The sequence below is a fragment of the Streptomyces sp. NPDC041200 genome, assembly GCF_055591805.1.
This window is the reverse complement of sequence record NZ_JBVIZF010000002.1, coordinates 900,943-955,722: the sequence shown is the minus strand read 5'-3', so window position 1 is coordinate 955,722 and position 54,780 is coordinate 900,943. Positions and strand designations below refer to the sequence as shown.

The 54,780-nt window shown below is 70.6% G+C and carries 58 protein-coding genes and 3 pseudogenes (2 of these 61 cut by a window edge); 27 read left to right on the top strand and 34 right to left on the bottom strand.

The window, feature by feature from the left end:
* From ACZ6CL_RS09570 to ACZ6CL_RS09515, 12 genes are all read right to left on the bottom strand, one after another.
* Positions 1-1,250, bottom strand: partial view of an ATP-binding cassette domain-containing protein gene (locus ACZ6CL_RS09570; protein WP_468933237.1) — the 5' portion only. It extends 289 nt beyond the left edge of the window; only the first 1,250 of its 1,539 coding nucleotides appear in the window; its start codon is at positions 1,248-1,250; its stop codon lies beyond the left edge, outside the window.
* A gap of 343 nt (positions 1,251-1,593) precedes the next feature.
* Positions 1,594-2,871: a thymidine phosphorylase gene (locus ACZ6CL_RS09565; protein WP_468933235.1), complete on the bottom strand. Its 1,278-nt coding sequence runs from the start codon at positions 2,869-2,871 to the stop codon at positions 1,594-1,596.
* A gap of 41 nt (positions 2,872-2,912) precedes the next feature.
* Entirely contained in the window at positions 2,913-3,344 is a 432-nt protein-coding gene (locus ACZ6CL_RS09560; RefSeq protein ID WP_468933233.1) for a cytidine deaminase, read from the bottom strand.
* Positions 3,341-4,636, bottom strand: a complete 1,296-nt coding sequence (locus ACZ6CL_RS09555) for an ABC transporter permease (RefSeq protein ID WP_468933230.1) — start codon at positions 4,634-4,636, stop codon at positions 3,341-3,343. Before ACZ6CL_RS09555 ends, ACZ6CL_RS09560 begins: the two co-directional genes overlap by 4 nt.
* Entirely contained in the window at positions 4,633-5,751 is a 1,119-nt protein-coding gene (locus ACZ6CL_RS09550) for an ABC transporter permease (protein ID WP_468933228.1), read from the bottom strand. The genes ACZ6CL_RS09555 and ACZ6CL_RS09550 overlap by 4 nt, the downstream gene beginning before the upstream one ends.
* Positions 5,748-7,388: an ABC transporter ATP-binding protein gene (locus ACZ6CL_RS09545; RefSeq protein WP_468933368.1), complete on the bottom strand. Its 1,641-nt coding sequence runs from the start codon at positions 7,386-7,388 to the stop codon at positions 5,748-5,750. Before ACZ6CL_RS09545 ends, ACZ6CL_RS09550 begins: the two co-directional genes overlap by 4 nt.
* Before the next feature lie 117 nt (positions 7,389-7,505).
* On the bottom strand, positions 7,506-8,537 hold the full coding sequence (locus ACZ6CL_RS09540) for a BMP family lipoprotein (protein WP_468933225.1): 1,032 nt from the start codon (positions 8,535-8,537) through the stop codon (positions 7,506-7,508).
* Between the two features lie 134 nt (positions 8,538-8,671).
* Positions 8,672-9,895 (bottom strand): amidohydrolase, encoded by a 1,224-nt coding sequence (locus tag ACZ6CL_RS09535; RefSeq protein WP_468933366.1) that lies wholly within the window; start codon positions 9,893-9,895, stop codon positions 8,672-8,674.
* Positions 9,896-10,105: 210 nt separating this feature from the next.
* A complete protein-coding gene (locus tag ACZ6CL_RS09530) occupies positions 10,106-11,221 on the bottom strand; it encodes a hypothetical protein (protein ID WP_468933363.1) in 1,116 nt (371 codons plus the stop codon).
* A gap of 167 nt (positions 11,222-11,388) precedes the next feature.
* Positions 11,389-12,327 carry an N-acetylneuraminate synthase family protein gene (locus tag ACZ6CL_RS09525; RefSeq protein ID WP_468933222.1) on the bottom strand — a complete coding sequence of 313 codons (939 nt, stop codon included), beginning with the start codon at positions 12,325-12,327 and terminating at the stop codon, positions 11,389-11,391.
* Positions 12,328-13,527, bottom strand: coding sequence for a cytidylyltransferase domain-containing protein (locus ACZ6CL_RS09520; RefSeq protein WP_468933220.1), 1,200 nt, complete (start codon positions 13,525-13,527; stop codon positions 12,328-12,330).
* A gap of 32 nt (positions 13,528-13,559) precedes the next feature.
* Positions 13,560-14,939 carry a DUF6716 putative glycosyltransferase gene (locus ACZ6CL_RS09515; protein WP_468933219.1) on the bottom strand — a complete coding sequence of 460 codons (1,380 nt, stop codon included), beginning with the start codon at positions 14,937-14,939 and terminating at the stop codon, positions 13,560-13,562.
* A 187-nt stretch (positions 14,940-15,126) separates the two neighbouring features.
* Here ACZ6CL_RS09515 and ACZ6CL_RS09510 point away from each other — a divergent pair, with 187 nt between their 5' ends.
* The 6 genes from ACZ6CL_RS09510 to ACZ6CL_RS09485 all read left to right on the top strand — a co-directional run bounded on the left by ACZ6CL_RS09510 (position 15,127) and on the right by ACZ6CL_RS09485 (position 21,082).
* On the top strand, positions 15,127-16,104 hold the full coding sequence (locus tag ACZ6CL_RS09510; protein ID WP_468933217.1) for a glycosyltransferase family 2 protein: 978 nt from the start codon (positions 15,127-15,129) through the stop codon (positions 16,102-16,104).
* Positions 16,104-17,546: a polysialyltransferase family glycosyltransferase gene (locus ACZ6CL_RS09505; RefSeq protein WP_468933215.1), complete on the top strand. Its 1,443-nt coding sequence runs from the start codon at positions 16,104-16,106 to the stop codon at positions 17,544-17,546. The genes ACZ6CL_RS09510 and ACZ6CL_RS09505 overlap by 1 nt, the downstream gene beginning before the upstream one ends.
* Positions 17,547-17,643: 97 nt before the next feature.
* Entirely contained in the window at positions 17,644-18,840 is a 1,197-nt protein-coding gene (locus ACZ6CL_RS09500) for an acyltransferase family protein (RefSeq protein ID WP_468933213.1), read from the top strand.
* A 45-nt stretch (positions 18,841-18,885) separates the two neighbouring features.
* Complete coding sequence (locus tag ACZ6CL_RS09495) at positions 18,886-19,578, top strand: MOSC domain-containing protein (protein WP_468933211.1); 693 nt, start codon at positions 18,886-18,888, stop codon at positions 19,576-19,578.
* An 83-nt stretch (positions 19,579-19,661) separates the two neighbouring features.
* Positions 19,662-20,042: a hypothetical protein gene (locus ACZ6CL_RS09490; RefSeq protein WP_468933208.1), complete on the top strand. Its 381-nt coding sequence runs from the start codon at positions 19,662-19,664 to the stop codon at positions 20,040-20,042.
* 185 nt (positions 20,043-20,227) lie between these two features.
* Complete coding sequence (locus tag ACZ6CL_RS09485) at positions 20,228-21,082, top strand: carbon-nitrogen hydrolase family protein (RefSeq protein ID WP_468933205.1); 855 nt, start codon at positions 20,228-20,230, stop codon at positions 21,080-21,082.
* 76 nt (positions 21,083-21,158) lie between these two features.
* Here ACZ6CL_RS09485 and ACZ6CL_RS09480 read toward each other — a convergent pair whose 3' ends face one another.
* Positions 21,159-21,287 carry a hypothetical protein gene (locus ACZ6CL_RS09480; protein ID WP_468933376.1) on the bottom strand — a complete coding sequence of 43 codons (129 nt, stop codon included), beginning with the start codon at positions 21,285-21,287 and terminating at the stop codon, positions 21,159-21,161.
* Here ACZ6CL_RS09480 and ACZ6CL_RS09475 point away from each other — a divergent pair.
* The 3 genes from ACZ6CL_RS09475 (at position 21,252) to ACZ6CL_RS09465 (ending at position 22,332) form a co-directional block, all read left to right on the top strand.
* Entirely contained in the window at positions 21,252-21,422 is a 171-nt protein-coding gene (locus ACZ6CL_RS09475) for a transposase family protein (protein ID WP_468933360.1), read from the top strand. The genes ACZ6CL_RS09480 and ACZ6CL_RS09475 overlap by 36 nt on opposite strands.
* 145 nt (positions 21,423-21,567) lie before the next feature.
* Positions 21,568-21,825 (top strand): hypothetical protein, encoded by a 258-nt coding sequence (locus ACZ6CL_RS09470; protein ID WP_468933203.1) that lies wholly within the window; start codon positions 21,568-21,570, stop codon positions 21,823-21,825.
* A gap of 186 nt (positions 21,826-22,011) precedes the next feature.
* Complete coding sequence (locus ACZ6CL_RS09465) at positions 22,012-22,332, top strand: hypothetical protein (RefSeq protein WP_468933200.1); 321 nt, start codon at positions 22,012-22,014, stop codon at positions 22,330-22,332.
* 38 nt (positions 22,333-22,370) lie between these two features.
* Here ACZ6CL_RS09465 and ACZ6CL_RS09460 read toward each other — a convergent pair.
* Positions 22,371-22,493 (bottom strand): annotated as a pseudogene (locus tag ACZ6CL_RS09460) (IS5/IS1182 family transposase); the annotation flags it as partial.
* Positions 22,494-22,548: 55 nt separating this feature from the next.
* On the opposite strand from ACZ6CL_RS09460, the gene ACZ6CL_RS09455 reads away from it, so the two are divergent.
* Entirely contained in the window at positions 22,549-24,033 is a 1,485-nt protein-coding gene (locus tag ACZ6CL_RS09455) for an oxidoreductase (RefSeq protein WP_468933198.1), read from the top strand.
* Positions 24,034-24,133: 100 nt separating this feature from the next.
* On the opposite strand, the gene ACZ6CL_RS09450 is transcribed toward ACZ6CL_RS09455, so the two are convergent.
* The 6 genes from ACZ6CL_RS09450 to ACZ6CL_RS09425 all read right to left on the bottom strand — a co-directional run bounded on the left by ACZ6CL_RS09450 (position 24,134) and on the right by ACZ6CL_RS09425 (position 28,221).
* Positions 24,134-24,670 (bottom strand): GNAT family N-acetyltransferase, encoded by a 537-nt coding sequence (locus tag ACZ6CL_RS09450; protein ID WP_468933195.1) that lies wholly within the window; start codon positions 24,668-24,670, stop codon positions 24,134-24,136.
* A gap of 41 nt (positions 24,671-24,711) precedes the next feature.
* Positions 24,712-25,212, bottom strand: a complete 501-nt coding sequence (locus ACZ6CL_RS09445) for a GNAT family N-acetyltransferase (protein WP_468933193.1) — start codon at positions 25,210-25,212, stop codon at positions 24,712-24,714.
* Between the two features lie 53 nt (positions 25,213-25,265).
* Positions 25,266-25,673, bottom strand: coding sequence for a hypothetical protein (locus ACZ6CL_RS09440; RefSeq protein ID WP_468933190.1), 408 nt, complete (start codon positions 25,671-25,673; stop codon positions 25,266-25,268).
* 3 nt (positions 25,674-25,676) lie between these two features.
* Complete coding sequence (locus ACZ6CL_RS09435; RefSeq protein WP_468933187.1) at positions 25,677-26,123, bottom strand: nuclear transport factor 2 family protein; 447 nt, start codon at positions 26,121-26,123, stop codon at positions 25,677-25,679.
* A gap of 96 nt (positions 26,124-26,219) precedes the next feature.
* Positions 26,220-27,563: a CoA transferase gene (locus tag ACZ6CL_RS09430; RefSeq protein ID WP_468933185.1), complete on the bottom strand. Its 1,344-nt coding sequence runs from the start codon at positions 27,561-27,563 to the stop codon at positions 26,220-26,222.
* Positions 27,564-27,567: 4 nt separating this feature from the next.
* Complete coding sequence (locus ACZ6CL_RS09425) at positions 27,568-28,221, bottom strand: TetR/AcrR family transcriptional regulator C-terminal domain-containing protein (RefSeq protein WP_468933182.1); 654 nt, start codon at positions 28,219-28,221, stop codon at positions 27,568-27,570.
* Positions 28,222-28,291: 70 nt separating this feature from the next.
* On the opposite strand from ACZ6CL_RS09425, the gene ACZ6CL_RS09420 reads away from it, so the two are divergent.
* Entirely contained in the window at positions 28,292-29,818 is a 1,527-nt protein-coding gene (locus tag ACZ6CL_RS09420; RefSeq protein WP_468933180.1) for an FAD-dependent oxidoreductase, read from the top strand.
* Positions 29,819-29,976: 158 nt separating this feature from the next.
* Entirely contained in the window at positions 29,977-30,846 is an 870-nt protein-coding gene (locus ACZ6CL_RS09415; protein ID WP_468933178.1) for a D-alanyl-D-alanine carboxypeptidase family protein, read from the top strand.
* 62 nt (positions 30,847-30,908) lie between these two features.
* Here the strand turns inward: ACZ6CL_RS09415 and ACZ6CL_RS09410 are convergent, their stop codons facing one another.
* Positions 30,909-31,766, bottom strand: a complete 858-nt coding sequence (locus ACZ6CL_RS09410; protein ID WP_468933177.1) for a helix-turn-helix transcriptional regulator — start codon at positions 31,764-31,766, stop codon at positions 30,909-30,911.
* Positions 31,767-31,842: 76 nt separating this feature from the next.
* On the opposite strand from ACZ6CL_RS09410, the pseudogene ACZ6CL_RS09405 reads away from it, so the two are divergent.
* Positions 31,843-32,259 (top strand): annotated as a pseudogene (locus tag ACZ6CL_RS09405) (SDR family NAD(P)-dependent oxidoreductase); the annotation flags it as partial.
* 188 nt (positions 32,260-32,447) lie between these two features.
* Here ACZ6CL_RS09405 and ACZ6CL_RS09400 read toward each other — a convergent pair.
* From ACZ6CL_RS09400 to ACZ6CL_RS09385, 4 genes are read right to left on the bottom strand one after another with little or no spacing between them, the layout of a single operon-like run.
* Positions 32,448-33,485 (bottom strand): L-idonate 5-dehydrogenase, encoded by a 1,038-nt coding sequence (locus ACZ6CL_RS09400; RefSeq protein WP_468933175.1) that lies wholly within the window; start codon positions 33,483-33,485, stop codon positions 32,448-32,450.
* Between the two features lie 25 nt (positions 33,486-33,510).
* Entirely contained in the window at positions 33,511-34,281 is a 771-nt protein-coding gene (locus ACZ6CL_RS09395) for a glucose 1-dehydrogenase (RefSeq protein ID WP_385438692.1), read from the bottom strand.
* A 38-nt stretch (positions 34,282-34,319) separates the two neighbouring features.
* On the bottom strand, positions 34,320-35,717 hold the full coding sequence (locus ACZ6CL_RS09390; protein ID WP_468933172.1) for a GntT/GntP/DsdX family permease: 1,398 nt from the start codon (positions 35,715-35,717) through the stop codon (positions 34,320-34,322).
* A 20-nt stretch (positions 35,718-35,737) separates the two neighbouring features.
* Complete coding sequence (locus ACZ6CL_RS09385) at positions 35,738-36,253, bottom strand: gluconokinase (RefSeq protein WP_468933170.1); 516 nt, start codon at positions 36,251-36,253, stop codon at positions 35,738-35,740.
* A 166-nt stretch (positions 36,254-36,419) separates the two neighbouring features.
* Between ACZ6CL_RS09385 and ACZ6CL_RS09380 the strand changes: the two genes are divergently transcribed.
* Positions 36,420-37,136: a FadR/GntR family transcriptional regulator gene (locus ACZ6CL_RS09380; protein WP_468933167.1), complete on the top strand. Its 717-nt coding sequence runs from the start codon at positions 36,420-36,422 to the stop codon at positions 37,134-37,136.
* Between the two features lie 10 nt (positions 37,137-37,146).
* On the opposite strand, the gene ACZ6CL_RS09375 is transcribed toward ACZ6CL_RS09380, so the two are convergent.
* Together ACZ6CL_RS09375 and ACZ6CL_RS09370 are read right to left on the bottom strand one after the other, a co-directional pair.
* On the bottom strand, positions 37,147-37,533 hold the full coding sequence (locus ACZ6CL_RS09375; protein ID WP_468933165.1) for a VOC family protein: 387 nt from the start codon (positions 37,531-37,533) through the stop codon (positions 37,147-37,149).
* A gap of 234 nt (positions 37,534-37,767) precedes the next feature.
* On the bottom strand, positions 37,768-38,787 hold the full coding sequence (locus tag ACZ6CL_RS09370; RefSeq protein WP_468933162.1) for an aldo/keto reductase: 1,020 nt from the start codon (positions 38,785-38,787) through the stop codon (positions 37,768-37,770).
* 118 nt (positions 38,788-38,905) lie between these two features.
* On the opposite strand from ACZ6CL_RS09370, the gene ACZ6CL_RS09365 reads away from it, so the two are divergent.
* Both ACZ6CL_RS09365 and ACZ6CL_RS09360 read left to right on the top strand, forming a co-directional pair.
* Positions 38,906-39,508: a TetR/AcrR family transcriptional regulator gene (locus ACZ6CL_RS09365; protein ID WP_468933160.1), complete on the top strand. Its 603-nt coding sequence runs from the start codon at positions 38,906-38,908 to the stop codon at positions 39,506-39,508.
* Between the two features lie 88 nt (positions 39,509-39,596).
* On the top strand, positions 39,597-40,346 hold the full coding sequence (locus ACZ6CL_RS09360) for a dienelactone hydrolase family protein (protein ID WP_468933158.1): 750 nt from the start codon (positions 39,597-39,599) through the stop codon (positions 40,344-40,346).
* A gap of 11 nt (positions 40,347-40,357) precedes the next feature.
* Here the strand turns inward: ACZ6CL_RS09360 and ACZ6CL_RS09355 are convergent, their stop codons facing one another.
* Positions 40,358-41,197, bottom strand: coding sequence for an aldo/keto reductase (locus ACZ6CL_RS09355; protein ID WP_468933156.1), 840 nt, complete (start codon positions 41,195-41,197; stop codon positions 40,358-40,360).
* Positions 41,198-41,353: 156 nt separating this feature from the next.
* Between ACZ6CL_RS09355 and ACZ6CL_RS09350 the strand changes: the two genes are divergently transcribed.
* Both ACZ6CL_RS09350 and ACZ6CL_RS09345 read left to right on the top strand, forming a co-directional pair.
* Positions 41,354-41,707 carry an STAS domain-containing protein gene (locus ACZ6CL_RS09350; protein ID WP_468933154.1) on the top strand — a complete coding sequence of 118 codons (354 nt, stop codon included), beginning with the start codon at positions 41,354-41,356 and terminating at the stop codon, positions 41,705-41,707.
* A 32-nt stretch (positions 41,708-41,739) separates the two neighbouring features.
* Positions 41,740-42,621, top strand: a complete 882-nt coding sequence (locus ACZ6CL_RS09345; RefSeq protein ID WP_468933151.1) for an anti-sigma factor RsbA family regulatory protein — start codon at positions 41,740-41,742, stop codon at positions 42,619-42,621.
* Positions 42,622-42,690: 69 nt separating this feature from the next.
* Here ACZ6CL_RS09345 and ACZ6CL_RS09340 read toward each other — a convergent pair whose 3' ends face one another.
* The gene (locus tag ACZ6CL_RS09340) at positions 42,691-43,269 is read right to left on the bottom strand and encodes a TetR/AcrR family transcriptional regulator (RefSeq protein WP_468933149.1); all 579 of its coding nucleotides are present in this window, start codon (positions 43,267-43,269) and stop codon (positions 42,691-42,693) included.
* A gap of 93 nt (positions 43,270-43,362) precedes the next feature.
* Between ACZ6CL_RS09340 and ACZ6CL_RS09335 the strand changes: the two genes are divergently transcribed.
* Positions 43,363-43,809 carry an anthrone oxygenase family protein gene (locus tag ACZ6CL_RS09335; RefSeq protein WP_468933147.1) on the top strand — a complete coding sequence of 149 codons (447 nt, stop codon included), beginning with the start codon at positions 43,363-43,365 and terminating at the stop codon, positions 43,807-43,809.
* Between the two features lie 80 nt (positions 43,810-43,889).
* Here ACZ6CL_RS09335 and ACZ6CL_RS09330 read toward each other — a convergent pair whose 3' ends face one another.
* Both ACZ6CL_RS09330 and ACZ6CL_RS09325 read right to left on the bottom strand, forming a co-directional pair.
* Positions 43,890-44,972, bottom strand: coding sequence for a PLL family lectin (locus ACZ6CL_RS09330; RefSeq protein WP_468933144.1), 1,083 nt, complete (start codon positions 44,970-44,972; stop codon positions 43,890-43,892).
* Positions 44,973-45,495: 523 nt separating this feature from the next.
* Positions 45,496-45,873 carry an ATP-binding protein gene (locus ACZ6CL_RS09325; protein WP_468933141.1) on the bottom strand — a complete coding sequence of 126 codons (378 nt, stop codon included), beginning with the start codon at positions 45,871-45,873 and terminating at the stop codon, positions 45,496-45,498.
* Positions 45,874-46,217: 344 nt separating this feature from the next.
* Between ACZ6CL_RS09325 and ACZ6CL_RS09320 the strand changes: the two genes are divergently transcribed.
* Positions 46,218-47,330, top strand: a complete 1,113-nt coding sequence (locus tag ACZ6CL_RS09320; protein ID WP_468933357.1) for a tetratricopeptide repeat protein — start codon at positions 46,218-46,220, stop codon at positions 47,328-47,330.
* 69 nt (positions 47,331-47,399) lie between these two features.
* Here the strand turns inward: ACZ6CL_RS09320 and ACZ6CL_RS09315 are convergent, their stop codons facing one another.
* Positions 47,400-47,753, bottom strand: a complete 354-nt coding sequence (locus ACZ6CL_RS09315; protein ID WP_468933139.1) for a hypothetical protein — start codon at positions 47,751-47,753, stop codon at positions 47,400-47,402.
* 77 nt (positions 47,754-47,830) lie between these two features.
* Here ACZ6CL_RS09315 and ACZ6CL_RS09310 point away from each other — a divergent pair, with 77 nt between their 5' ends.
* Positions 47,831-48,847: a hypothetical protein gene (locus ACZ6CL_RS09310; RefSeq protein ID WP_468933136.1), complete on the top strand. Its 1,017-nt coding sequence runs from the start codon at positions 47,831-47,833 to the stop codon at positions 48,845-48,847.
* 43 nt (positions 48,848-48,890) lie between these two features.
* Here ACZ6CL_RS09310 and ACZ6CL_RS09305 read toward each other — a convergent pair whose 3' ends face one another.
* Together ACZ6CL_RS09305 and ACZ6CL_RS09300 are read right to left on the bottom strand one after the other, a co-directional pair.
* On the bottom strand, positions 48,891-49,568 hold the full coding sequence (locus ACZ6CL_RS09305) for a DUF4232 domain-containing protein (RefSeq protein ID WP_468933134.1): 678 nt from the start codon (positions 49,566-49,568) through the stop codon (positions 48,891-48,893).
* 111 nt (positions 49,569-49,679) lie between these two features.
* Entirely contained in the window at positions 49,680-50,768 is a 1,089-nt protein-coding gene (locus ACZ6CL_RS09300; protein WP_468933131.1) for an AI-2E family transporter, read from the bottom strand.
* Positions 50,769-50,957: 189 nt separating this feature from the next.
* Between ACZ6CL_RS09300 and ACZ6CL_RS09295 the strand changes: the two genes are divergently transcribed.
* From ACZ6CL_RS09295 to dnaE, 6 genes and pseudogenes are all read left to right on the top strand, one after another.
* The gene (locus tag ACZ6CL_RS09295; RefSeq protein ID WP_468933128.1) at positions 50,958-51,725 is read left to right on the top strand and encodes a hypothetical protein; all 768 of its coding nucleotides are present in this window, start codon (positions 50,958-50,960) and stop codon (positions 51,723-51,725) included.
* 71 nt (positions 51,726-51,796) lie between these two features.
* Positions 51,797-52,654, top strand: a complete 858-nt coding sequence (locus ACZ6CL_RS09290) for a helix-turn-helix transcriptional regulator (RefSeq protein WP_468933125.1) — start codon at positions 51,797-51,799, stop codon at positions 52,652-52,654.
* 115 nt (positions 52,655-52,769) lie between these two features.
* Positions 52,770-53,537, top strand: coding sequence for an SDR family NAD(P)-dependent oxidoreductase (locus tag ACZ6CL_RS09285; protein WP_468933122.1), 768 nt, complete (start codon positions 52,770-52,772; stop codon positions 53,535-53,537).
* Between the two features lie 82 nt (positions 53,538-53,619).
* Entirely contained in the window at positions 53,620-54,198 is a 579-nt protein-coding gene (locus ACZ6CL_RS09280; RefSeq protein ID WP_468933119.1) for a TetR/AcrR family transcriptional regulator, read from the top strand.
* Between the two features lie 12 nt (positions 54,199-54,210).
* The gene (locus ACZ6CL_RS09275) at positions 54,211-54,468 is read left to right on the top strand and encodes a PHP domain-containing protein (protein WP_468933354.1); all 258 of its coding nucleotides are present in this window, start codon (positions 54,211-54,213) and stop codon (positions 54,466-54,468) included.
* A pseudogene (gene dnaE / locus ACZ6CL_RS09270) lies at positions 54,456-54,780 on the top strand (DNA polymerase III subunit alpha); its annotated part runs 1,388 nt beyond the window's last position; the annotation flags it as partial. The gene ACZ6CL_RS09275 and the pseudogene dnaE, both read left to right, overlap by 13 nt.

Sequence of the window (54,780 nt, the reverse complement as noted above, 5' to 3'; positions counted from 1 at the left end):
TCGCGCTCGCTCACCTCGCCGTGGACGATCAGCCGCCCCACGTGCTGGTCGTACACCTGCCGGGCCGTGAACGCGGCGGGCCAGTCCGGGACTTCCTGCGCGATCATCGTCACCCGCGCACCGGCGAGGTGGCGCACCGAGCCGCTCGTCGGGGTGAGGGCGTCGGCGAGGACGGAGAGGAGGGTGGACTTTCCGGTGCCGTTCTCACCGGTGATGAGCAGACGGTCTCCGCCGTCGACATCGAGGGTGACCGGGGCGGTGAGCCGCCCGGCGACCGCCACGTCCCGCACGCGGACCAGCGCCGAGCCGGTACGGGGGGCCAGGTCGGGCCAGCGCAGCGACAGCGGCGGCTGGGGCACGGTGACGCGGTGCGCCTCCAGCGCCTCCCGCTCGCGGTTGAGCGCCTGCACCACGCCCGGCGCCCGGGACTGGCGCTGGTGCTTGCCGGTGCCCTTCGCGGGGCGCCAGCCGGTGCTGAGGCGGTCCCGGGCCTGGTCGACGGCGACGGTCAGACGGCGGTGTTCCGCCTGCTGTTCCTCGTAGTCCTGGATCCACCGCTCGCGGTCGCGGCGGCGGCCGTCCTGCCACGCCTCGTAGCCACCGGCGTACAGGCGGGGGCGCCCGTCCTGGGTGGGGTCCAGGTCGAGGAACTCCCGCGCGACGTCGCGCAGCAGCGCGCGGTCGTGGCTGACGAGCGCGACGCCCCCGCCGTGGCCGCGCAGACGGTCGGTGAGGAAGGCCAGGCCGTCGGCGTCGAGGTGGTTGCTCGGCTCGTCGAGCAACAGGATGTCGTGCCAGGCGCCCAGCAGGCAGGCCAGCCGCACCCGGTAGCGCTGGCCCACCGACAGGGTGGACAGCTCACGGGTCCGGTCCGTGCACGCGTGCAGGGCCTCCAGGGCCATGTCGACGCGCCGGTCGGCGTCCCAGGCGTCCAGCCGCGTGGCGGCCTCCAGCGCCTGCGCGTACCGGTCGTCGGCACCCTCGGCGCCCTCGGCCAGGCCGGAGGCGGCCAGGTCCAGGGCGGAGAGGGCCGCGTGGGCGGCCCGGAGCGCGTCGGCGGTCAGCGTGCCGACGGTTTCGCCGGAGCGCGAGTGCAGGGCCTGCCGCGCGAGACCGAAGGTGCCCGCCCGGTGCACCGAGCCGCTGTCGGGTGCGAGGAGACCGGCGAGCACATGCAGCAGCGTGGTCTTGCCGCGGCCGTTCTCACCGACGATGGCCAGCCGGGAGCGGGCGGAGACGGTGACGGACACGTTCCTTAGGACCTGCCGCGCGCCGCGCGTGACGGTGATGTCATCGGCGCGCAGGTGAAGCTCAGCGGGGGCGGATGAGGGCAGGCTCGAAGGGCCCGCGGGGGGAAGGGAAGACACAGGGTGCTCCGCAGCTCGGAATGGAGCCGGGCAGCAGAAGAGAGGCCGCCCGGCGGAAGGCCGGAACGGCGGGCAGGGAGAAGGCTCGGTGCGCCGCCGTCAGCGGCGGGTGCGGGGCCTCATGAACCACATACGTGTGTACATGCGGACGAGGATACGGAGGAGGGCGCGGCGCGATCAAACGAAATACGCGCCGCGCCCTGCCAGTTGAGGACCGCAGCAGGCGTCAGGCGATGCGCTCCAGGACGATCGGCTTCGCGCTGAACGCGGTGTCCGCCGGGGCGTAGTCGGTTGCGCCGTCCAGCGCCTCCAGCGCGTACCCGAACGTCGCGGGGGTGTCCGTGTGGAGGGTCAGCAGGGGCTGCCCGGCGGTGACCTGGTCGCCCGGTTTGGCGTGGATCTCGATGCCCGCGCCCGCCTGCACGGGGTCTTCCTTACGGGCGCGCCCCGCGCCCAGCCGCCAGGCGGCGACGCCCACCGCGTACGCGTCGAGGCGGGTGAGGACACCGGTGGACTCCGCGGTGACGACGTGCTGTTCGCGGGCCACCGGCAACGGCGCGCCGGGGTCGCCGCCCTGGGCGGTGATCATGCGCCGCCATACGTCCATGGCGGTGCCGTCGGCCAGCGCCTTCGCGGGGTCGGCGTCGGTCAGACCGGCCGCGTCGAGCATCTCGCGGGCCAGGGCGAGGGTGAGTTCGACGACGTCGGCGGGGCCGCCGCCCGCCAGCACCTCGACGGATTCGCGGACTTCGAGCGCGTTGCCCGCGGTCAGCCCGAGCGGGGTGGACATGTCGGTGAGCAGGGCGGTGGTGCGGACGCCGTGGTCGGTGCCGAGGCCGACCATGGTGGCGGCCAGTTCGCGGGCGGCGTCGATGTCCTTCATGAAGGCGCCGGAACCCGCCTTGACGTCCAGGACCAGGGAGCCGGTGCCCTCGGCGATCTTCTTGGACATGATCGAGGAGGCGATGAGCGGGATCGACTCGACCGTGCCGGTGACGTCGCGCAGCGCGTAGAGCTTCTTGTCGGCGGGCGCCAGGCCGTCGCCCGCCGCGCAGATCACCGAGCCCACCTCGCGCAGGACGCCGAGCATCTCGTCGTTCGAGAGCGAGGCCCGCCAGCCGGGGATGGACTCCAGCTTGTCGAGGGTGCCGCCGGTGTGGCCGAGGCCCCGGCCGGAGAGCTGCGGTACGGCCGCCCCGCAGGCGGCGACCAGGGGCGCCAGCGGGAGGGTGATCTTGTCGCCGACGCCGCCCGTGGAGTGCTTGTCGGCGGTCGGGCGGGGCAGCGAGGAGAAGTCCATCCGCTCACCGGAGGCGATCATCGCGGCGGTCCAGCGGGCGATCTCCGCGCGGTCCATGCCGTTCAGGAAGATGGCCATCGCGAGGGCGGACATCTGCTCGTGGGCGACCTCGCCGCGCGTATAGGCGTCGATGATCCAGTCGATCTGGGCGTCGCTCAGGCGGTCGCCGTCGCGCTTGGCTCGGATGACGGAGATGGCGTCCATGGGCGCAGGGGCCTTTCGGGGTCGTTACGGGGCGCTCGGTGCTACGGCGCGCTGATACGGGCCAGGTCGGCCGGGCCGAACGCGTCCGGGAGGAGTTCGGCGAGCGGGCGGATGCCGGTCGCCGTGTCCATCTGGAGCTCGGGGCCGCCGTGCTCCCACAGCAGCTGACGGCAGCGGCCGCACGGCATCAGCACGGCCCCGTCGCGGTCGCAGCAGGTGAAGGCGGTGAGGCGGCCGCCGCCAGTGGCGAAGAGGGCGGAGATCAGGCCGCATTCGGCGCACAGCGCGACGCCGTACGCCGCGTTCTCCACGTTGCAGCCGCTGACCGTACGGCCGTCGTCGACGAGGGCGGCGGCGCCCACGGGGAAGCGGGAGTAGGGGGCGTAGGCCCGGGACATGGCGTCCCGGGCCGCGGTGCGCAGCGACTCCCAGTCGGGGCTCCGATCGGGGGCCGGTGCGGCGGGTGGTGTCATGTGCCCTGTCCCTTCCGGTAGGGCTTGTTGTTGGCCTTGGGCATCCGCAGCCGCTGGGCCGCGAGCCCCATGACCAGCAGGGTGACGATGTACGGGGTCGCCGGGACCAGGTCGTTGGCCACGGTCTCGGTCAGGGCGTACCACAGCACCAGCAGGATCGCGGCGCCGCCGGACACCGCGCCCGCGACGTACCTCTTACGGTAGAGCCGCCAGCCCGCCAGGAGGGCGAGTCCGAGGGCCACCACGAGCAGCAGCGCGTGGACGGTGGCTCCGCCGTTGCGCAGCTGGAGGGCGTCGGAGTAGCCGAAGAGGCCCGCGCCCATGGCGAGGCCGCCGGGCCGCCAGTTGCCGAAGAGCATGGCGGCGAGGCCGATGTAGCCGCGGCCGCCGGTCTGGCCCTCGTTGTAGATGTGGGAGCGGACGAGCGCGAGGAAGACGCCGCCGAGTCCGGCGAGGCCGCCGGAGATCACCACGGCCGCGTACTTGTAGAGGTAGACGTTGACGCCGAGGGACTCGGCGGCGGTGGGGTTCTCGCCGCAGGACCGCAGCCGCAGCCCGAACGAGGTCTTCCACAGGACGAAGAAGCTGCCCGCGAAGAGCAGGATGGACACGATGGTCAGCGCGGAGATGTCGGTGACCAGGCCGCCGAGCAGGCCCGCGAGGTCGGAGACCAGGAACCAGTGGTGGTTCTCGACGGTGGCCAGCCCGTCGGACAGGCCGGGCACGGTGAACGACTGGATGTCGTCGACCTGCGGGGACTGCTTGGGGCTGCCGCCGATGGCGGAGAGCGGTTCGAACCAGCGCTTGGCGAGGTAGGTGGTGGCGCCGAGCGCGAGGATGTTGATCGCGACACCGGAGATGATGTGGTCCACGCCGAAGGTGACGGTGGCGATCGCGTGCACCAGACCGCCGACCGCGCCGCCGAGGACCCCGGCGAGAACGCCCACCCAGGGGTTGGTCTGGTAGCCCGCCCAGGCACCGAAGAAGGTGCCGAGGATCATCATGCCTTCTAGGCCGATGTTGACGACGCCCGCCCGCTCGGCCCACAGCCCGCCGAGTCCGGCGAGCCCGATGGGCACGGCCATGGAGAGGGCGGCGCCGATCTGGCCGGAGGAGGTGATGTTCTCGAAGGCGGACTGCTGGCCGCCACCGGCGAGGGCGCGCAGCACGGACAGCGCGACCAGCGTCCCGGCGATGATCAGCAGCACCGTGGCGACGGACATCCGGGGCCCGCGCTTCGGGGCCTTCCCGGGTGCGTCGCTGCTCTTGGTGGCGGTAGCCGTGGCGCTCATACCGCCACCTCCTTCTTCTCGCTCTTGCGCGCCTGGGCGGCGAGTTCCGCGCCGACCCGCTGCTGCTGGCGCTTGAGGCCGTAGCGGCGCACCAGTTCGTACGCGATGACGACGCACAGGACGATCACGCCCTGCATGACGCCGACGATCTCCTTGTCGTAGCCCTCGAACTCCAGCCGGTTGGCGCCGCGCTCCAGGAAGCCCCACAGCACCGCGGCCAGCGCGATGCCGACCGGGTTGTTGCGGCCGAGCAGCGCGATGGCGATGCCGGTGAAGCCGATCCCGGCCGGGAAGTCGGAGGTGAACTGGTGGGTGTCGTTGAGCAGGGTCGGCATGCCGATGAGCCCGGCCATCGCGCCGGAGAGCAGCATGCTGGTGAGCACCATGCGCTTGACGTCGACGCCGCTGGCCTGGGCGGCGGACTCGGAGCGGCCGACCGCGCGCAGGTCGAAGCCGAAGCGGGTGCGGCCGAGCAGGAACCAGAAACCGGCCCCGGCGAGCGCGGCGACGACGATGAAGCCCCAGATGGGGTCGAGGTCGCCACCGGCCGGGATGCTGAAGAAGTGGCTGGAGGAGGGCAGCGGGTCGGTGGCCACGATGTTGGTCTGCTTGTCGAGATCGGCCAGCCGCCCGTCGACCAGCAGATAGCTGATGAGGATGCCCGAGAGCGAGTTCAGCATGATGGTGCTGATCACCTCGCTGACGCCGCGGTAGACCTTGAGCAGTCCGGCGATGGACGCCCACATCGCGCCGACCAGCATGGCGACGAGGATGATCAGCGGGATCTGCACCAGGCCCGGCAGCTTCAGCGCCCCGCCGACCACGGCGGCGAAGAAGGCGGCGAGCCGGTACTGCCCGTCGACGCCGATGTTGAACAGGTTCATCCGGAAGCCGATGGCCACCGCGAGACCCGCCAGGTAGTACGTCGTGGCCTTGTTGAGGATGTAGACCTGGCTGTCCGCCTTGACGCCGTAGTCGAACATGATGCCGAAGGCGTTGAACGGCGCCTTGCCGGTGGCGGCCAGCACCAGGGCGGTCAGGAGGAACGCGGCGACGAGCGCGAGCAGCGGGGCCGCGACCGCGAGGAGCACCCGCTCCTTGTCGAACTTCTTCATCGGTCCTCTCCCCCGGTCGTGACCTCGGCGGCGGCCTCAGCGGCGGCCTCGGCAGCGTCCTCGGCGGGGTGTTCCAGGTGGCCGGAGGCCGCGCCGGTCATGGCCGAGCCCAGCTCCTCCGGGGTGATCGTGGCGGGGTCGGCGTCGGCGACCAGCCGGCCCCGGTACATGACCCGCAGGGTGTCGGACAGGCCGATCAGCTCGTCCAGGTCGGCGGAGATCAGCAGCACGGCCAGGCCCTCGCGGCGCGCGGTGCGGATCTGGTCCCAGATCTGCGCCTGCGCGCCGACGTCCACGCCGCGCGTCGGGTGCGCGGCGATGAGCAGCTTGGGGTGGTGGCTCATCTCGCGGCCGACGATCAGCTTCTGCTGGTTGCCGCCGGACAGCGAGGCCGCGGTGACCTCGATGCCGGGGGTACGGACGTCGTACTCGGCGACGATGCGCTCGGTGTCACGGCGGGCGGCGGCCGGGTTGAGCAGGCCGTTCTTGCTGTTGGGCGGTTCGGTGACATGGCCGAGGACGCGGTTCTCCCACAGCGGGGCCTCCAGCAGCAGGCCGTGCCGGTGGCGGTCCTCGGGGATGTAGCCGATGCCGTCCACGCGCCGCTTGCGGGTGGGGGCGTGGGAGATGTCGGCGCCGTCGAGGGTGACGGTGCCCGCGTCGGGGTCGCGCATGCCCATGATGGCCTCGACCAGTTCGGCCTGGCCGTTGCCCTCGACCCCGGCGATGCCGAGGACTTCGCCCTTGCGGATGGTGAAGCCGATGTCGTCCAGGACGGCCCGCTCGACGCCGTCCACGTCGGTGGCGGTGAGCCGCACCCCGTCCAGCCGCAGCATCTCCGTGTCGGTGACGGTGGATTCGCGGGTCTCCGGGGAAGGCAGTTCGCTGCCGACCATCAGCTCGGCGAGCCGCCGCGGATCGGTCTCGGAGGGAACGACCGAGGCCACCGTCGTACCGCGCCGGATGACGGTGATGTCGTCGGCCACGGAGAGGACTTCGCCCAGCTTGTGGGAGATGAACAGGACGGTCAGGCCCTCGGCCTTGAGGTCGCGGAGGTTGGCGAAGAGCGCGTCGACCTCCTGCGGGACGAGGACCGCGGTGGGCTCGTCGAGGATGAGGGTGCGGGCGCCGCGGTAGAGGACCTTGAGGATCTCCACGCGCTGGCGGTCCGCGACGCCGAGGTCCTCGACCATGACGTCCGGGCGGACGCCGAGGCCGTAGGCGTCGGAGATTTCCTTGATGCGGGCGCGCGCCTTGCCGCCGATGCCGTGCAGCTTCTCCGCGCCGAGGACGACGTTCTCCAGCACGGTGAAGTTGTCGGCAAGCATGAAGTGCTGGTGCACCATGCCCACGCCACGGGATATGGCGTCCGCCGGGGAGTGCAGTTCGACCGGGGCGCCGTCGAGGGCGATGGTGCCCTCGTCGGGGCGCTGCATCCCGTAGAGGATCTTCATCAGGGTGGACTTGCCCGCGCCGTTCTCGCCCACGAGGGCGTGCACGGTGCCGCGTCGCACGGTGATGTCGATGTCGTGGTTGGCGACGACTCCGGGGAACCGCTTGGTGATTCCGCGGAGTTGGACGGCAACGTCTCCGACGTCACCGGCGGGGGCGCCCTTGGGCGGGCTGGCGGCTGTGATGGCGCACTCCTGAGGGGCGAGAGCGTGTAGTAAAGGGGCGCGCCCAAGGGCACGCCCCCTCAGGTCCGCCGGTGGCCGGACTCGTCGGCGACGAGCCCGGTCGGCGACGGGGACCGGTTACTTGTAGGTGTCCGCGACCTTGATCTTGCCGTCGACGATCTTCTTCTTCGCCGCCTCGATCTTCGGCTTGATGTCGTCGATGAAGCCGCCGGAGTACGAGAGGCCGACGCCGCCGCGCTTGAGGTCGTAGGACTGCACGCCGTGCTCGGACTTCTTGTCCTTGACGACGCTCTTGATGAAGTCGTAGACCGAGCCGTCCACGTTCTTGACCATGGAGGTCAGGATCGCGTTCTTGTACGCGGACAGGCCCTTGTCGTAGTACTGGTCGCCGTCGACGCCGATCGACCAGGTGCCCTTCTTCTTGCCGGTCGCCTCGATGGCGCCCGCGCCGGAGCCGCCGGCCGCGGAGAAGATCACGTCGGTCTTGTTGGAGAGCATGCCCTCGGCGATGTCCTTGCCGCGGTCGGGCATGCCGAAGCCCTTGGGCGAACCGACCTGGACCCACTGGACGTCGAGGGAGGCCTTGGGGTTCGTGTCCTTCAGGCCCTGCTGGAAGCCGCCCGCGAACTTCTTGATCAGCGCGCTGTCGGTGCCGCCGATGAAGCCGACCTTGTTGGACTTGGTCTTGAGCCCGGCGGCCACCCCGGCGAGGTACGAACCCTCGTGCTCGGCGGAGACCAGGCTGGCGACGTTCTTGGCGTCGACGACGGAGTCGACGATCCCGAAGTCCGTGTCGGGGTACTTCTTGGCGGCCTTGGCCAGCGAGGGGGTCCACGCGTAGCCGACGCCGACGACCGGGTTGTAGCCCGCCTCGGCGAGACTGGAGAGCTTGTCGTAGCGGTCGGCGTCGGTGTCGCCGTCCTTCGCGGTCAGCTCCTTGCCCTTGATCTTGAAGTCCTTGAGGGCGCGGTCGTAGCCCTTGGCGGCGGAGTCGTTGAAGGAGTGGTCGCCGCGGCCGCCGACGTCATAGGCGAGGCCGACGCCGGCGTCCTTGCTTCCCTCTTCGGAGCTACTGCCACAGGCGGTGACGGTCATGGCGAGAGCCGCGGTGGCGATGCCCGCGACAGCTATCGTGGATACCCGGCGCACGAGGGTCCCCTCTGAATCTCGAAGCGCCTCTGTGCGGCGCTGGCTCCGCCGCATCGTAACGCGCGTAGATCCCAGATAAAGGCCCGCTCCGAAGCCGTTATCGGATCGTCGCGAACCTCTCGTGAAGACTGGATCTACAGGACGTTTCGGTCGAGCAACGCCGCGGCGGTGAACAGCTCGACGCCCACCTGGATGGCACCCTCGTCCACGTCGAAGTCGCCCGCGTGCAGGTCGCGTCGGGTGGTGTCGCCGACCCTGCGCACGCCGAGCCGGGCCATCGCGCCGGGCACCTTCTCCAGGTACCAGGAGAAGTCCTCGCCGCCGAGGCTCTGTTCGGTGTCCTCGACCGCGTACGAGCCGCGGCGGGCCACCATCGCGTCGCGCAGCAGCTCGGTGGAGGTCTCCTCGTTGACCACCGGCGGGACCCCGCGGATGTAGTTGATCTCCGACTTGGCGCGGTGGAGGGTCGCGACCTCGTCGATCGCGGCGTGCACCAGGTCCGGGGCGGCGCGCCAGGCGGGCAGGTCCAGGCAGCGGACCGTGGCGGACAGCTCGGCGTGCTGCGGGATGACGTTGCAGGCGTGGCCGGACTCGACCCGGCCCCAGGTGACGGCGAGGCCGGAGCGGGCGTCGACCCGGCGGGCCAGCAGCGCGGGCACCTCGGTGATCACCTTGGCGGTCGCGGTGACCAGGTCGGTGGTGAGGTGGGGGCGGGCGGTGTGGCCGCCGGGGCCGTCGAGGGAGATCTCCAGCCGGTCGCAGGCGGAGGTGATGGGCCCGGTGCGCAGTCCGATCCGGCCGACCTCGACCTTGGGGTCGCAGTGCAGGGCGAGGATCCGGCCCACGCCGTCCAGGGCGCCGCCCTCGATCGCGTCGGCGGCGCCGCCCGGCAGGACCTCCTCGGCGGGCTGGAACAGCAGCCGCACGGGGCGCCGCAGCCTGCCCTCGCGGGCCAGCTCGGCGAGGACCAGACCGGCGCCGAGGACCACGGTGGTGTGGACGTCGTGGCCGCAGGCGTGGGCGCGGTCGGCGACGGTGGAGCGGTACGGGACGGTCTTGGTGTCCGGGATCGGCAGGGCGTCGATGTCACCGCGCAGGGCGAGCGCGGGGGTCACCCCGTCCCAGGGGCCGATGTCACAGATGAGGCCGGTGCCGCTGGGCAGGACGCGGGGCGTAAGGCCCGCCTTCTCCAGCCGCGCCTTGAGGGCGGCGGTGGTGCGGAACTCGCAGTTGCCCAGCTCGGGGTGCATGTGCAAGTCCCGCCGGAAGGCGATCAGTTCGGCGCGCAGCCCATCCGGGAGCGCGCCGGGCAGTGCCGCGTCGGCGGAAGGTGTGGCATCGGTCTCGTCGAGGGACATCAATTGCTTCACCCAATGAAGCGTAGAACGACCTTGGGGTGGAGCGAATGTCGATCAACAAAACTTCAACCCGTTCGGGGCGGGAAAGTACCCCGGCCGGTGCATGATCTCCCTAGTCAGGGGGTATACAGCTTTGCTTCTTGGCGAGCGTGTGATCGTTTCGTGAGAAGCGCCACATGGGGTACCCCCTGGCTTTGACGACAGGGGGCGTCACGACATGGCGAGCGGGGTGTCGGGGGCCGCGGCGGGCGGCACCGTACCGGGCCGCTGGACGTCCCGGGCGGTGTCGGTGACGCCCGACAGGAAGCCCTGGGCGCGCGGGGACGCGTCGGTGGTCAGCCAGGCGGGGTCGACGTCGTACACCGCGACCTTCACCTCGGTGCCCGCGAGCGCGAGCGGCAGGGTGTGCACCACGGTGGACGGGAAGCTCACGATGGTGTGCCCGATGGGGCCCCGGCGCGCTATCAGCTCCAGCGGCAGATCGGGCCGTACGATCTCCAGCCCCACCTCGTGCGAGACCCGGCTGAGCTTCTCGGCGCTCTCCCGGCGGTGGGCGAAGTAGCGGGTGGCCCCGTGGGCCTCGGCGAGCCCCGCGACCGCCTCCAGATAGCGCTCCAGGTCGACCACGCCGGTCTCCACCAGGGACGTGCCGACCAGGTCGGTGCCGCGGGTGAGCCGGGGCGGGCCGAAGCGGGCCCGGGTCCAGGAGAAGTCGTTGGCGGTGATCGTGACCCCGGGGGGCGGTTCGACCGGCATCGAGCTGAACACCTCGACCCGGCGCTTCTGGCCCGGGGTGAGCTTGCGGCGCGCGGTGGCGGAGAACGGCGCGAACACCATGTCGCGCGCGCCCCGGCTGGTGCCGCGCCGGTGCCAGCGCACCAGACGCTCCCCGTTGGCCAGCTGGGAGATGAACTCCATCGTGGCCGTGCCGTCGTCCACCACGACGAGGTCCTTGGCCCGGGTGAGGGTCAGCAGCAGCTGGACGTACCGGGAGAACGGATCCCCGATCACGACCCGCGCGGCCCGGCGCAGCGGCCCGCGCAGCCCGCCGATGGTCTTCAGCGGGGCACCGGCCCCGCCCCGCGCGTCCTCCCAGCGCACCGTGACGCCCTCGTCGCGCGCCAGCTCGGCCATCCGGCGCAGCTGGCCACGGGTCATCGGATCGTGCGGGGAGAGCACGACGACGGTGAGGTCGGCGGGTTTGGTATCCGGTCCCGGAGCGCGCAGGGCGTCCGTGTACGCCCACTCCAGCACGTTGAGGAGCTGCACCGGGCTTTCGACGAAGGCGAGGGTGGTGGCGGACTTCTTCGCGCCGCTCCCGGACATCACACCGTCCACAGTTGCACCGTCCACAGACCTCTCACCGTCCACAGACATCACACCGTCCAAGGGCAGGGCCCGGAAGCGGCGGGTGTCCCCCGAGAAATCGAGGGATCCCGCCGCTTCCGGGCGCGGGCCGGTCCGACCGGCCAGGGGCATCACGGAGATGAGCCTCAGACCGAGACGGGCTCGCGGTCGGCGGCTTCGGTCTCGGACTCGGCGACCACACCGGAGACCCGGCGCAGCTTCTTCATCGGGCCCAGCTCGCTCTCGTAGACCTTCTTGACGCCGTCACCGAGCGACTCCTCGACCACGCGGATGTCACGCACCAGACGGGCGAGACCCTGCGGCTCGACGGAGGCGGCCTGGTCCGAGCCCCACATGGCGCGGTCCAGGGTGATGTGGCGCTCGACGAACGCGGCACCGAGCGCGACGGCGGCGAGGGTGGTCTGCAGACCGGTCTCGTGGCCGGAGTAGCCGATCGGCACGTTGGGGTACTCGGCCTGCAGCGTGTTGATCACGCGCAGGTTCAGCTCCTCGGCCTTGGCCGGGTACGTGGAGGTGGCGTGGCACAGCAGGATGTTGTCGCTGCCGAGCACCTCCACCGCGTGGCGGATCTGCTTCGGGGTGGACATGCCCGTCGACAGGATGATCGTGCGGCCGGTCGCGCGCAGGGCGCGCAGCAGCTCGTCATCGGTCAGCGAGGCGGAGGCCACCTTGTGCGCCGGGACGTCGAACTTCTCCAGGAAGGCGACGGCCTCGGTGTCCCACGGGGAGGCGAACCAGTCGATGCCGCGCTTGGCGCAGTGCTCGGAGATGGCGCGGTACTCGTCCTCACCGAACTCCACACGGTGGCGGTAGTCGATGTAGGTCATCCGGCCCCAGGGGGTGTCCCGCTCGATGTCCCACTGGTCACGCGGGGTGCAGATCTCCGGGGTTCGCTTCTGGAACTTGACCGCGTCACAGCCGGCGTCGGCGGCGGCGTCGATCAGCTTGAACGCGTTCTCCAGGTCGCCGTTGTGGTTGATGCCGATCTCACCGGTGACGTACACCGGGTTGCCGGGTCCGGCGGTCTTCGCGCCGAGGGTGCGGAGGCGAGAGTTGGAGCTCACTTAAGACAGTTCCTTTCCGAGAATCCACGAGGCGATCTCGCGGATCGCGCCGTCTCCTCCGGGGGTGGAGGTGACCGCACGTGCGGCGCCGCGCACGACGTCGTGCGCACCTGCGACCGCCACGGGCCAGCCGACGAGGCCGAAGCACGGGAGGTCGTTGACGTCGTTGCCGACGTAGAGCACGCGCTCTGGCGCGATGCCCTGCTCCTCGCACCACTGCTTCAGTGCGAGATCTTTTCGGTCGATGCCGTGGAGCACGGGGACCTGGAGCTTGCGGCCCCGTGCGGCGACGACCGGGTTCTTTTCCGTGGACAGGATCAGCAGCGCCAGCTCCGCTCGGCGCAGAGCGGCGATTCCGAGCCCGTCACCGCGATGCACGGAGACGAGTTCGCGTCCTTCGGAATCGATCAGCACCCTGTCGTCGGTCTGGGTGCCGTCGAAGTCGAGTACCACCGCGTCGATGTCGTCGCGGGTGGGGAGGGCGCCCGGGCGCTCCGCGTCCAGCAGCGGGGCGAGGGCGCGGGCGCGGGCCAGGTCGTGCGGGTCGTCGACCTCCAGCACCCGGGCGGCGTCGGTGCGCACCAGCTCGGTGCGGCCGAAGAAGCGGTGCCCGGCCTCGCGGAAGCCGCGCGCGTCCATGGCGTACGCGGCGCCGGTCTCCAGGAAGTCCTGGGGGCGGTCCTGGCGGCGCGGGCGGTACGACTTGTCGTGGTTGACGCCGTCGCCGCCGTCCTCCGCCGGGTCGTCGGCCTCGCGCCACACGAAGCCGTGGAAGGGGGCCACCGTCAGCGCGCTGTCGGCGCCCTTCTCGGCGACCGCGCCCGCCACCCCGTCGATGTCCTCGCGGGCGATGAACGGGCTGGTGCACTGCACCAGGAGGACGACGTCCACGGTGGTGCCGTGCATCGCCTCGTACGCGTCCATCGCGTGGATGACCGCGGCCTCGCTGGTGGCGGTGTCGCCCGCGATGTCGGTGGGCCGCTGGATGACCACGGCGCCCGCGCCGCGCGCCGCGGCGGCGATGCCCGCGTCGTCGGTCGAGACGGCCACGTCGGTCACCAGGCGGGAGGCCCGGCACTCACCGATGGCGCGGGCGACCAGCGGCACACCGCCGACGGCGGCGAGGTTCTTGGCGGGCACGCCCTTCGACCCGCCGCGGGCGGGGATGACGGCGAGCACACAGGGGCTCGATGCGGGCATGGCGGCTCCTTCAGGGGATTCGAAAGTGGCTGTCACAGCTCCCCCATCCGCCGGATGACCGGGGCCACGCGCTGCACGCCATGCCGGTAGGCGCCGCGCGCCGCGTCCCGCATGGTGTTGCGTACGGCCCGCCGCAATCCGCTGACCTCGGCCTCGTCCGCGGCGGCGGCGCCCGGCCGGGGGCTGCCGTCCGGCTCGAAGCCGTACCGCTGAAGGATCCGGGGCAGATAGCCGGGCGCGGTGGCCCGGGTGTAGTAGGGGGCGAGCGCCGGGAGGGTTTCGGCTGCGGCCAGGGCGGAGACCTTGTGCCGGGCGGTGTCGAAGGCGGTCTCGTACGACCCGTCGGCCGCCACGCCCTGGCGGGCCAGCCACTCCGGGTCGGGCTCGGGCCGGTATCCGGCGTCCAGCTCGTCCCACGAGGCCAGACATCCGGAGCCCAGGAAGTGGTGGTTGCCCAGCGGCTCCCGGATCCCGAGATCGGTGAGGATCGCGGTCGGGATGGAGCGGTGCAGGGACTCCAGGGCGGCCGTGGAGCTGATGGTGACCAGCAGGTCGGTGGTGTCCAGGACCTCGCCCATGTTCCCGTACGCGAGACGGAAGTTGGGCGGCAGTCCGTCACCGAACTTGGCGATCAGCTTCTGGTACGGCAGTTCCTCGATGTGCGTGGTGTGCTCGCCCGGCTTGGAGCGCAGCTTGACCACGACCTCGCGGTCCGGGTGGCGGCGCGCGTGGTCGACGGCCCGGCGCAGCAGGTACGTACGGTCGGCGCGGTTGTCCGGGACGGACGGCTGGACGGCGAACACCACCGTGCCGCCGGGGTACTTCCGCGCCTGCCGGGCCTTCTCGTCGTAGCGGGCTCCGCCGAGGAAGGGGAGCGCGCATTCGGTGACGCTGTCCCCGGAGGTGCCGACGCCGGTGTACACCTCGCGGAACCGGTCCGCGTCATGGCGCGAGTTGGCGAGCACCACATCGGCGCCGTGCCGCAGCAGCAGGCCGTCGGCGAGCTTCTCGTAGACGACGCCCACATAGCCGGTGACGATCACCGGGCGGCGGGTGGCGCCCTCCCAGGCGTGCGCGAGACCGTGCAGCATGGCCTGGACACCGCCGCCGACCAGCGACAGCACGATCACGTCGTACCGCTCGCGGTCCATGGACCGGATGAACTCGATGCCCGTCACCTCGCGCAGCGAGTCCGTACGCACCCCGACCTCGGCCAGCTGCCGGACGGTCGGCGTGGCGCGGCCGCGCAGCAGGTAGCCGTCCAGGCGTCGGCCTGAACCAGCGGAATCCGCTTCCGTGGAATCCGAGCTGTCGGGGACGAGGCGCTGCGCGGTGAGCGCGCCCCATTTCCACCGGGTGTCGGAGTCGGCGAGCACGGCTACTCGCACGGGGGATTTGATACGTGAGGACACGTCGGAGACGCTAGGAAGGGATTCCGATTCACGGCCCAACGCAGAAGCAACAAAGGGTTAACAGCGCGTCGACGAATGGCGAATCGGCCGGCTGGAGCAGCGGGTTAACCGTTCCGACGTTCTTCGTTCACCTTGAAGTACACCTACGGTCAAGACGAATGCCGCCCGGCGACCTAGCGTCACCCGCGTGGTTAAGCTCTCCGTCATCGTGCCGTTCTACAACGTGCAGACCTATGCCCCTGACACGCTCAGAAGTCTTCGTGCGAACGCACGCGAGGACTTCGAATTCATTCTCGTCGACGACCATGCGACCGACGGGACACCGGATATCCTCGAGCGCGCCGAGCGCGAGCTTCCGGGGGCCGTCTACATCCGTCATGAGCAGAACGGCGGGCTCGCCACCGCGCGCAACACCGGCCTGGACGCGGCCACCGGCGAGTTCATCACCTTCCTCGACGGCGACGACTGGCTCGCCCCGGGGTATTACGCGCAGCTGGTCGCCGCCATGGAGGACCTGGGGTGCGACTTCGTCCGCACCGACCACGTCCAGTGCACCGGCCGCAAGCGCGCGGTCCACCGGGTGCCGCACGGCCTGCGCGACCAGGTGATGAGCCCGCGGGAGGTGATCCTCCCCGCCGACCGCTCCACCTCGGTCGACTACGCCTTCGCCTGGGCGGGCATGTACCACCGCCGCCTCGCCGACGAGGGGCTTCTCCACTTCACCCACGGGCTGCGCACCGCCGAGGACCGGCCCTGGATCTGGCGGCTGCACCGCGAGGCGCGCAGCTTCGCCGTCCTCGGCATGCACGGCGTCTTCTACCGGCGCGGTGTCTCCTCCTCGCTCACCCAGATCGGCGATGTGCGGCAGCTCGACTTCATCCGCGCGTTCGACCAGGTCATCGACGAAACGGCACGGGACCGCGACGCGGACGCCCTGCTGCCGAAGGCCGTGCGCACCTACTGCGCGATCATTGCCCACCATCTCGGCAACATCGAACGCTTCGAGCCGCAGGTGGCCCGCAAGCTCCGTTCGATGTCGGCGGCTGCGCTGAAGCGCATGCCCCAGGACGTACTGAAGGACGCGCTGGATTCCATGGACTACGAGCGTGCCGCGCGCCTGCGGCGAACGAAGCGTCGCGGCGCGGGTGCGGAGGTGGCGGCCTGATGTCCGCGACCCTGTCGACCCTGACGTACACCCCGCGCGGCGAGCGCAAGCGCACCCAGATCTTCATGGCCTCCACCCTGTACGGGGCGGCCACCCTCGCCGCCGCGATCGACGCGGGCAGCGTCGGCCCGGCCGACCGCCGTCTGCTGCTGGTCAGCAACAACGCCGCGACGCCGGAGACCACGCCCGCCGTCGACGACATGCCGGGCTTCGAGCGGCTGCGGCCGCGCTTCGACCGGGTGCTGTCCTGGAACGAGACCATCAGCCCCTTCCACCCCGGCGGCTGGGGCCCGCGCCAGGACGACGCCCCGCTGTGGGAGCGCCATCTGCGGCTGCTGTGGAACCTGGGCGACGACGACATCGAGCTGGTCCTGGAGTCCATCCAGGTCAACCCGGCGATGGCGATCGCCCAGGTGTTCCAGGGCGCCCCCATCGACGTCTACGCCGACGGGCTGATGAGCTACGGCCCGACCCGTAACAAGCTCCACCCGCTGGTCGGCACCCGCATCCGCAGGCTGCTCCACCTCGACCTGGTGCCGGGGCTGAAGCCGCTGCTGCTCACCGAGTTCGGGGTACCGGCCGAGGTGCTGCCGACCGAGACGTTCACCAAGGTGCTCGCCGAGATCGGCGAGGCCGCCCCGCGCTCCGTCGCCTCCGCGACCGAGCGGGTCGCCACCGGCGCCGGGCCCGTCCTGATGCTGGGCCAGTACCTCTCCGCGCTCGACATCCTCACCCCGGAGGAGGAGGAAGAGCTGCATGTGCGGATGCTGCGGGGCGCGGTCGCGCTCGGCCACCGCACCGTCGTCTTCAAGCCGCATCCCACCGCCCCGGCGCGCTGGTCGCGGATGCTGGAGAAGAAGGCCGCCGAACTGGGCGCGGAGCTGACCGTCATGGACACCCCGGTCCTCGCCGAGGTGCTCTACCAGCGGATGGAACCGGCCCTGGTCATCGGCTGCTTCTCCACCGCGCTGCTCACCGCGAGCGTCTTCTACGGGCTTCCGGTGGCCCGGATCGGCACCGATGTGCTGCTGGAGCGGCTCACCCCGTACCAGAACAGCAACCGGATGCCGGTCACCATCGTGGACGCGCTGCTCCCGGACCTGGAGGACCACAAGGCGGTGACCGCCAGCACCGGCGCCGGTGCCAGTGCGGTGGACGAGCGGTCCGGCCAGAAGCTGACCGGTCTGGTCGCCGCCGTGGGCTTCTGCATGCAGGCGAAGATCTACCCCGAGCTGCGGCCCGCCGCGGAGCGGTATCTCGCCGCCCATCTGGACGCCCACACCTGGCGCTACTTCAAGCGCCGCCGCCTGACCGCGCTCGCCCTGCCCGGGGCGGTCCCGTCGCAGCTCGGCTTCATCCCGCGCAACGAGACGGTACGGCGGGTGGCCCGCCGCGCCCGGGCCCTGAAGAAGGCGGCGCTGAAGAAGGCCGCGACGGGCTGACCCGCCCGTACACCGTCCCCTGACTGCGAAGGAGCAACGGCGTGACCGCCGACCACGGGGCAAGCCACATACGGAACGGCGCCTCGGGGGTGGCGTCATGAGCGCGGGCGCACCGCCCGCGCCCGAAGCGGGCCCGATATCCCCGGCCGCCGTCGCGGTCCCGTCCCAGCGGGAACGGTCCCAGCCGGAACCGGGCCAGGGGCCGGGGCAGCCGTCCCCGGGGCGCAAGGGGCAGCCGGTCCGGCTGCGCGCCCTGGACGGGCTGCGGCTGCTGGCCGCGCTCATGGTCGCCGCGTACCACTACGGCGGCCGCGACGGGGAGATCGCCGAGGCGTGGGGCGCGTCCCCGCGCGAGATCTTCCCCACCGCCTCGCCGTACTTCTCGTACGGCTGCCTGGGCGTCCAGATCTTCTTCATCATCAGCGGCTTCGTCATCTGCATGAGCGGCTGGGGACGCCCGCTGCGCTCCTTCTTCGCCTCCCGGGTCTCCCGGCTCTTCCCCGCCTACTGGGCCGCGATCCTGCTGGTCAGCGTCGTCTTCGCGCTCCCCTGGGTGGCGTTCGAGACGGTCTCGCCGAGCGACACCCTGCTCAACCTCACCATGCTCCAGCAACCGCTGGGCGCGGACCGGGTGCTGGGCGTGTGCTGGACGCTGTGGGCGGAGCTGCGCTTCTACGCCCTCTTCGCGCTGTTCGTCGTCCTGCCGGGCGCGACCCGCCAGCGCGTGGTCCTGTTCTGCGCGGTGTGGACCCTGGGCGCGGCGATCACCGACGCGGCGGACCAGCCGCTGCTGGACCTGATCCTGATGCCGAACTACGCCCCGTTCTTCATCGGCGGCATCGGCCTCTACCTGATCCACCGCTACGGCCACGACGCCACGGCCTGGGGCATCGTCGCCCTCAGCTTCCTCATCGGCCAGCACTACGCGGTCGCGGAACTCTGGCACCGCCCGAACCCGGACTTCTTCTCCTACCGGTCCACGTTCGGCATCGTCGCGATCGTCGCCTTCGGCTTCGTCGCCGTCGCCCTGGTCGCGCTCGGCAAGCTGAACTGGGCCAACTGGCGCTGGCTGACGGTCGCGGGCGCGCTGACGTACCCGTTCTACCTGGTGCACGAACACCTGGGCTGGGTCGTCGTCCAGTACCTGCACCGCAGCCTGGGCATCCCGGCCTACGGGACCTTCCCCCTGACCGTGCTGCTGATGCTGACCCTGGCCTGGCTGCTGTACCGCTTCGTCGAGCAGCGCCTCACGCCCGTGCTGAAACGCTCTCTCTCGGCGGCGAAGGTTCGGTAGAAAACTCGTCGCCCCGCAGCGCGTCGGGACCGTACCGTCCCTCTCATGAAGCTGCTCTCCGTGAACGTCGGCAAGCCCCGGCCCAATCCATGGAAGGGCCTCAGCGCGACGGGCATCGACAAACGCCCCGTCGACGGCCCGGTCACCGTCACCGCCCCCGGCCCCAAGGGCACGGGGGCGGTCGGTCTCGACGGCGACCGGGCCTACGACGTCACCCACCACGGCGGCCCCGACCAGGCCGTCTACGCCTACGCCCGCGAGGACCTCGACGGCTGGGAGACCGAGCTTCGCACCCCTCTGAAGAACGGCGTCTTCGGCGAAAACCTCACCACCCTCGGCGTGGACGTCAACAACGCCCTGATCGGCGAACGCTGGCACATCGGACCCGACGTGGTGCTGGAAGTCTCCTGCCCCCGGATCCCCTGCGCGACCTTCCAGGGCTGGCTGGAGCGCGACGGCTGGATCAAACGCTTCACCGAAGCCGCGCTGCCGGGCGCCTACCTCCGCGTCATAGCCCCCGGAGCCATCCGCGCCAACGATCCCGTCGAGATCGCCCACCGCCCCGCCCACGACGTGACCATCGCCCTGACCTTCCGCGCCCTGACCCGCGAACCGGATCTCCTCCCCCGCCTACTGGCCGCCGACGCCCTGCCGGTGGAGGTCACGGCTTTGGTGCGCAGGCGCACGGCCGGTGCCACCCCTGCTGTCACCCCTGTTGCAACGCCCCGGACGCACTGAGCCGGAACCGAACGGTCAACCTCGGCCGTCAGGATCACATGAACGATCAAGCCAGTTGAGGCCCAACAGAAAGAGCAACACATATGCGCAAGTCCATACGCCGGGCCCTGATCGCCGCCCCCGTCGCCGCCGCTTCCCTCGGTCTCGTCCTCACGGTCGGCGCGGGCACGAGTGCGGCCGATATGCACGCGACCAACGTGAGCGAGACGTACTCCCAGGGCTCCGTGACGTACAACGCGGCCACCGACACGATCAAGGTCAAGGACCTCAAGGCGGACGGCCGCAGCTTCGCCATCAGTGTCTTCGGACCCGCGGCGGACAACACCTATGTGTGCAAGGTGGGCGGCAAGAACAAGTCCAAGACCTGCGACTACAACTTCGCCGAAGGTCGGTTGAACGCCCTGGTCTTCCTTGAGCGGGGAAACCAGCACTGGGACGTCGACCAGTTCCGGTTCCGCGCCTGACCCACGAACCCACGTCGCGGGTGGGGATGCCCCCCCGCCGCGACGTGGTGTCGTAGCCCAGGAGGGCCGCCAGGCGTCCTCCGGATCGCATAGGCCGGGTGACCTACATGCGCGCGAGGGGGACGGGGAACGGGCGTTTGCCCGTCATGCCGCCGTCCGAGCCTGCTCGGGTAGCTTGACCCGTCATGGTTGATCTTCATGCCCTGCCCTCTGCCCCGCTTACCGTGGTGGCCGGCCAGGCGGCCTGCGCCGCACTGGATGTCGTAGCCAATGCCGCTACCACCGCTGACTTGGTCCGCCGTGCCGGCGACCAGGGCGCCGATCTGTTGGTTCTGCCCGAGCTCTTCCTCACTGGCTACGAGCTGCCGGGAATCGTGGCGGACCCGGCGACCTACACGCTGAGCCCCGCGGACTCCCGGCTGGACCCACTGGCCGCGGCCTGCGCCGAGACCCGCACGGCCGTCGTAGCCGGGGCACCCACGCTCGACGCTGAGACCGGGGAGCTGCGTATCTCTGTTCTGGTTCTGGGTCGGGACGGCCGCTTGGCTGCCCAGTACGACAAACAGCACGTCACCCCGAACGAGCGCGCCTTCGGCTTCGGCGCGGGCATTCGCGGTTGCACCATCATTTTGGACGGCTGGCGTCTCGGGCTCGGGATCTGTTGGGACTCTGGCTATCCGGAGCATGCCAGGGCCGCAGCCCTCGATGGCTGTCACGCGTACTTGGTCGGCGCAATGTTCGGCCGGGGCAACGGCGAGCGCCAGCGTGCAACGGTCTTTCCTGCGCGAGCTCTGGACAACACCAGCTATGTCCTGCTTGCCAATTACAGCGGGCCCAGCGGCCCGTTCTACGGCTGCGGCGGCAGTGCCGTTTGGAACCCGGACGGAACTCTGCTCACCGACGCCGGCACCGCCCAACCTGGCCTGGCCATCGCCAGTCTCCTTCCGGGGGTCCTGGCGCGAGCCCGGGCAGAAGAGCCGGTCCTGGCCGACCCGTCGCTCAGCGTCCCGGTGCGCTCCCGCAGCGGCGTCCGGCTGTGAGTCAGGCACGGTGATCCAAGATCACGCGGGTGTCTACGCCTCATGATCACCCTGGAAGACCGTGCCTGCCGCTGCTTCATCCCTGATCCCGCCCGCCCTTGACCAGCTCCGCGATCAGCGGGAGCCCGACCTCGCCGAGCAACCTGGCCTGCTGCGACGCCTGGCCGACGTGCCCGACCCACGCGATCCGCGTGGCGTGCGCCATGCTCTGGTCTTCGTCCTCGCACTCGCGGCCGGCGCGGTGCTGACTGGCGCGACGTCACTCCTCGCGATAAGCGAATGGCCTGCGACGCCCCGCCCGATGTCCTGGACAGGCTCGGCGTCTGCAGCGATCCCCTGACGGGACGTCGCCCCATCCCTGGGGAGGTGCCATCCGTCGCGTTCTGGCGCGGATCGATGGTGACGCGCTCGACCGCGCGGTGGGCCTTTGGCTCGCGGACCGCCAGCCGAAGAAGCTCCCGGCAGGCAGACCGCGGGGCGTCGCCGTGGACGGCAAGAGCCTGCGTGGAGCCACCCGCGCGAATGGCCGCAAGATCTACCTGCTCGCCGCGCTCGACCATCTCAGCGGCCTGGTCTTGGCGCAGCTGGACGTCGGCGAGAAGACGAATGAGATTGCCTGCTCCAGCCGCTGCTGGACACAGTCGCCGACCTGGCCGGGGTGGTCGTCACGAGCGATGCCATGCACACCCAGCGCGAGCACGCCGAGTACCTGGTCACCGAGCGATCCGCGCACTACATCGTGATCGCCAAAGGGAACCAGAAGAAGCTCCGCAAGCAGCTCAAGTCCCTCCCGTGGGACGGGATTCCCTTGCAGGGCCGAACCCGTGGCACGGACATGGCCGAGGTGAGATCAGGAGGATCAAGGTCTGCACCGTCAACAACCTCCTGTTCCCCAGGCCCGTCAGGCTGTCCAGCTGAAGCGTCGCCGGGTGAACCGCAAGACCGGCAAGGTCACCGTCAAGACGATCTACGCCGTGACCAGCCTGTCCGCCGGACAGGCAACGCCCATGCGGCTCGCCTCCCTCATCCGTGGGCACTGGTCGGTGGAGGCCCTGCACCACGTGAGGGACACAACGTTCGCCGAAGACGCCTCCCAACTCCGCACCGGCAACGCACCCCGCGCCATGGCAACCTGGCGCAACCTCGCCATCGGCGCTCTCCGCCTTGCCGGAATCACCAACATCGCTGCCGGCCTGAGGCACAACGCTCGCGACGCGCACCGGCCCCTCGCGCTCCTCGGGATCGCTTGATCACAAACAAGACATCAGGCGACTATGCCGAAGCCCTGCTTGCGGACCTGATCCGCGCCCTCGTGCCGTAGCTCGGTGATCAGCTGACCGAACTGACGCGGACTCATCCCGGTGAACGGGAATATCCAGGACGGCTCAAACGCCGTAATCACACCAGCCACAACGAGATCATTTCACTCGCATACAGCGGTCATGAACCAGCCGTAACCTGTAGCGGTGCTGACCTACGACGAACTGACTGCGGCTGAGCGTGCGTTGTGGGATTCCTTCTCCGAAGGGCGGTGGGTGGATCTGCGCACTGGGACGCCTGAGGACGACGATCCCGCCAGGGGAGCACAATGGGGGCCCGAGCGCACGGTCCGTGCCGAGGCGATGGCTGCCCTTCTGCTGGGCGGCAACACGGAACCGTCTAGCAGTGTCGCCTCCCTGCGCCTCGCCGGCGCGCTCATTATTGGCCGTCTCGATCTGGCCGGTGCGGAAATCAGCCACCTGCTCTGGCTGAGGGAATGCCGGTTGGCGCAGGAGGTCAGTCTCTACGCCGCATCGACCCGCACGGTCCGGATCACGGGCAGCTGGATCCCCGGAGTGGAGGCCGAACTGGCCCGCATCGACGGCCACCTCGACCTGGACGGGTCTGTGATGGAAACGGGCCGACTTTCCCTCATGAATGCTCACGTAGCCGGGGAACTGAACATGGACGGGACGCTGATATTGGCGCCTGGGGAATGGGCGGTGTGGGCTGGGGGCCTGGCCATGGGCGGCGGCATCTACTGCCGGGACGGATTCACCGCGCGGGGCGGGGTACGGCTGCCGGGTGCACAGTTGTCCGGTGGCCTGTTCATGCAGGGCGCACGTCTGGAGAACCCTGGCGGCGTGGCACTGATCGCGGACAACGTGACAGCTCCAGTGGTGGACATGTCCCAGGGGTTCAGCGCGGCAGGAGCCCTGCGGATCCGGGGTGCTCAGATATCGGACCTGCTGACCCTGGAGAGAGCCAACCTCGGCGGCAGCGACACGGCGCTGCTTGGCGTGGGAATGCAAGTGGGGACCTTCGACTTCTCCCTTTCCGCGCCGCCAGCGGGAGCGGTGGACCTTCAGGGTGCCAGAGCCACCGTTCTGCACGACCGCGAGCAGAGCTGGCCCAAGGAGGTACGGATGGATGGCTTCGTTTACGGCTCCCTCCGCCCCGACAGGGCATGCCCGCAGGACGACGTGGCCCACCGCTTGGCGTGGATCCGCCGGAACCCCGGCTACGCTCCGCAGCCGTACGAGCAACTTGCTGCCTGTTACCGCCAGGCTGGCCACGACGACGCCGCCCGGAGGGTGCTATTGGAGAAGCAACGCCACCGCCGCCGCACCCTGAACTCAACCGGACGGGTGTGGGGATACCTGCTCGATACCACCGTCGGGTACGGCTATCGCCCCTGGCTGGCCGCCCTGTGGATGACAACACTCTGCCTGCTCGGCACCCTGGTGTTCAGCGCCCGCTCGCCGATCCAGACGAAGCCCGGAGAGGGCAATCCGTTCAATCCCTTGATCTACACCATCGACCTGCTCTTCCCCATCGGCGACTTCGGCCAGCGCAGCGCATGGCACTGGACAGGGGCGACACAGTGGCTGTCATACCTACTGATCACCGTCGGCTGGCTCCTCACCACAGCTGTCGTCGCTGGCGTGTCCCGCACCCTGAACAGGAACTGACAGGCCAGGACCTGACCCGCTCCGTGATCTTGATCATCTCTCAAGTGACAGATGTTTACGGGACAGCCCTTAGGCCGGGCGGTGCCCGGCCCCGGGCTTCTCATGCGCTGGAGAACTCTTCGCGGAGCACGCTGTAGAGCACGCCGTCGCGCCACTGGCCGTTCCGGAAGGTGATGCTTCGTAGCTCTCCCTCGCGGTAGAAGCCGACCTTCTCCAGTGCGCGTTGCTCCGCGACGTTCTCGCGCTCGGTATCCGCCTCGATTCTGACCACGGGGGTGTGGGCGAATAGGTAGTGGACGAGTAATCGCTGGGCCCGGGTGCCGATTCCGCGGCCGCGGGACGGTGGCAGGAGTTGGATTCCGATGTTCCAGTGGTAGGAGACGGCCGAGACGGTGATCTTTCGCCATGCCACAACTCCGTGGCGGTCAGGGCCCGTCGTCACCATGAGTTGTCCGCCGTCATCGGTCAGCAGGCCGTTCTCCGACCAGCGGCGCCGGTAGCGCTTCTGGTCCGGCCAGCCGTACCACTGGAATTCGCCACCGGCCTCGGGGTCGGTCAGGAACATTTCCAGTACGGGGAGATCGTCCTCTCGTACGGGGCGGAGTGTCACTGTCTCGTCGTTGTCTGCTTCAGTCACCTTGGGCACGCTAGCGGCCCGGGTAGGCCGCGACGCGCCGCTTACGGAAGGGATCGGGTGAGCCATACGAATTCGCCACGGTCATCGTCCGCTACGTGGTCGCGCTTGAACCCAAGCTTGTCGAGGACGCGAAACGACGGCGCGTTCCCGGGATGCACCGTCGCCCAGAGCCGCTGCCGTCCGGTCGCGATGGCGGCATCGAGCACCGCGGAAGCCGCTTCGGTCGCGAAGCCCTGGCCGTGCACGCGCCGGAACAGCTCGTACGCGATCTCGGGCTCATCGGCGGAAGCCCGACCGACGGTGAGCCCGCAGTACCCGATGAAGTCGCCCACATCACGTCGAATGACAGCCAGCAGAGCGACGCCCGTCAGGGCCGACGCAGCACGCTGATCCTCGATCATCCGCCGGTTGTGCTCGATCGACGGGATGCCATCGCCCCGTTCGGCGACCAGCTCGCGATGGGCGTCGACATCGGACTCGGTCCACGGACGCAACATCAGCCGAGCGGTTTCGAGTCGGAGCGACATCGGCGGATACGGCATGGCGGCACCCTATCGACACCGTGACAACTGCCGGGTCGTCATGCGATCTGGACCTATAGCTCAGCGTCCGCTTGGCGGGCCCTCGCCCAGTGTTCCTCGAACTCGGTCCGGGTGATCTCTTGGTCCGCGAGGGCCGGGTCGTAGTGGTCAACGATCGGCGTGTTGGACGGCCAGTCTTCGGGGCCGCTGCGGACGGCGGTTCCGTCTTCGGACAGCTCCACCTGACGAGTCCGGCGGCCGTCGGGCTCCACTTCCATCGAGCCGATCCCGCCGGTGATGTTGGTAGGCAGCAGAAGGAGCAGCCCGGCCGCGATGGAGACGTGGCAGACGAGCAGGACCGCGCGTTTCCCAACGCGGTCCACGATCACGGGGGTGACGATGCAGGTCGTGGTGAGCACGACGGCTCCCGGCAGCGCCAGCAGCGCGGCCTGGAAGACGGGGATGTCGAGGACGGACCGCAATAGCTAGTCGGCCCTCCCGGCGTCGAAGGCCTGGGCGACGGCGAGGCTGTCTTCGTAGACGTGGTGTCGCGTGACCAGGCCATCCTCGATGGTGAGGTGCAGAGCGAACCGGGCGCGGTAGGCGCGGCCGGTGGGGCGGGCGGTCTGGCGGATCTCGCCCAACACGACCGCGTCATCGCCGTCGATGAGGATGCGCTCGATCTCGGTGGCCGCCTGCCCGGGCACATGGTGCTCGGCCAGCTCGCGGTAGTGGGCGGCGGCGTCGGCGCGGGTGGAGCGGTGGCGGATCCACGGGGTGGCGGTACGGCCGTGTTCGGCCTCCGGCCAGGCCAGCTTCCAGTCGCCCCGCTCGGCGTACAGCTCCGCGATGCGCTCGGGGTCGCCCTCGCCGATGCGGTGCAGCAACTCCTCCACCACGGCGCGGGTGGTCGTACCAGTGGCTGACGACAAGGCTGATCACTCCGATCGGGAACCTGCGTCCTGCTGACGCGGAGAGATCCCCATTCTCAACAGCGTGGGGCAGCCCTGCGATTACCTCCCGGGTCATCACCTCCACGTCGGGGTGTCGGTGCCCCATCGGCCGGGTGGGTCGGGCCAATCGCGGGGAGCGCCGTCGTACGTGATCGGGGGGAGGGCGTAGTGGAGGTGGCCGGTTGGGGAGGGGCGGTCGGTCAGCCAGTGCTCCGGGGCGTACGGCCCGTCCTGGGGTGGGGCGGGGGTGATGCCGCGCATCAGCCACGAGGCCGTACCGGCCAGGGAGAAGCGCAGGTGGCGGGCGCCACCCGTGTCGGCGCGGTCGGTCAGGGCGCGGAGCACCGCCGCGGCGAGGAGGTAGCCGGTGCCGTGGTCGAGGGCCTGGGCGGGGAGGACGCCGGGGTGGCCGTCGTCGGTGGCCTCGGTCAGGGCGATGCCGGTGGCGGCCTGCACCAGGCTGTCGAAACCGCGGCGGGTGGCCCACGGCCCGGTCCAGCCCCAGGCGTTGAGCTGGGCGACGATCAGGCCGGGGTGGTGGGTGAGGAAGGGGTCGAGGGCGCCGGGGCGGTAGGCGGTGACCACGACGTCGGCCTGGGCGAGGAGTTCGTCGAAGGTGCGGCGGTCGTGGGGGTCGGCCAGGTCCAGGCGGGTCGAGCGCTTGCCGAAGCCGGTGTCGGCGTGGGCGTCGGGGTCCTCGGGGAGGTGTGGGGAGTCGACGCGCAGCACGTCCGCGCCCAGGAGGGCCAGGGTGCGGGTGGCGACGGGGCCCGCGATCACCCGGGTCAGGTCGAGCACGCGGATCCCCTCGGCGGGCAGCGCCGCTGCGGGGAGGGGGTGTGGGGGGCTGTCGTCGATCCGCCGCGCCTCCACCAATGGCACACCGGTCAGGGGGATTTCGCTCTCCCCTGGGGGTACGGCGGCCACAGCCAGGGCGCCCGCCGCGTACGCCGTCTCCTGGATCTCCCGGGACGGGCGCTGTGCCAGTTCGGCGGCGAGGGCATCCGGGCGGACGTGTTCCGGAAGGCCCAGGGCGGTCAGCAGGCGGGCGCGGTGGTGGGGGTAGTTGGCGTGGGTGCGTACCCAGCCGTCGGACGTGCGCCAGAAGCCGGACAGCGGGGCGAAGGTGGTGGGGCGGCGGCCGTCGATGCGCAGATGGCGTTCGCTGACGAACGCCGTGGCGACCGCGCCCTCGTCCACCCGTACGGCGGGAACCCCGACGCCACCACGCCGCGCGGCCAGTTCGGCGGCGGCCAGCGAGCACACCCCGACCGTGGCCCGGGCCAGTTGCCGTACCGGCAGGCGGGCGGGGAGGACCGGGCCCGCCGGGGTGTAGGTGATCCGCTCGGCGAGGGCGGGTGGGCCGCCGAGGGACGCCCAGGCGTGGGCGGTCGCGGCATCTTCCCCAGTACTCGTCATGCGGTCATTGTGCCGCCGGGCCGAGCGTGGCCTCGATGCCCGCGACGATCGTGCGCAGCCCCTCCTCGAAGCGGGCCTCGTAGTCCTGGAAGAGGTCCGCGCCGACGGCGCCCGCGAGGGGGTAATCGGGGCCGATGAGGTCGGCGCGCTGCTCGACGTCGTAGCCGGGGGTGCGTTCACCCGCCATCGGCTCGACCGCCTGCTCCTCGATCACGAACCCGAGCGTGAAGGCGTACGCGATGAACGAGGCGCGGGCCGCGGCGCCCGGGGTGAAGCCCGCCGCCACGAAGACGCGCAGATGGGCCTCCATCGAGACGGCGTGGTCGGTGCGGGTGAAGCGGGTGCCGCTGAAGACCTTCGCCCCGTCGCGGTAGCGCAGCAGGGCGCGGCGCAGGGCGCGCTGGGAGCTGAGGAGACGTCCCTGCCAGGTCGTGGCCTCGTCCGGGTCCGCCGGTTCCTCGGCCAGCCGCAGGAAGATCGTGGTGGCCATCTCGTCCAGCAGCGCCTGCTTGTTCTTGAAGTGCCAGTACAGGGCGGGCGCCTGGACGTTCAGCTCCTTGGCGATCCGGCGCAGCGTGAGCCCTTCGAGGCCCACCTCGTTGAGCAGCCGCAGCGCGGTGTCCACCACCTGGTCCCGGTCCAGTCGCGTTGTCGCCATGCGGTTCATCCTCCCAGCTCAGCCCTACCCCCCTTGACAACTTAACAATGTTAAGCGCATTCTCGACCGCATGGAACTTAACGACGTTAAGGAAACGGACGTACTGATCGTCGGCGCGGGTCCGGCCGGGCTCACCCTGGCCATCGACCTCGCCCGGCGCGGCGTCGCGGCGCGGATCGTGGAGCGGGGCGCGCGGCTGTTCCCGGGGTCGCGCGGCAAGGGGCTCCAGCCCCGGACGCAGGAGGTCTTCGACGACCTCGGCGTCATGGCCGCGGTCCGCGCGGCGGGCGGCCCGTACCCGCCGATGATGGGCTGGGAGGACGGACGGCGACTCGGGGCGTTCGAGATGATCGTCCGCACCGGCCCGACCCCCGGCACCCCGTACCACGACGTCTGGATGCTCCCGCAGTGGCGCACCACCGAGATCCTGCACACGCGGCTGCGCGAGCTGGGCGGCGAGGTCGAGTTCGGCGCGGCGTGCACCGCGCTCGCGCAGGACGCGGACGGCGTCACCGTCCGGCTCGCGTACGCCGACGGCTCGACCGGCACCGTACGGGCGGCCTACGCCGTGGCCGCCGACGGCGGCCGCAGCACGGTCCGCACGGCGCTCGGCATCGGCATGGCGGGCGAGACCGTCGACCCGCGTCCGCTGCTCGTGGCCGACGTCCGGCTGCCCGGCCTGGACCGCGACCACTGGCACGTCTGGCAGCACGCCAAGGGCGGCGTCCTCGCGCTGTGCCCGCTCGCCGGTACGGACACCTTCCAGGCGGTGGCCCAGTACGAGGACGCCGACGCCGTACCCGACCCGGACCCGGAGGCGGTGCGGCGGCTGATCACCGAACGGACGCGGCTGACCGGGTCCGAAGTGGGCGAGGTGCGGTGGGCGTCGCCGTTCCGGGCCCGGGCGGCGATGGCGGAGCGGTTCCGCGCCGGACGGGTCTTCCTGGTCGGCGACGCGGCGCACATCCACTCCCCCGCGGGCGGCCAGGGCCTGAACACCAGCGTCCAGGACGCGTACAACCTGGGCTGGAAGCTGGGCGCCGTGCTGCGCGGCGCCGCCGATCCCGTACTGCTGGACAGCTACGAGGAGGAGCGGATGCCGGTCGCCGCCGGGGTGCTGGGCATCAGCACCCGCATCCACCGCGCCGAGACCGGGGGCGCCGCGGACACGAAGGAACCCCGGCGCACGGCGGAGGTGCACCAGCTGGGGCTGACCTACCGCGGCGCGGCCCTCGCCGTCGACAAACGGCACGCCGACGAAAGGCACGCCGAGACCGCGCTACGGGCGGGCGACCGCGCACCCGACGCCCCCTGCGCCCTCCCCGACGGCACCCCGTTCCGCCTCTTCGACGCCTTCCGCGGCCCGCATGTGACGGTGCTCGCACTCGGCGGCGCGGAACCGCCCGCCCCCGGCCGCGCGTCCGTGCGTTCGTATCGTGTCGGCGGCCCGGCACCCGATCTGCTCGACCCGGACGGACACATCCGCGCCGGATACGGCGATCAGGGGGTCTTCGTCATCCGGCCGGACGGATACCTGGGGTACGCGGCCGACCGGCCGGATGAGATGACGGGATATCTGACCAGGTTGGGCACGTAGGACGATACGACGGGAAACCGCACAGCGGGTACGGATAACATCGCGGAGCGCACATCCATTGACCGCTCTCATGCGTCCCTGGCTTTACGGCCTTCCCTCTGGATGGCCGCACCGACAGGGACATTTGGAGTATTCATTTGAAAACCACCACTAAGCGCATGCGTCGCCTCTCCGCGCTGAGCGTCCTCGCCGCGGGGGCCGTCCTGTCCTCCGTGGCCGTCGCCCCGGCCCAGGCCGCTGCCGCTGCACCCACGATCACCGCCAAGGGCGGGTACGTGATGAACAACGGGACGGGCAAGGACCTTTACAAGAAGGCCGCCGACACCCGTCTCTCCACCGGCTCCACCACCAAGATCATGACCGCCCGCGTGGTGCTGGCCCAGAAGGGCCTGAACCTCAACTCCAAGGTCACGATCCAGAAGGCGTACAGCGACTACATCGTCGACAACAACTGGGCCTCCTCGGCCCGGCTGATCGTCGGCGACAAGGTCACCGTCCGCCAGCTGCTCTACGGCCTGATGCTGCCGTCCGGCTGTGACGCCGCGTACGCGCTGGCCGACAAGTTCGGCACCGGCTCGACCCGCGCCGCGCGGGTGAAGTCGTTCATCGGCAAGATGAACTCCACCGCCAAGAGCCTGGGCCTGAAGAACACGAACTTCGACTCGTTCGACGGCATAGGGCACGGCAAGAACTACTCCACGCCGCGCGACCTGACGAAGCTCGCGAGCAGTGCGATGAAGTACTCCACGTTCCGCACGGTCGTGAAGACGAAGAAGACGACGCAGAAGACCGTCACCAAGAGCGGCGGCTACCGCAACATGACGTGGGAGAACACCAACCCGCTGCTCGGCACCTACTCGGGCGCCATCGGCGTGAAGACCGGCTCCGGCCCGGAGGCCAAGTACTGCCTGGTCTTCGCCGCCACCCGGAGCGGCAAGACGGTCATCGGCACCGTCCTCGCCTCCTCCGCGGTCGGCACCCGCACCACGGACGCGAAGAAGCTGCTGGACTACGGCTTCAAGAAGTAGCCCGCACGCCCGCACGCGGTACGTCAGGGGCCTGCTCGCGCACCACGCGAGCAGGCCCTTCGTCATATGTCGGTGGCGAAATGGTCGGTGCCCAGCACGGTGAGCAGGGCGAGTTTCTCGTGGCTTTCCGTACCCGGGGTGGCGGTGAAGGTGAGCAGCGACTGGCCCTGGTCGGGTTCGAGGAGGAGTTGGCAGTAGAGGGCCAGCTCTCCGACCTCGGGATGGACGAAGCGTTTGGTCTCGCTCCACCGCAGGCCCACCTCGTGGCGCCCCCACAACCGGGCGAACTCGTCGCTGGTGCGCAGCAGGATGTCCGCCAGGTCCGCCGCCGGGGAGTCGGGGCCGTCCCGGGTGACGGCCGAGCGCAGCAATGCGACGTTGGTCCGGCTGTTGGTGTCGTGTTCGTCGGGGTGGTAGCGCGCACGGGCGGCCGGATCGGTGAACCAGCGGTACGTGGCGCTGCGGGCGTGGCCGGTGTACTGGGTCTGGTCGCCGAGCAGCGCCACCGCGGACGGCGTCTGCAGCAGCGTCTCGCCCATCGGGCCCATGACCTGCGCGGTGATGTCGGCCAGGCCGTCCATGACCCGCATCAGCCCGGGGTTCACATGCTGGAGCCGCAGGTCGCGGCGGGCGGTGCGGTATCCGGCGAGCAGGAACAGGTGATCGCGTTCGTCCGGGGTCAGCCGCAGACCGCGGGCGATGGCCGCGACCATCTGCTCCGACGGTTGCGGCCCGTCACCGCGTTCCAGCCGGGCGAAGTAGTCGGCGGACATGGTGCACAGCTCCGCCACCTCCTCGCGGCGCAGGCCCGGAGCGCGGCGGCGTTGGCCACGGCGCAATCCGACGTCCTCCGGTTGCAGCGCCGCACACCGGGTGCGCAGGAAGGCGCCCAGCGACGAGCGGTCGAACGAATGGTCCATGCTCCTCATCGTCTTCCATCCGGCGGGGCTTATCCACGACCTGCCGTTCAGTGGTTGAGCGTGCCCTTCCAGCGCGGTGGCGCGGCGAGTTCACTGGCGACGCGATCACCGGTCGCCACATCTGACGGACCGCCAACCACAGGGCCACCATGGCCAGTTGGACAGCGAACGACCTCCCGGATCTGACCGGCCGCACGGTGGTGATCACCGGGCCGGACGGGGCCTCGGCCTGATCACGGCACGCGGACTCGCCGCTGCCGGTGCCCATGTCGTGCTGGGGGTACGCGACCCCGGCAAGGCCCGCCCCGCCGTCGCCGATCTGCCCGGCACCTTCGACATCCGGCCGCTCGACGTGTCGGATCTGACCTCGGTACGCGCCTTCGCCGGCGCCTGGTCCGGCGATATCGACATCCTGATCAACAACGCCGGTGTGATGGACACTCCCGCCGCGCGGACCGCCGATGGCCTCGATCTGCAGATGACCACCAACCACACCGGCCCGTTCCTGCTGACCACCTGGCTGCTCGCGCACATGCCGGACGGCATCGGTGGCTTCCGGGGCGACCCGACCCTCGGGGCGCCGATGGGCCTCGATCCAGGAATAGCCGCAGTCCGCCGCCCCGGTGCGGCACCAAATCGGTGCGGCACCAAGGCGACGGACTGTGGTCGAACGGTCAGGCCTCAGGCCTCGAAATCCAGCAGCACCTTGCAGGACTCGCGGCGGTCGGCCGCCTGGGCGAACGCCTCCTTCGCCTCCCGCACCGGCCGGACCCCGCTGATCAGCGCGTCGAACGACGGCTCCGCCGCCAGCAGCCGCAGGGCGTCGTCGAACTCCTCGTGGAAACGGAACGCGCCGCGCAGGTCGATCTCACGGGCTACGAGGAGGTTTCCGGCGAACGGGCTCTGGCCCGGGGGCAGCATGCCCAGTTGCACGATCACGCCGCCGCGCCGCACCCGGTGGAGGCAGGCGTCGAGCCCGGCGGCCACGCCGGACGCCTCGATCGCGACGTCGATCTCGTCGGTGGCGGAGGGCCAGTTCGGGTCGTCCGGGTCGTCGGCCCGTACGCACGCCGTCGCACCGGCCGCCGCCGCGAACTCCAGGGCGCGGGGCAGCACATCGGTCGCGGTGATGCTCGCCGCGCCCGCCGCCCGGGCGGCGGCGATGGCCAGGCAGCCGATCGGCCCGGACCCGGTGACCAGGACATTGCGGCCCGCCAGATCGCCCGCGCGGCGCACCGCGTGCAGGGCGACGGACAGCGGTTCGGCGAGCGCCGCCCGGCGCGGCTCCAGCCCCTCGGGCAGGACCCGCAGCTGTCCGGCCGGGACGGCGATACGGGACGCGAAACCGCCCTGTACGTGGGGGAAGCGGGCCGCGCTGCCCAGGTAGCGGGTGTCGCGGCAGATGTTGGCGCGGCCGCCCGCGCACTCGGGGCACACCCCGCACGGGGTCGCCGGGTGCACGGCGACCGGCGTGCCCGGGGCGGGCCCGCTCGCGCCCTCGCCGTACGACACGACCGTGCCGACGACCTCGTGCCCCAGCACCATGGGCTGCTTCAGGCGGAAGTCGCCCACGCCGCCGTGCGCGTGGTAGTGGAGATCGGAGCCGCAGATTCCGCCGTACCGGATCGCTACCAGCGCCTGTCCGGGCGCCACCTCCGGTTCGGGAAGTTCGTCGACCCGCAGATCTCCCTGCCCATGGATCACACAGCCCAGCACCATCGCCCAGCCTCCTTCGTCATGTGCCTTACAGCACGCTCGTCATGCCGCCGTCGACATACAGCACCTGCCCGCTGACGAAGTCCGCTGCGGGCGAGGCGAGATAGAGAAGCGCGCCGATCAGGTCCTCGGTGCGGCCCCAGCGGCCCGCCGGGGTGCGGCCGCGGACCCAGGTGCTGAACTGCTCGTCCTCGACGAGCGGCCGGGTCAGCTCGGTCTCGATGTAGCCGGGGCCGACCCCGTTGACCTGGATGCCGTACTGCCCCCAGTCGGCGCACATGCCCTTGGTGAGCATCTTCAGCGCGCCCTTGGTCGCCGAGTAGGGGGCGATGCCGGGGCGTACGACCTCGCTCTGCAGCGAGCAGATGTTGACGATCTTGCCGTGGCCACGGGCCGTCATGCGCCGCGCGGTCTCCCGGCCCACCAGGAACGCGCTGGTCAGGTTGGTGTCCACGATCTGCCGCCAGGCCTCGTCGGTGAACTCCAGCAGCGGTGCGCGGTTCTGCATCCCGGCGTTGTTGACCAGGATGTCGAGCGGACCGACCCGCTCCTCCACGTCGGCGATCCCGGCGGCGACGGCCGGGCCGTCGGTGACGTCGAAGGCGGCGGTGTGCACGCCCGCCGCCGCGCCGCCGAGTTCGGCCGCGGCCTTGTCCAGGGCCTGCTGGTCGCGGCCGTTGAGGACGACCGTGCAGCCTGCCTCCACCAGCCCGCGGGCGAGCGCGTGGCCGATGCCGCGGCTGGAACCGGTGACCAGCGCGGTGCGGCCCGCGATGTCGAAGAGCGGATGTGTCGTCATGGCGTACGTATTCCTTCCGGTCCTTGAGCCACCAGTGCCTAGACCACTAGTGACAGCAGCAGGACGAAGCCGAGCGCGACGACCGAGATGATCGTCTCCATCACGGACCAGGTCCGCACCGTCTGCCCCACGCTCATCCCGAAGTACTCCTTGACCAGCCAGAATCCCGCGTCGTTGACATGGCTGAAGAAGAGGGATCCGGCGCCGATGGCCAGCACCAGCAGGGCGACGTGTGTGGTGGACATGTCGGCGGTGAGCGGCCCCATCAGCCCGGCGGCGGAGATGGTGGCCACGGTCGCCGAACCGGTCGCCAGCCGGATCGCGACCGCGATCAGCCAGGCGAGCAGCAGCGCGGAGACGTTCCAGTCCTTCGAGATGTCCATGATCATGTTGCCGACGCCGATGTCGATCAGCGTCTGCTTGAAGCCGCCGCCCGCCGCGACGATCAGCAGGATCCCGGCGATCGGGGCGAGCGAGGTCTCCACGGTGGTGGAGATGCGGTCGCGGGTGAAGCCCGCCGCGCGGCCGAGCGTGACCATGCCCACGATCACCGCCGCGAGCAGCGCGATCAGGGGGTTGCCGATGACGTCGGCGACGCGCTGGACGGTGTTCTCCGGGTCGTCCACGGCGATGTCGACCAGCGCCTTGATGAGCATCAGCACGACCGGGAGCAGCACGGTGACCACGGTGGCGGCGAATCCGGGACGCCGCTCCAGGTCCTCCGAGGGTCGCGTCGGCATCAGCCGGTCCGGCGGGGTGACGTCGACCCAGCGGTCGGCGACGCGCGAGAAGACCGGGCCCGCGATGATGGCGGTCGGCACCGCGATGAGGACACCGAAGGCCAGGGTGACGCCCAGGTCGGCGTGGACCGCGTCGATCGCGGCGAGCGGGCCGGGGTGCGGCGGCACCAGGCCGTGCATCACGGACAGGCCCGCGAGCGCCGGGATACCGATCCGCATCAGGGAGAGGTTGCCGCGCTTGGCGACCAGCAGCACCACCGGGATCATCAGCACCATGCCGACCTCGAAGAAGAGCGGCAGGCCGATGATCCCCGCGATGAGCACCATCGCCCAGGGCATCGTCCGGGTGCTCGCCTTGGCGAGGATCGTGTCCACGATCTGGTCGGCGCCCCCGGAGTCGGCGAGCAGCTTGCCGAGGATCGCCCCGAGGGCGATCAGCACACCCACGCCCGCGACGGTGTCGCCGAGCCCACCGGAGAAGCTGGTGATGACCTTGTCGAGCGGGGCCCCCGCGATGGCGCCGAGCGCCAGTGAGCCGATCGTCAGCGACAGAAACGCGTGCAGCTTGGTCTTGGTGATGAGCAGGACGAGAACGGCTATGCCGACGAGGACGGCTATGCCCAGCTGTGCGTGACCGGCCGACGTGATCGGGTCGACGGTGTCCGCTGCCAGCATCTCGGCGCTGAGTCTGGTCACGGAGGGGTTCCTAACGTGCGCTACTGATGTCCGGGCTGCCGCTGCCGCAGTGCGGCGACGGCGTGCTCGGTGATGGTCTCGGGGCCCGGCGCGATGTCCACGGCGACGCCGTTCTCGTCCGGCTGGAGCGGCTGCAGGGTGGCGAGCTGCGAGTCGAGCATCTCCCCGGAGAAGAAGTGGCCCTTGCGCTCCCCCATCCGGTCGGCGATCAGCTTCCGGTCGCCGGTCAGGTGGACGAAGACGACCCCGGGCTCGGCCGCGCGCAGCCGGTCCCGGTAGCTCCGCTTGAGCGCGGAGCAGCTGACCACACCGCCGTGGCCGACGTGCTCATGGGCCCAGGCCCCGATGGCGTCCAGCCACGGCCTGCGGTCCTCGTCGTCCAGCGGGGTACCGGCCGACATCTTGGCGATGTTGGCGAGCGGGTGGAAGTCGTCGGCCTCGGCGTACGGCACACCGAGCGCGTCGGCCAGCAGGGGGCCGACCGTGGTCTTGCCCGTGCCGGACACTCCCATGACGACGACCAGGGGGGCATGCATGTGGAAAACCTCGCTGTCTGCTCCGGTGCTGCTGTCTTCCTCGACTGTCGCTCTCGACCTCGGCACCGCTGGCAGCACACTCAACCCCACTGATACGACGTATTCAAGAGTTCGTGATTTAAAAGTCATACTTAAATGCGGCGGGGCGGCCACGTAGTCTGACTCCATGGAGAACCAGGGCCCCACCACGACGGGGCGGGGACTGCACGCTCGGCTGCTGGCATCCCTCGGCCCCGCGATCACCGCGGGCGACTACCCGCCGGGCACCGTGCTGCGCACCGATGAGCTGGAGCGCCGCTTCGACGTCTCCCGGACCGTGGTCCGCGAGGCGGTGCGGGTCCTGGAGGCCATGCACCTGGTCCGCTCGCGCCGCCGCGTGGGGGTGACCGTCCTCCCCCCGGAGGAGTGGGACGTCTTCGACTCGCAGGTCATCCGCTGGCGGCTGGCGGGCCCCGACCGCCCCCGCCAGCTGCGCTCCCTGACCTCCCTGCGCTCGGCCATCGAACCGGCCGCCGCCGCCCTGGCCGCCGAGCACGCCACCGCCGCCCAGTGCGCGGAGCTGACCGAGCACGCCCTCAACATGGTCGCCACCTCCCGAGGCCAACAGCTCCCCGCCTACCTCGTCCACGACGTGGCCTTCCACCGGACGATCCTGCGCGCCTCGGGCAACGAGATGTACGCGCGGCTGGGCGACGTGGTCGCCGAGGTACTGGCGGGCCGCACCGAGCACCGGGTGATGTTCACCGACCCGGACCCGGAGGCGGTCACCCTCCACGTCCGGGTCGCCGAGGCGATCCGCGCGGGCGACCCGGAGCGCGCGGAGCGCTACACCCGGGAGATCACCGTGGGCGCGATGCGCGAGCTGGACATCCTGGCGCCGTAGCGCTTGGGGATTACGGCCGGACGTACGGCCGGGTCAGGATTTCCATGTTGTGGCCGTCCGGGTCGTCGAAGTAGGCGCCGCGGCCGCCGAAGAGGGTGTTGACCCGGCCGGGTTCGGTGTGGCTGGGGTCCGCGTAATAGGTGACCCCGGCCGCCTCCAGGTGGGCGATCATGCCGTCGAAGCGCTCCTCGGGTACGAGGAACGCGTAATGCTGCGGCTGGATCGGCTCGTCGCGCTTCTCGTAGTAGTCGAGCGTGACGCCGTTGCCGAGGTCGACGGGGAGGAACGGCCCGAAGGGGGCGCCGATCTCCAGGCCGAGGACGGTGGCGAGGAACTCGGCCGACAGGTGGCGGTCGTGGGCGAATATGACGGTGTGGTTCAGCTGGATGTCGTTCATGTGAGGTGTCTCCGGTGTCGTCGTGGTCGCGGTGGTCGCGATGGTCGCGATGGTCGCGGTGCGAACGAATAGCGCGGAGAGGGATGGGCGGGGCTCTGGCCCGCCCCGGCCTCATGCCGAGGCCGGGTGCCTCACTCGTGAATGGCCCTCAGGGGCCGACCCGGCAGTCACCCGAGTGAACCTAGCGGTCGCCATGGGATACATCAACGGGATTATCGCGCCCGCCGGTTGACGTCAGCGGCGGCGCAGGGACGGGTCCAGCAGCGCGGGCGGCGTGTCGTACTTCTCGTGCGGGGCGAGGTCGGTGCCGGGGGCCACGATGGCGTCGATCGCGTCGAGTACGTCGGCGGAGAGCACGGTGTCGGCGGCGGCGAGCTGCGCGTGCAGGTGGTCCAGGGTGCGGGGGCCGATGAGGGCGCTGGTCACGGCGGGGTGCGCGGTGACGAAGCCGAGGGCGAGCTGGATCATCGTCAGACCGGCGTCGTCGGCGACCTCGGCCAGCCGCTCGACGGCGTCGAGCCGGGCCCGGTTGGCGGGGATCGTGGTGTCGAAGCGTTCCGGCATGAACGCCGAGCGGTTGGTGGCGATGTCCCGGCCCGCGCGGACCGCGCCCGACAGCCAGCCCGAGGCCAGCGGGCTCCACGCCAGCACGCCGAGCCCGTACTGCTCGGTCACGGGCAGCACATGTGCCTCGATGCCGCGCTGGAGGACGGAGTAGCTGGGCTGTTCGGTGACGTAACGGCCCAGGCGGTGTTCGCGGGCGGCCCACTGGGCCTGGACGAGGCGGTACGCGGGGAAGGTCGAGGAGCCGAAGTGCCGGATCTTTCCCGCCCGCTGGAGGTCGGTCAGGGCCGACAGCGTCTCCTCGTCGCTGGTGTCCGGGTCCCACCGGTGGATCTGGTAGAGATCCACGTGGTCGACGCCGAGGCGGCGCAGGCTGTCCTCCAGCGCGGTGACCAGCCAGCGGCGCGAGCTGCCCCGGTGGTTGGGGTCGTCGCTCATGGGCATGCCCGCCTTCGTGGCGAGCACGATGTCGTCGCGGCGCCCGGCGATGGCCTTGCCGACCATCTCCTCCGACTCGCCCCGGCCGTACATGTCGGCGGTGTCGATGACGTTGATCCCGGCGTCGAGCGCGGCGTCGACGAGGGCGGTGACCTCGTCCTGGGTGGTGCGGCCGATCGCGCCGAAGTTCATCGCGCCGAGTGCGAGGGTGCTGACCTGTATGCCGGTGCGGCCCAGGGTGCGGTAGAGCATGACGGTGTTCCTCCGTGGCGGGTGGAGCTGGCATCATGAGCAAACGGAACCTAGTTCCGTTTAACAATACGGAACGACGTTCCGTTTCAGCAAGCGCGGCAGCGAAGGGAGCGGCACGGTGAACGACGGCGGCAAGGACGGGGACGGCGCTCGGCGCGCGACCCCGTCCAAGCGGAAGGACGCCCAGCGGAACAAGGAGACGCTGCTCGACGCGGCCGCCGCGGTCTTCGTGCGGTCAGGCGTGGAGGCGCCCGTACGCGACATCGCGGCCGAGGCGGGCGTCGGGATGGGCACGATCTACCGCCACTTCCCCACCCGGGCGGACCTCATCATCGCCGTCTACCGGCACCAGGTCGAAGCGTGCGCCGAGGCCGGTCCGGCCCTGCTGGCGTCCAGCGCGACGCCGTACGCCGCGCTGGGGCAATGGGTCAACCTCTTCGTCGACTTCCTGGTCACCAAGCACGGCCTCGCCGCCGTGCTGCAGTCCGACGGCTCCGGCTTCGACACCCTGCACGCCTACTTCCTCGACCGCCTGCTGCCCGTGTGCACCGAGCTGTTCGACGCCGCGGCCGCGTCCGGCGAGATCCGCTCGGGCCTGGACCCGTACGAGGTGATGCGCGGCGTCGGAAACCTGTGCATCGGCGCGGACAGCGACCCCCGTTACGACCCGCGCCACCTGGTCGAACTCCTCATCGCGGGCCTGCGCCGCCAGCCGGACTGATCCGACGTCAGGCCCCGGAGCGCGCTGGCCGGTGCGGCGCTGCCGCGGCTGTTGTGCACCGCCACCGGTCACGGAAAGATGATCAGCCATGCCCACCAAAACCCTGCACATTCCGACTCCGGACGGCCAGGCCGACGCCTTCGCCGCCTTCCCCGACCACGGCGAGCGGCACCCAGGGGTGCTGATGTACGCGGACGCCTTCGGCATCCGGCCCGTACTGAAGGAGATGGCCCGCGAACTGGCCGGGCACGGGTACTACGTACTCGTCCCCAACTTCTTCTACCGGCACGGCCCGACACCGGTGGTCGACCTTCCCGAGCACATCGGAGAAGAGGCCCGGCCCGCGCTCATCGCCCAGCTGATGCCCATGATCCAGGAGCACACGCACACCGACGACCGCATCCTGAGCGACGCCGACGCCTACCTGAGGTTCCTCACCGCACAGCCCGAGGTCGGCACCGGACCGGTCGCGGTGACCGGCTACTGCATCGGCGGCCTCCTGGCGATGCGCACCGCCGCGGCCCACCCCGGCCAAGTGGCCGCCGTCGCCGGATTCCACGGCCCCGTGGGCGCCGACGGGCCCGACCTGCACCGCCTCCTCTCCCAGCTCACCGCCGAAGTCCACCTCGGCCACGCCGAAACCGACCTCACACCCGAGGCCCTCGGCGAACTGAACCAGGCCCTGGACGCCGCGGGAGTCGAGTACACCTCCGAGATCTACCCCGGCACCGTCCACGGCTTCACCATGTCCGACACCGACGCCTTCAGCCCCAGCGCCCTCCAGCACCACTGGGACCGTCTCCTCCCCCTCCTCGGCCGCACCCTGACCAAGGGCTAAGGCGCACCGCCCTACGCCTGCTCGGCCAGCCGGTCGAGGCGGGCGCGCTGTTCCGGGGTCAGCCGGAGGCGCGTCGCGGCCCAGTTCTCTTCCAGGTGGTCGATCCGGGCGGTGCCGGGGATCGGGAGGATGACCGGTGAGTGGCCCAGGAGCCAGGACAGGGACACCTGCGTGGGCGTGGCGCCCGTCTCGGCCGCCACGGCGGCGACCTCGGACTCCTCGTCCCACGCCCCCGCCGCGACGGGCCGCCACGGCAGGAACGCGATACCCGCCGCCGCGCAGGCCGCGAGCACCGGCTCGTGCTCGCGGTCGAGCACGTTGTAGCGGTTCTGCACGCTCACGACGTCGATGATCTCCCGTGCCCGGCCGAGTTCGGCGACGGTGACCTCGGACAGCCCGAGCCTGCCCACCTTGCCCTCGTCCTGGAGGTCCCGCAGCGTGCCGAGCTGGTCGGCGAGCGGCGTGTCCGGATCGATGCGGTGCAGCTGCAGCAGCTCGATCCGCTCGACGCGCAGCCGCCGCAACGCCTGCTCCACCTGGTCCCGCAGCACCTCCGGCCGCCCGTCCAGCTTCCAGTCCCCGCCGGGCCCTGTCCGCGCGACGCCGACCTTGGTGGTGACGAGCAGCCCGTCCGCGTACGGGTGCAGCGCCTCGGCGAGCAGCTCCTCGTTGGCTCCCCCGCCGTACAGGTGCGCGGTGTCGACCAGCGTGATCCCCAGCTCCACGGCCCGCCGGGCCACCGCGATGGCCCCCTGCCGCTCAGGCCCGGGCTCGGTCGGCAGCCGCATGGCCCCGAACCCGAGCCGCCGCACCTCCAGATCGCCGCCGATGCGAAAGGTCGTCAATGTCATCTGCCGCCCCCGTTTCCCGTTGAGGTTCAGCACGCTAACAGCGCGGTCGGGACGCCACTGGATCTTGAGCGACAGGGCCTCGCTTGGTAGGTACCCCTTACCGCGCTACGGTGAAAGAGGTGGTGCTCCGGCGTCGAGGCCGGAGGAGGTGAGCACGTGAGTGCCTCAGGGCGGCCGGACACACAGCCGGTCGCCGAAAAGAGAGCGAGCGCACTGAAGATCCGCCCGCTCACGGACGGGGCTGGAATACGCGTCTCCGGCGAGGTCACCCTGACCACCCGGGCCTCGTGGGAGCAGGCGCTGAAAGACGCCCTCCACGGAAGTGGCGACGTGACGCTGGACTTGTCCGGGCTCACGTTCGTCGATGTCGGCGGTGCGACCGCTCTGGTACTGGCTGCCCAGGACTTGGACGGCAAGCGGCGCTTGGTCATCAAGAGGCCGCCGCCAACGCTGCGGCGCGTATTGGCGGCCTTCTTGCCCGAATTGGTGGCGATCGAGATGACGACGTGACATGCGCGGCTGAGCCTTTCTCACATCCGGCCTTGTTCTACCGAGGCGTCCAGGAGTATGTGGCCGGGACGGTCCCGTTCATCGAGGAGGGCCTGGCCGCAGGCGAGCCGGTGGCGGTGGCCGTACCCGCGAGCAACCTCGGGCCACTGCGCGCGGAGCTGGGCGCGAGCGCCGAACAGGTGCGGTTCATTGACATGAGCCGGGCAGGGCGGAACCCGGGGCGGATCATTCCCAAGGTGCTGCGGAGTTTCGCCGACGCGCATCTCACCAAGCGGGTACGGATCATCGGTGAGCCGATCTGGCCCGCCCGTACACCCACCGAATATCCGGCCTGTGTCCAGCACGAGGCACTGATCAACAGGGCCTTCCGCGGTCGGAATGTCACCATCCTGTGCCCCTACGACGCCGTACGGCTCAACGCCGGATGGCTTGCCGACGCGTACACCACCCATCCCGTTGTCGTCGTCGACGGCAGGGCGGAGCGCAGTGCGGCCTACGACGCCGACGGCGCCGTCTCCGCCTTCAATGAACTCCTCGTGCCCCCGCCCTGGGCCGTCGTCTTCACGTTTGACGTCGACCGTCTGTCCGGCGCGCGGGACCTCGCCGTCGAACTGGCCAAGCGCCTCGGTCTGGCAGGCGAGCGACTGGACGACTTCGCGCTTGCCGTCACCGAGTTGACCACCAACAGCGTGCAGCACGGCGGTGGCTCGGGCACCGTATCGGTCTGGGGCTACGGCCCGCAGGTCGTGTGCGAGGTGCGGGACCGAGGATGGCTGCGCGACCCGCTGGCGGGCCGCCGCCCGCCACAGCGCGACGCGACCGGAGGCCGGGGTCTGTTGATGGTGCACAGCCTCGCCGACCTCGTCCGCGTCCACACCGGCCCCGAGGGCACGACGGTCCGCTTCTACATGTGACCAGTCAGTCGAGGCAGGCCCTCGATGCCCCGCATCCCGATGCACGACTCATTGTGCTCATCGGCGGCGTCAGACCATGGCGAGCCGGTCCACCAGCAGCCCCGTCCTCCACTCGACGTACTCCGGCGGCAGCCGTCCCGCCCGGGTCAGGGTCGCCAGCCCGTGCAGGGACGCCCAGAACACCTCGGTGAACAGCCCCGGGTGGACGCCGTCCCCGGCGACCTCGCCCAGGCTCTCCAGCAGGGCGGCGAAGGCGTCCTTCAGAGGCTCCGGGGTGTCCTCCTTCGCGAAGGCCAGGCCGCCGTCGAGCTGGAACATGGCGTCGTAGACCGCCGGGTTGCGTGCGGCGAAGTCGAGGTAGGTGCGGGCGAGGGCGGCGACCCGCTCGCGCGGGCTGTTCGCGCTGGAGGCCGCGGCGCGCACCGCCGCGGCCATCTCGGCGGCGCCTTCGAGGGCGACGGCACCGATGATCTCCCGTTTGCCGCGGAAGTGGCTGTAGAGGACGGGCTGGCTGTATTCGATGCGCTCGGCGAGCCGGCGGGTGGTGACCGCGTCCCAGCCCTGTTGCTCGGCGAGTTCGCGGGCCGTCGCCACGATGAGGCGTTCGCGGTCCGCCCGTTCGCGCTCCTTGCGCTCCTGTACCGACATGATTCGACCCTAGCACCACTAGACAACCGAGCGGCAGCAGCACTAGCGTTGCCTCATCGGCTATCAATGCTAGATCTCAGGAGAGGTCACATCATGCTCAACGCACTCGAGGTGTTCACCACCGTGGTCGTCGGCGTGATGGTGGGGGTGGAGTTCTCCGTCGCCTTCGTCATCAAGCCGATCCTCGACGCACTACCCGAGGACAGTGGCCAACTCGGCCACGCCCACGGGGGCCGGATGCTCGGCGCCGTGATGCCGGTCTGGTACATCGGCTCGCTCGTCCTCGTCGCGGTCTGGGCCATCGCCGGACGGCACCACGGCGGCGCCGGCCTCGTCGTCACCGCCGGCGCGCTGCTGATCCTCAGCGTGATCATGTCGCTCCTGCTGCTCGTCCCGATCAACAACCGGAACAAGACGTGGACCCCCGAGAACCGACCCGAGGACTGGAAGCAGCAGCTGAACCGCTGGGAGCGCCTCCACTACGTCCGCGTCGCCGTCATCATCGCCGCCTTCGCCCTGCTGGCCGCCGCCCTCGCCTGAGCCCGCGCGCCGACACCGCGCCCCCAGGTCTGGTCCCGCCGCGTGGTGGCGGCGGGACCAGACCCTGGGGGCGCGGGAAGTTACTGTCCGGGTACGCCGAGCGAGTGCCAGGCCGACCAGTCGGTGTCGTCACCGGGGGTGTTCTGCCAGGTGCACCTGATGGTGCCGTCGCCGAAGAGGGCGAAGACCTCCATGCGGCCGTCGGCGTTCGAGGTGGCCACCGGGTCACCGATCACGAGCGGATTGCCGCTGTAGAGCGATGCCCAGTTGGGCGACCACTGGCCATCGGGGGCCGGGTTGGTCTGCCATCGGTGCTGGAGGGTGCCGCCTTCCTGGCGGGTGAAGACGTCCAGGCGGCCATCGGGGTTCACGCCGACAGCAGGGGTGCCCACCGGGCTGTCGCCGCCGAGCGATTGCCAGTTCGGGGCCCACCCGTTGCTGGGCTTCGTCTGCCAGATGTGCTCGATGGAGTTTCCCGGGCCCAGGACGAAGACCTCCTGCTGGCCGGAGGTGTTCAAGACGGCCGTCGGGTCGCCCTGCGGGGCGCCGTTCAGCTGGCCGAAGGCCCATCCGTCGACATGGGGCCGCTGATAGGCGTGCAGAACGGTGAGTGCCCCTTCGTCCGAGTAGGCATTGACGAAAGCCTCCAGTCGGCCATCGGCGTCCGGTATGACGGCCACGTCGCCTATCACTTGGTCGTCAAAGAGAGCTTTCCACTCGCGTTCCCATCCGTTGCTCGGGGCGGTTTGCCAGACGTGCTGGACGGAACCGTTCGCGGCACGGACGAAAACCTCCAGTCGGCCATCGAAGTTCCTGGCGACGGTCGGGGTGCCTGCCGGGCCGCTGCCGCCGAAGCCGCCGAGCACGTACCAGTGCGACCACGAGCTGCCGTGAGGGTTGCTTTGCCAGGCGTGCCAGACACCGCCGTCGACGTCGCGGACGAAAGCCTCCATGCGGCCATCGAGGTTCGTGGCCACGACCGGGTCGCTTTCCAGCTCGCCGCCGAGCGATTTCCACCCCGACCATTCGTTGCGGCTGGGGGCCGTCTGCCAGTTGTGCTGAAGGGAGCCGTCGGAACCGCGGGCGAAGACCTCCAGCGCATCGTTCGCGTTGAGAGCGACCCAGGAGAAGGGGGAAACGTACCGGACGCTCACCGTAGCCATGGCAATCCCTGACCTCTCTGGTGACGTGGTGATGTGGTGACCATGTGCATAGCAACAGAGATTGACCAGAGGAGGAGGCGGCCGGGACGACGGCGGCGCGGCGGCGCAGGGTGGCATTCGCCCCTGCGAAAAGTCCTCATCCGACGATACGCCCCATGTGACGCCTCCGCGCGGCCAGCGGGTCACGCGGCCTGGCGGCAGTCTCGGCAGAGGGCACCCGGGACGGGGGGTACGGACGGCACGGTCGCAGCCGTCGCAGTTCCGGAGCGGTACGACGGCGGGGCGGGGGCTGGGCGCGGGCGCCGCCGGGAGGGGCGGCGGGAGCAGCGCGGTGAGGCGGTGCGCCAGGAACGCGGCGGGGTGGCGCAGGTCGGGCGGAGGCTCGCGGTGAGGGTACGGCGTACGGCGCCGGGCGCGGCGCCCCGCTCCAGCCAGGCGGCCACGGGTCCTTGGTCTTTGATGGCCCGCCGCACCGATGCGCGGCCCACCGGATCCAGGGTTCCCGGCCTCCGGTGGGACGGGCTCAGACAGGGATGTCGAGTTCGGCCCAGACCGTCTTGCCGATCAGCTCGACCTGAACACCCCAGCGGTCCGCCAACTCCTCAACGAGGAGTAGCCCGTGCCCCGACTCGCGCGGCTGCTCGTCGGTCTCGGTTTTCGGACGGACGGCGGGCAGGCGTTCCGCCTTCGGGTCCCGCACCTCGATGCGGAGCGTGGTGGTGGTCGCGCAGAGTGCCAGCCGGAAGTTCCGCCCCTGCACGCGGCCGTGCAGCGCGGCGTTCGCGGCCAGCTCGGCGACGATCAGCGCCGCCTTCTCGTGCGGCAACCCCCAGGCACGGATGCGCTCGGTCGCGAGCAGCCGGGCCAGGCGGGCGCCCTTGCGGGTGGCGGAGAGCAGCACGGTGTAGTGCGAAGCGGAGGTGCTGGTGCGAATGATGAGCGTGTTCCTTCCACGCGTTGCCCAGCGGCCATCCCGCCCGACGGTTACCATCAGTTAACGCTCGGGTGCGGTGCGTGGGGAGCTGCCACAATGTCTGCCACATGTAGGCCAGTTGTGAACCAGGACCGACGATCGGTCCGGACATGACCATCGGGGAGCGCATCCGCGCGGCACGCACGGCACGGCGCCCCAAGTGCAGCCAGGCGAGGCTTGCGGACGAAGTCTCAGTGGCGCGCTGGGGGAAGACGGGGTTCTGCGACCGGCAACAGGTTTACCGATGGGAGACCGGGCGCCGGGTGCCGCAGGTGTGGCTGCCGTTCATCGAACAGGTCCTCACCGTCGATCTGTCCGGGGACAATGAGGCCGAGTTCGCCGATACCGTGACCTCGGTCATGATCCTGGGAGGCAGCGACGTGGACCGACGACAGTTCCTCGCCGCATCCGCCGCTGTCGGCCTGGCCGCGCTGGACCTCCCTGACGCCGAAGCGGTCACCCGCCGCGTGAACCGGCCCGGCCCCGTGGCGGTCGGCATGGGCGAAGTCGCCGCCGTCCGCACCATGACCACCACCTTGGGCGACGCCGCTTCCGAGACCGGCGGCGGCCACGCCCGGCACCTCGCGGTGCGCTACCTCACCGTCGACGTCAATCGATGGCTGGACGGCCGCTACACCGACAAGGTCGGCCGCGAGCTGTTCGCGGCGACCAGCGAACTGGTGCACCTGATCGGCTGGATGGCCCGTGACGAGGGCAACCAGGGGCTGAGCCAGCAGTACCACCTGCACAGCTTCAAGCTCGCGGCCGAGGCCGGGGAGAACGAACTCGCCGCGACCGCCCTGCGCGGACTCGCCGAGCAGGCCATCGACCTCGGCCACATTCCCACCGCCGTACGGCTCGCCGAGGCGTGCGAACAGCGCGGCCGGAAACTCGACAACCCCAAGGCGCTGGCGTACTACCGCAATACCCTCGCCCGCGCGGCAGCCGCCGACAATGATCACACCACCGCCGCGACGATGCTCACCTCCGCGCAGACCGCTATCGAGCAGGCGCCGTCCCGGCCGGGCCAGTCCTGGGCGAGCCACTACAGCCACGGCCGGTGGGCCCATGAATCCGGCATGATCCACGCCAAGCTCGGCGACCTCACTGCCGCCGAAGAACACCTCCACCTCGCCCTCGACATCCACGGCCTCGACCGCAAGCGCACCCGGGCGATCGTTCTCGCCGACCTCGGGCATGTGCAGCTGAAGCGCGGCGACACGGAGACGGCCCTGGCCACCTGGAGCGCGTTCCTCGGCTGCGCTGACGGCGTGCAGTCCGTGCGGATCAACGACGGCCTGACCAACATCGCCGCCCGCCTGCCGTCCCTCCCCGACAGCCCGGCAGCCGCCGAACTCGGCGAGCGCGTCGCCGCCCGGGCGTGAGGTGCCCGTGACTGCCGTGACCCGCGTCGAGGGCCCCACGCCAGTCGGGCCCTCGACGCGGGAGCCGGGCTAGAGCACGGCTACGGTGAACGGCCTGTCCGCCACGTTGCCGCTGCTGTTGCTGGTCACGACCGTGATGGTGTCGGTGGCGTTGCCGCAGTAGCCGTGCGGGGCGCCGATGGCGGTGATCTCGCCCCGGAAGTTGTTGAGGGTGGCGACGACCGCCGCTTCGGCCAGGTCATCGATGACGTTGGGGTCCGAGACCGTGACGCAGTAGACGCCCGCAGCGCTCGTGCCGGTCACACGGGTGGCCGAGGCGACGTTCTTGGACGCGAGGAGCGTGCCCTCCTCGGCCACCTTCACGGCGGCGCGGGCGGAGCCGAGCGGGGACGTGTTCTCGTGGAATGCCAGTGGAGAGATCAATCGGTGGGGAACCCCACGCGACCGGCACTCGTCTTGGCTGCCGTCACCACGGAGTCGTACGGAGGTCGGGGCAGGTCATGGCGCACGAGGGAAATCCGGCCGACCGTATGGGCGGCGGTATCGGCGGGGCGCTCGGCGTCGTCAGCCGCTACCGCCGCCCGCTGTACGGGTTCACGCTGGGCGTGTCCGGCCTGACCGCCGTGCTCGGCTTCGCGATCCTGGGCGGCGGGTTCGCGGCGGCGTGGGACGCCTTCGAGGCAGTCAGGGACTACGCGGACCGCAACATCGCCAACGAGGACTCCTACGTGGCCTACGCCGACGGTGGCCTGGCCCCGTTGGTCAGGGTCGGGGCCGTGGTGGCGCCGCTGTTGCTCGTGCTGGGGCTCCTCACCGTGTCCCTCCTGCACACCGCGTACGCCGTCGGCGACGCTCATGCCACGCGCGACGGCGGGCCGCTGACCACCGGCGAGTTGTGGCGGCGTACCCGTCGGCGGTTTCCCGCCGCCCTCGCGGTCAACGCGCTGACCGGGCTGGCCGTGGGCGCCGTAGAGGTGGCGGCCCTGGTGGTGTGGAGCCTCGTCGAGGCCGGCGAGGTGCCCGGCGTCGAGCGCACGCCCCTGGGAGAAACCGCGTCCCCGCAGTACACGCTAGTGGGTTGGGTGCTGCCGATCGCCATCGGCTGTCTCGGCCCGCTGCTGTACTCCCGCCTGGCGGTGGCCACCGCCGAAACGGTGCTGGAACGCCGTTCCCCGTTCGTGGCGTTGTACCGCTCGTGGGTGCTGACCCGCCGCGTACGGTGGCGCACCCTCGGCGTGGGCGCGCTGGTGACCGTGGCCGCCGTGCTCGTCTTCCTGCTGGCCCGGTACGCGGCGGCGCCCCTCGCCCACTTCGCCGGACTCGGCATGCTGTGGCTCAGCGACGACAACGTGTGGATGACCGGCGTGCTGGTGAAGATCCTGCCCACGGCCGTGGCGCTTCTCCTGCTGCCGCCGGTGGTCATGCCGCTGGTGTGCGCGGTGTTCGCACGTCTCCACGGAGAGCTGCGCGCTCATGAGGAGCGTGAGGAGAGCGCCAAGTCCGCTGCCCCGGTGTGACCGTGTGGCACACCGGGGCAGCGGGGCAGCGGACTTTCCCGGCTCAGCCGATGGGGTTCACGAAGGTGGCCGGGTGGGTGGCGCCGCGCTGGTCGACGAGCCCGCCCCAGGGCCAGTCCAGGGTGATCGACTTGGTCTCGTTCGGCGGGGTGATGACCGCGTAGGCGGGCGTCCAGGAGTTCTCGTCGTCCTCCGCGGCCAGGGCGAGGTTGATCGTGAACTCGGTGGTGTCCCCCGGGCCCAGGGTGATCGAGCTGTACTTGGCCGAGGAGCGCTGCAGCGACCAGTCCCCGCTGCCGTGCTCGGTGTTGAGGTCCACGCCCGGGAAGCCGCCGATCTTGCAGGTGCGGCCGCTGGTGTTGGTCAGCAGGACGCTGGTGGTCGTCGCGCCCTCCGCGTTCGGGTCCGGGACCGCGTCGTCGCCCGTGGCGAACGCCGCCTTCAGACCGGAGGTGTGGCAGCGCTGGACGGACTGCTTGGCCGCGAGCCCCGCCTTCGTGCCGGTGTCCGCCCCGGCCCCGGAGCCCCGCACCTCGGAGGAGCCCGCGCCCTCGCGGTCCGCGGCGGCCGCGGCCGAGCCCGCCTTGTCCGAGGTCTTCGCGCCTGCGGTGTCCGAGCCGCCGCACGCGGTCAGGGTCAGGGCAGCGGCCGCGGTGAGCGTCGCGGCGGCGATGCGCAGGGTGCGGCGGCGAGCGGTGCGGACAGCGGTGGTGGAGTTCATTTCGGGTCCCCCCCGGGACAGTTGGTGTCGTGGTTTCTCGGTACGTCACCCACTCTGTCCGGGGCCGCTACCGTGAACCTGCCGCTCCGCTGCCGCGCCGCTAACGTCCGGCTAACCGAGGTGTTCCGGCTCCTGCGCCGGTTCGCTGAGCTGCTCGCGCAGGTAGTTCCAGACCACCGCGATCAGCGCGGCGACCGGTACGGCGAGCAGGCTGCCCACGACACCGGCCAGGCTGCCGCCCAGCGTCACCGCCAGCAGGACCACCGCCGCGTGCAGGCCGAGCCCGCGGCTCTGGATCATGGGCTGGAACACGTTGCCCTCAAGCTGCTGCACGACCACGATGATCGCCAGCGCGATCAGCGCGTCCGTCGGCCCGTTGGCCACCAGCGCGATGAGCACCGCGACGAAGCCCGCGAACAGGGCGCCCACGATCGGCACGAACGCGGACACGAAGGTCAGCACCGCCAGCGGCAGCACCAGTGGCACGCCCAGGATCAACAGGCCGAGGCCGATGAAGACGGCGTCGAGCAAGCCCACCAACGCCTGGGACCGCACGAACGCGCCGAGCGTGTCCCAGCCGCGCGCGGCCACGGTGGGTATGTCGGTGGCGAGCCGACCGGGCAGCTGGCGGGCGAGCCAGGGCAGGAACCGCGGGCCGTCCTTGAGGAAGAAGAACATCAGGAAGAGGGCCAGGACGGCGGTGACCAAGCCGCCGACCACGGCGTTCACTCCCGTGACGACAGTGGTGACCATGCTGCTGGCGCCCTTTTGCAGGCGGGTGGCCGCGGCGTCCGACGCCTCCGCGATCTGAGCGTCGTTGATGTTCAGCGGTGGCCCGGCGGCCCACTCGCGCACCTTGTGCATGCCTTGGGTCACGCCGTCGACCAGCTCGCCGGACTGGGATGCCACCGGGACCGCGATCAGCGCCACGACGCCCGTGGCGACCAGGAGGAACAGCACGGTCACGGCCGACGCGGCCACGGCCGGAGGCCACCCGTGCCCGCGCAGAAAACGCGCCAGGGGCCAGGTCAGCGTCGTCAGGAGCAAGCCGACGATGAGTGGCCAGACGATCGACCACATCTGACCCAGGAGCCATAGGGCCACCGCGGTCATCACGAGAATCAGGAGCAAATCGACGGAAATACGCGCTGATGAGCGGAGTGCGGCGCGGGTTCTCGCGGAACTGATGGTGGCAGGCATGAGACCCCCGTACCCCGTTCACGCTTCGCTATCGCTGCTGCCCAGGAGCGTTTCAGAGCAACGCTTCTGGACGAATGTTCAGAGGTCCTCGTGTGACATCGCCGAGGCTGCCAACGCGCCGTGGGGCACGGCCGCGAGCTCGTCTACTAGGGTTCGCTGTCGAACTGTTCACCGACCGGGGGAGGTGCCGTGCGAGCGGCCGAACGCGCGGGAATAGCAGGCCATGCCGTCATTCTGACGGCCCTTCTCACCGGGGGGTGCGCGAACACGGAGGGCCCGTCTGACGCGGGGCGTCCCACCGCGACGGGGAGCCCGTCGGGCGCTCCCTCCACGGCGCCCGGCGTCGACGGCGAGGCCGACCCGGAGCGGGTTTTCACCGAAACCGAGCTGAAGGCCGCGCTCCCGTCCGCCGGGGCGCTGGGCAGGCACACGAAGGTCACGGCGCCGTACCTGGGTTTCTTCAACCGGTCCGGGGGTGGAGGCGACTGGAGCCAGTGCGAGGCCGGGAACGACCTGCGCCTGGAGATGGCGGGCTTCAAGGGGGCCAGCGTTCAGCAGACCGTGCACCCTGCACGCGTTCCGGAGAACGAACGGATCATCACCGTACAACTGGTGTCGATGCCCGCCGGGCGCACCGAGCGCTATCTGGAGATCCTGCGCCGGCTTCACGCATCCTGTCCGGACGTCACCGTCGACACGGAGGCCGCCCCCGTCCAGGAGCACCGCGAGGCCCAGGGTGTCGCCGCCCTCGGTGACGAGGCGCTGCTGGAGGTCGTGCGGCAGACCGGCGGTGACGAGTACGACGGCACTCCGTCCTATGCCGTCGACGTCCGCGTCGGAGGCGTACTCGCCATCGTGATGTCCGGCGGTGGCAAGGAAACCGGCATCTCGTTCGCCGCGCGGACCGCCCAGCGCATCCGGACCGCGTTGTACGGGGCAGGCGGGCCTTCGGAGTGATTCACCCTGGCCCGCCCTGGGAGCAGCCCGCGTGCCGACCGGCGTGACGGTCGGCACTTAGCATTGGCCCGGTGGACATTTCCAGGCTTCCCGCGGACGCGCGGCAGCGGCGCAGTTCCGAGATGCGCGACTTTCTGCGGTCGCGGCGGGCCCGGGTGACGCCCGCGGACGTGGGCATGCCCGCCGGCGGGGGTCGCCGTACGCCAGGGTTGCGGCGGGAGGAAGTGGCCGTGCTCGCCGGGGTGGGGGTGTCCTGGTACACGTGGCTTGAACAGGGGCGCGACATCAATGTGTCCGCCGATGTCCTGGACGCCATCGCGCGCGTGCTGCGGCTCGCCCCGGCCGAGCGCGAGCATCTGCATCTCCTCGCCGGCCTCAACCCGCCGCGCTCGGAACCGACCGCGCGCCATGTCCCGGACCAGCTGCGACGGCTGATCGAGGGCTGGCTGCCGCGGCCCGCGTACGTCATCGACCGGCACTGGAACATCGTGGCGGTCAACCGCGCCGCGCGGCTGGTGTTCCAGTGCAACGAGCACGACCACAACTGTCTCGTCAGCTTCTTCACCAACGCCCGCTACCGCACCGTCCTCCAGCACTGGCGGGAGGCGGCGCGAGAGATCGTCGGCCAATTCCGGGCGGACGCCGCCCGCTACCCGGACGACCCGCAGTTCGGCCGCCTGGCCTCCGACATGTGCACCGCCAGCCCCGCCTTCGCGGACATCTGGGCCGAACTTCCCGTGGGCAGCTCCTCCCACGGCACCAAGGCGCTGGAAATCCCCGGGGTGGGGACACTGACCTTCGAGTACACGGCGTTGCCCCTGCCCGAACTGGCCGGCCACCGCCTGTTGCTGCACACCCCCGCGCCCGGGACGGGAACGGAGGCACTGCTGGCGGCACTGCTGGAGACGCCGGCCCCCTCGATGGCCTGAGCCCGAAGCGCCGAGGCGCCGAGGTCCGCAGGCCCGCAGGCCCCGGGGTGGTGGTGTCGGACCCAGGTTCAGCCGACTCTGCCGGGCCCGTTCCCGCCGCCCGAGGATGACCGGCATGAAGCGATTCACGAACAAGACGGTTCTGATCACCGGCGGCACCAGCGGCATCGGGTTCTCGGCCGCGCACAGGCTCCTCGACGAGGGTGCCCATGTCGTCATCACCGGTCGCGACGAGGCCCGCCTCGACTCGGCCGTCGCCCGCTTGGGCGCCGGCTCGGAGCGAGTACTCGCCGTCCGCGCGGACGCCGCCGTCCAGACCGACCTCGACCTGCTCATGCGGCGGATCGAGAGGTGGCGCGGCGGCCTCGACGCGATCTTCGCCAACGCGGGCGTGGCGGTCTTCAAGCCGGGTGCCGAGATCACCGAGGCGGACTTCGACCACACCGTCGACATCAACTTCAAGGGCGTGTTCTTCACGATCACCAAGGCGCTGGGGCTGATGGGGGACGGTGGTGCCGTTGTCATCAACGCTTCCTGGACCCTCCACCGCGGCCTCCCCGTGTCCGCTGTCTACGCCGCCAGCAAGGCCGCGGTACACAACCTGGTGCAGACGCTCGGCACCGACCTCGCGCAGCGCGGCATCCGCGTCAATTCCGTGAGCCCCGGCTACATCGACACCGAGATGTACCGGAGGACCATCACCGACCCCGGCGCGGAGGCCGGCATCACGGCGGAGGTGCCGCTCGGCTCGCTCGGCCACCCGGACGACGTCGCCGCGGCCGTCGCCTTCCTGGCCTCCGACGACGCCTCGTACATCACCGGACAGGACCTCGTCGTCGACGGAGGGCTCGTGGGAGCGGCGCCCGTGGGGTTGCGGGGCTGACAGGCCGGGTCGCGGCCTCATACCGGAACACTTCTGAACGAACGTTCTGAACGTGCGTTCAGAAGTGAGGTACGCTGCCCGCATGCGACACCGCGAACAGCTCATGGCCGGGGCGAAGAAGTGCCTGGAGGAGCGGGGGTACGCCCGCACCACCTCGCGCGACATCGCCGCCGCCGCCAAGGCACCGCTCGGCACGATCAACTACCACTACAACTCGAAGGAAGCGCTGCTCAACGCCGCGCTCCTGGAGATGCTCCAGGAGTGGGGCGACAAGGTCCGCGCCCAGTCGGCGGCGGGGCGGCGGGTCGAGTCGATGTGGGAGCGGGTCGCCGGGTCCGAGGCGACGGACCGGCCGCTGCTGGTGGCCAGCGCCGAGGCGCTCGCGCAGGCCGAGCGCTTCCCGGAGATCCGGCAGCAGATCGCGGAGGCCTTCGAGCGGTCCCGTACGGAGATCGCGGCGGATCTGCACGGCATCGACGGCACCGACAGCGCGGAGGCGCGCGAACTGGCCCGCGCGGTCGGGTCGGTGCACATGGCGCTGGTGGCGGGGCTGACCCAGCAGTGGCTGATCGATCCGCAGCACGCTCCGTCGGCGCGGGAGGTGGCCGCGGGGCTGCGGAGGATCGCCGAGGACCTCGAATCCGGCGCGTCCGGCGCCTGACAGGGGGCAGCGGTGCCAGCCACGCGTCCCTTCACGCATCTCCACGTCCACACGCAGTACTCGCTGCTGGACGGCGCGGCGCGGCTGAAGGACATGTTCAGCGCCTGCGCCGAGATGGGCATGTCGCACATCGCCATGACGGACCACGGCAACCTGCACGGCGCGTACGACTTCTTCCAGCAGGCGACGGGCGCCGGAATCACCCCCATCATCGGCATCGAGGCGTACGTGGCGCCCGAGTCGCGGCGCCACAAGCGGGTGTCGAACTGACCCTGCTCGACCTGCCGCTGGACGACCCCACGACCTTCGAGCTGCTCGGGCGCGGTGACACCCTCGGTGTCTTCCAGTTCGACGGCAGCGCGATGCGGTCGCTGCTGCGCCTGATGAAGCCCAACCAGTTCGAGGACATCACGGCCGTCACCGCCCTGTACCGGCCGGGCCCGATGGGCATGAACTCGCACATCAACTACGCGCTGCGGAAGAACGGGCAGCAGGAGATCACCCCGATCCACCCGGGGGTCGAGGACGCTCTGAAGGATGTCCTCGGCATCACCTACGGCCTGGTCGTGTACCAGGAGCAGG

Coding starts and splice junctions, on each gene's coding strand:
- ACZ6CL_RS09565 (WP_468933235.1), bottom strand. CDS start 2,871: ATGGACGCCATCTCCGTCATCCGAGCCAAGCGCGACGGCGACCGCCTG.
- ACZ6CL_RS09560 (WP_468933233.1), bottom strand. CDS start 3,344: ATGACACCACCCGCCGCACCGGCCCCCGATCGGAGCCCCGACTGGGAG.
- ACZ6CL_RS09555 (WP_468933230.1), bottom strand. CDS start 4,636: ATGAGCGCCACGGCTACCGCCACCAAGAGCAGCGACGCACCCGGGAAG.
- ACZ6CL_RS09550 (WP_468933228.1), bottom strand. CDS start 5,751: ATGAAGAAGTTCGACAAGGAGCGGGTGCTCCTCGCGGTCGCGGCCCCG.
- ACZ6CL_RS09535 (WP_468933366.1), bottom strand. CDS start 9,895: ATGTCCCTCGACGAGACCGATGCCACACCTTCCGCCGACGCGGCACTG.
- ACZ6CL_RS09530 (WP_468933363.1), bottom strand. CDS start 11,221: ATGTCCGGGAGCGGCGCGAAGAAGTCCGCCACCACCCTCGCCTTCGTC.
- ACZ6CL_RS09520 (WP_468933220.1), bottom strand. CDS start 13,527: ATGCCCGCATCGAGCCCCTGTGTGCTCGCCGTCATCCCCGCCCGCGGC.
- ACZ6CL_RS09505 (WP_468933215.1), top strand. CDS start 16,104: ATGTCCGCGACCCTGTCGACCCTGACGTACACCCCGCGCGGCGAGCGC.
- ACZ6CL_RS09500 (WP_468933213.1), top strand. CDS start 17,644: ATGAGCGCGGGCGCACCGCCCGCGCCCGAAGCGGGCCCGATATCCCCG.
- ACZ6CL_RS09495 (WP_468933211.1), top strand. CDS start 18,886: ATGAAGCTGCTCTCCGTGAACGTCGGCAAGCCCCGGCCCAATCCATGG.
- ACZ6CL_RS09490 (WP_468933208.1), top strand. CDS start 19,662: ATGCGCAAGTCCATACGCCGGGCCCTGATCGCCGCCCCCGTCGCCGCC.
- ACZ6CL_RS09485 (WP_468933205.1), top strand. CDS start 20,228: ATGGTTGATCTTCATGCCCTGCCCTCTGCCCCGCTTACCGTGGTGGCC.
- ACZ6CL_RS09480 (WP_468933376.1), bottom strand. CDS start 21,287: ATGGCGCACGCCACGCGGATCGCGTGGGTCGGGCACGTCGGCCAGGCG.
- ACZ6CL_RS09445 (WP_468933193.1), bottom strand. CDS start 25,212: ATGCCGTATCCGCCGATGTCGCTCCGACTCGAAACCGCTCGGCTGATG.
- ACZ6CL_RS09430 (WP_468933185.1), bottom strand. CDS start 27,563: ATGACGAGTACTGGGGAAGATGCCGCGACCGCCCACGCCTGGGCGTCC.
- ACZ6CL_RS09425 (WP_468933182.1), bottom strand. CDS start 28,221: ATGGCGACAACGCGACTGGACCGGGACCAGGTGGTGGACACCGCGCTG.
- ACZ6CL_RS09420 (WP_468933180.1), top strand. CDS start 28,292: ATGGAACTTAACGACGTTAAGGAAACGGACGTACTGATCGTCGGCGCG.
- ACZ6CL_RS09415 (WP_468933178.1), top strand. CDS start 29,977: ATGCGTCGCCTCTCCGCGCTGAGCGTCCTCGCCGCGGGGGCCGTCCTG.
- ACZ6CL_RS09410 (WP_468933177.1), bottom strand. CDS start 31,766: ATGGACCATTCGTTCGACCGCTCGTCGCTGGGCGCCTTCCTGCGCACC.
- ACZ6CL_RS09400 (WP_468933175.1), bottom strand. CDS start 33,485: ATGGTGCTGGGCTGTGTGATCCATGGGCAGGGAGATCTGCGGGTCGAC.
- ACZ6CL_RS09395 (WP_385438692.1), bottom strand. CDS start 34,281: ATGACGACACATCCGCTCTTCGACATCGCGGGCCGCACCGCGCTGGTC.
- ACZ6CL_RS09385 (WP_468933170.1), bottom strand. CDS start 36,253: ATGCATGCCCCCCTGGTCGTCGTCATGGGAGTGTCCGGCACGGGCAAG.
- ACZ6CL_RS09380 (WP_468933167.1), top strand. CDS start 36,420: ATGGAGAACCAGGGCCCCACCACGACGGGGCGGGGACTGCACGCTCGG.
- ACZ6CL_RS09375 (WP_468933165.1), bottom strand. CDS start 37,533: ATGAACGACATCCAGCTGAACCACACCGTCATATTCGCCCACGACCGC.
- ACZ6CL_RS09370 (WP_468933162.1), bottom strand. CDS start 38,787: ATGCTCTACCGCACCCTGGGCCGCACCGGCATACAGGTCAGCACCCTC.
- ACZ6CL_RS09360 (WP_468933158.1), top strand. CDS start 39,597: ATGCCCACCAAAACCCTGCACATTCCGACTCCGGACGGCCAGGCCGAC.
- ACZ6CL_RS09355 (WP_468933156.1), bottom strand. CDS start 41,197: ATGACATTGACGACCTTTCGCATCGGCGGCGATCTGGAGGTGCGGCGG.
- ACZ6CL_RS09340 (WP_468933149.1), bottom strand. CDS start 43,269: ATGTCGGTACAGGAGCGCAAGGAGCGCGAACGGGCGGACCGCGAACGC.
- ACZ6CL_RS09335 (WP_468933147.1), top strand. CDS start 43,363: ATGCTCAACGCACTCGAGGTGTTCACCACCGTGGTCGTCGGCGTGATG.
- ACZ6CL_RS09330 (WP_468933144.1), bottom strand. CDS start 44,972: ATGGCTACGGTGAGCGTCCGGTACGTTTCCCCCTTCTCCTGGGTCGCT.
- ACZ6CL_RS09310 (WP_468933136.1), top strand. CDS start 47,831: ATGGCGCACGAGGGAAATCCGGCCGACCGTATGGGCGGCGGTATCGGC.
- ACZ6CL_RS09305 (WP_468933134.1), bottom strand. CDS start 49,568: ATGAACTCCACCACCGCTGTCCGCACCGCTCGCCGCCGCACCCTGCGC.
- ACZ6CL_RS09300 (WP_468933131.1), bottom strand. CDS start 50,768: ATGCCTGCCACCATCAGTTCCGCGAGAACCCGCGCCGCACTCCGCTCA.
- ACZ6CL_RS09285 (WP_468933122.1), top strand. CDS start 52,770: ATGAAGCGATTCACGAACAAGACGGTTCTGATCACCGGCGGCACCAGC.
- ACZ6CL_RS09280 (WP_468933119.1), top strand. CDS start 53,620: ATGCGACACCGCGAACAGCTCATGGCCGGGGCGAAGAAGTGCCTGGAG.